This window comes from Lysobacter sp. SCRH-1R (assembly GCF_057747855.1).
This window is the reverse complement of sequence record NZ_CM173227.1, coordinates 1,472,418-1,530,088: the sequence shown is the minus strand read 5'-3', so window position 1 is coordinate 1,530,088 and position 57,671 is coordinate 1,472,418. Positions and strand designations below refer to the sequence as shown.

Here is a 57,671-nt window from a genome sequence, read left to right as displayed (position 1 = left end):
GGCGCCACGCGCGAACTTCTCGTTTAGCCGCTTGCGCAGGACGGGTGTAATGGCCGCGGATACCAGTGCGTACGCCGGGAGCGACAGCACGACGATCAACGTCAACCAGCCGCTGTAGTAGAACATTACCGCGAGAAAAACGACGGTAAAGAACAAGTCCAGCACCGAGGTGAGCGCCTGGCCGGTCAAGAAGCTGCGAATGCTCTCCAGCTCGCGCACGCGGGCGATGGTGTCGCCGACGCGGCGCGACTCGAAGTACGCCAGCGGCAGCGCCAGTACGTGGCGGAACAGGCGCGCACCAAGCTCGACGTCGATCTTGCTCGTGGTGTGGGAGAACACGTAGGTGCGCAGACCGGTCAGAACCACTTCGAAGATCGCCATGGACACCAGACCGACGGCGATGACATCCAGCGTTGTGAGGCCGCGATGCACCAGCACCTTGTCCATCACCACCTGGTAGAACAATGGCGTCACCAACGCGAACAGCTGGATGAAGAACGAGACGATGAAGACTTCCAGCAGCAGCTTGCGGTACTTCACCACGGCCGGGATGAACCAGCTGAAATCGAACTTCGCCAATTCGCCCAGCACTGAGGCGCGCGAGGCAACCTGCAACAGGCGTCCTGCATAGCGCGCCTCGAACTCGGCCCGCGGGATCGCCCGTGGCCGCTTCTCGACGAGGTCGTGAATGAGGATCTGGTCGCCGTTGACTTTTGCGACGACGAACGCATCGCCATTCGGCAAGAGCGCGAGTGCCGGCAGGTTCGCCGTTGCGATGCGCATGGCGGGCTGCGCGGTGACTTTCGCCTTCAGTCCGAGCTTCTTCGCAGCGAGCAGAAGCGTCGTTTCGTCGAACGCTTCACCATTGCGACCGAACTCATGCGCCAACTGTGCCGCGTCCGCCGCGATGCCATGAAACTGCGCCAGGAGAACGAGCCCCTGCAGTCCCAAGTCGTGATTTGACTTGCCCTCTCCGTCAACCACGACGGACAGCGCCGCACTCCCCTGTGCCATTCCCCGCATCCTTGCTTCTGGTCAGGACGTCACCCCGAACCGCGAGCATCGTCAGGGCGCCACACGCTGTCAAGTAGGGACCTGCCTGTTCGTGAAAGGGCCGCGATTCGCATTTCCATGACCAGGCGCACACTCCACAGCCCCCGTCTCCTCACGGAACAAGTCCTCTACCCGTGCCACCCTTCCTAGATGAGCGCTTTCGGCCAGAAGCGGACGTGGCTATCCACGTTCGCTCACTCTTCGTACGCGCTCCGCGAGCGTCGACTCATCGAGCGAGGAGGCAATGACAAACGTTGCCGGTACGACGGCCATGCTCCCGACTATGGCGTCCTCCCCGCGTTCCAGCGCCGGGCTTCCACAAATGGGGCAACTCTCGTCGGTGGTGAGTGGGGCTTCCTCAACTGGGTCCGCAAGGTCCGCCAACGCGTGCCAGACAGCACCGGATTCGACATGTCGTGCGACCCGCTGGGCAAAAGCATCGAATGCATCGACACTCCGGTAGTGCTTACGGTCCGGCGTGCACAACACGACGAGTCCATACGCGAAGTCGCCGAAGCTCGGGCAATCGAACGCGTGGCCGCACGCAGCACATTTCGTCTCGAACAGCGGAACTTCCGCCATTTCACGTTCTCCTGCCGCACGACCGCGATGTCCGCTAAGGGTCGAAAGCGGACATTAGCAGCCGCCGTCGCGTCCGTCCTGCCTGGATGTCCGCTATCGGCCAGAAGCGGATTCTGCTGTCATTCTGAAAGCTCATGCGACGCGGCCTCCTTCCTCTCGACCACTTGAAATTTTGCCCGGCATGCGGCCTGATCCGCGGGAACACACGGCAGGGACGGGGCATGGGAATGGATCGAGGTTGTGTCGTCGGAATCGCGCTGCTGCTGGCAATAAGCATCAACGCGTATGGGGAGGAGCCTCCATCGCGACAACCGCTTGGAAAGATCGTGTATGTGGAATCGCAGGACGAGTTCGCGGAGATCAACACGCAGGCCACGAAGGGCATGCTGCAACTGTTAAGGTCCTCGGATGAAGGCGTTCGCGACAAGGCCCTGCAACAGGCCATCGCGCGTCCCAACCACTATGCCCCCCCGGTTCTCTTCGAGATCTCCAAGGCTCTCTACGCGGACGACCAGCCGGAAGAAGCTACCTACTGGTATGTCCTTGCACGGGTTCGCGCGGTTAACGACAGTTCCATCCTGCTGGATGAAACGGCAAAGACTGGTCTGCTGGAGCTGGTGCAGGCATTCAACAAGGGCTTCTCAGCCTATGCGCCCCAGCATATGGACGTCGTGTGGACACAGATGAATCGCGCCGTGAATTGGGACCGCGCCAACCCGCCCGCCTACGATCGACGCTGGATGGCCCTGCACGGGATGCAGGCGATCCGGAGCGGTCTGGCCGCCAAGGAAGGCCGGTCGCGTGAGCGGGGGGACATCACGATCCCGCAGCAGCAATGGGCCGTATCGGATGAGGAAAACCGGGTAGACATGCTGCAAAAGATGAAGGCGCACATGCCTCGGTGAGCCAGCTGTGAGTTGATCACGTCCGCTTCGGCCGAAAGCGGGCATTAGCACGGCCGAAATCAGCGGGCTCCCATCATCACCAGTCGGGCGAGACGCCCGCTACCGAGCAAGCTTCGCGATACGTTTCAACGGCTTTCGGGTGCATCTTCCGCAGCTTGAATGGTTTCTCCACCACCGGAGAGGGCCCGATGTTTCCCCACTCTCCAATGCCAACGGTCAGCTTCGTCCCCTTGCTGCAATCAACATCCTCCACGCCGAACAGGCCAGTCCCCAGAACATTCGACAGAACGACGCGAACCGTGTGCTCGTCGATCCTGGCAGGTGTCGGACTGCCGTCTGGCAGCGTGCCGAACAGGATGTGGGAAATGATTGGGCTTTCGTCGAGCGGGATCCCGCCGAACTTCCCGTAGATCGGCTTTTCAATCGTGGCTGCCGTGCCGATCATCGGCAGACAAGCCGCCAGCAGGATCACAAATCGTTTTACCCGCATTCGCCTTCCCCTCATGTCGGCTTTGGGTCGGAAGCGGACATTACCAGCCATCGGCGCCTTCGTCCCGCCCGAACGTCCGCTTTCGGCCAAAAGCGGACATTGTCCCAAGCCGATCCGAGTCGTAGGTAACGTGACGGCGAACCATAGCGCGATAGCGATGGATCACTTCGGACCCAGAATCCGTGATGGCACGACGGGCGCGAGTTTTGCGAGCTTGCCCGGGTGACGTAGGGAGTGAATCGCGGTGATCTTCACCCCATCGGTATCAATCCACATTGCGCCCGTGACTACCCCCTGCTCGAGCCAGAGCACGGCCGGCAGGCCGTTGAGCGTGCCGACCTCGTATCGGGTAGCCGGCGGCAAGTGGCGCGCGATCTGGAGGTACAGGCGCGCCAAGCGATCGGCGCCGCGCAAGGGATGCAGCGAGGCGCGGACGATACCTCCGCCATCGCTGATGTGGACGGCGTCCTCAGCAAACAGTGCTCGCAAGGTTTCGAGTGATGGTCGCGCCATCGCGTCGATAAAGCGATTCAGCAGGCGGCTGTGTACCGCGGCGTCGACTTCGAAGCGCGGTCGGCCATCGCGTAGCCGAACCTTGGCGCGGTGGGCGCGTTGCCGGCAAGCATCGTCGGCAATGCCTAGAATCTTTGCGGCCTCACCATGGCTGTATTCGAAAACGTCATGCAGCAAAAAGGCCGCACGTTCATCGGGGCTCAGCCGCTCCAGCAGCAAAAGAAAAGTAAGGCTCAGGCTCTCGTCACGTTCGTGGACAAGTTCGGGCTGGTCGGACTCCGGCGCCAAGGGCTCCGGCAGCCATGGCCCCACGTAATGCTCCCTCTCCGCCTTCGCCCGCCTCAAGCGATCTAGCGATAGGCGGCTTGTCACAGTGATAAGCCATCCTTCGGGGTCTTCAAGCTCCTCCAGGTTATGGGCCTGAAGGCGGAGCCATGCATCGTGCAGAACGTCCTCGGCATCCCCAAGCGTCCCTAGCATCCGGTACGCAATGCCGAGCAGCCGAGCACGATGTCGTTGAAAGACGAGGGTGGACTGGTCCATGTAGTTCTCCTGCTCCTACGCAGGACGTAGCTGCGCTGCAAAGTGTGACCACCCCCCGCCTTGCGCGCCAAGCCCCATCTGAGGCGCGCCACTGGATCTTGGCGGAAAGCACGCTTAGGCACCTCCGATTCACATAGTTCGTTAAGGACAACCGACACCCGACGTCTGCTCGTGCGGCCCCTGAGCTGCCAGCCTGTCACGAATTGCGGGGCTTGGGCGTCCACAGGATTGATGAGCTGGCAACGGGCCAGCTCAGCAACCTCTTCAACAAGGACTTCCACACGATGAAACGCGCTAACTGGTTTACGGTTTCCCCCGAGGGTGCCAAGGCAATTGGGGCCCTGCACCACTTCGTCACGACGGGCACGGCCCTGCCGGCCAAACTGATCCACTTGGTGTTTTTGCGGGTCTCCCAGCTGAATGGGTGTGCCCACTGCATCGACATACATACACGTGATGTGATCAAGGAAGGGATGTCGGTGGAAACTGTCGTCCTTGTTCCGGTCTGGCACGAAGCTGCGTACCTGTTCTCGGAGCAGGAGCGGGCAGCCTTGGCGTGGGCCGAAGAAGTCACGCGCGTAAGCGAGACGCACGCCTCAGACGCGGCGTACGCTGCGGCCGCAGCGGCGTTCTCCGAGAAGGACTTAGTGGACCTGACGCTGACTATTGCGGCGATGAATGCGATCAACCGCTTGGGGATCAGCTTCCGATTGAAGCCTCGCGCGAAGGCAGACGCATAGCGCGATCTCTGGGGCGTCTGGCCGGATCCTGGCATTGGTCTTTCCGGTGCTGCGCCCATGATGTCCGCTATCGGCCAGAAGCGGACATCCAGCCTGTTCGCGCAAGTCATCAGGGAGGTCCGCTACGGGCCTCCCCGGGTTTACTACGAGCCTTGCTACGTGCGCTTTAGCGCCGGTGGCGCCCATGCACCTTCCATCACAGCGGCGCGTGGCGAATACAGGCGCAGCGTCGGCTGGATCGGGCCGGATGCCGGCGACGGCAACCAGTTGGACTCCTTGTCCGCGCCCGGCGATTGAGGCTGGATGTAAATGTCTAGCGATCCGTCGGCGTTGAACGTGAGCTTGTCGCGGCCCCCGATGGCGAAACGATCGATCGGGTTCGGCACCTGGAAGCCCTGCGCGTCGTACATGGTCAGCGACCAGAAGGCATCGGCCGGCGGCAACTGGCCCTTGTCAAAGTGCAGAACGTACTTGTTCGCGCCGTCCAGAGGATTGCCATCGCTGTCGACAAACGCCGACGGATAGATCGCATCCTCGGGCAGGTTGGCGCCCAAGCCCGCCAGCGCTACGGTGGCGCGTCGCAGATAGGAAGTGCCGTAGGCGCCCATGCCCTCGGTCGTCAGATTCCAGCCGTTGACGTGGGTGGCGCCGCCCCCGCGCTTGATGTTGGCTGTGATGTCGGCCAGCGCCGCCTTGGCGCCCTCGTTGATGAGTGCGGTGGTCTTATCGTTGAGCTTGCCGGCGTCCCAGTCGTGCCCGGGCGACAGCCCCATCGCGCGCATGCGGAAGAGGATCGGGTAGTCGTTGGCGTGCGGCGGATACTTCTTCAGCAGTTGCGCGAAGCGGTTGAAGAAATCGACGCCGCTCATCTGGTCCAGCGTCACCAGTGGCGGTGTCTTGTCGTCCACGCTGGAATCGACCGGCGACGTCGACGGCGGCACGTAGTCCTTGCCCCAACTCGCCAGCGGGGTCAACTTCAGGCCGTCCTGGACCTTGTGCACGTTCTCGTAGTCGGAAGGCCCGTTCGTCTGCGTGCGTCCCATCATCCAGATCGTCGACGTCGGCGCATGAATTCTCTCGACACCCTCCGGCAGCGTGCCGGTCCAGCCGGGCGGAACATAAGCGAAGTGTCCGGCTTTCGTGCCCGTGGTGCGCGCGCCCAAGGACGAGAACACGTCGGACCACATGTCCAGCGTCGGCACCAGGTAATAGCGGCCGTTGGTGTCCGGAACCGTGAGGATGACCGGCCCCTGGCTCAGATCGAGCCAGGCAAACGAGTACAGCGTGTCGAAGTTGAACCGCACCACGTCCTTGGCGTCGGCCTTCGGGTAGCTGCGGAAGTGCGCGAACTGGTTGATCGGCGCTCGCATCGACACCGCGGTCGCGTTTGGCACGTTGGTCGCCTGCCGCTGCGTGACGTCCATCAGCACCAGCGGGTAGGCGTAGGTGTAGACATCTTTGACTAGCGCGGCGGCTTTTTCGGGCGTCAACGTATCGAGAGCGGGTGCGGGCGCCGTGCTGGTCGATGCGGTCTGGGACGGTTCGGAGCTGCTTTCTGTGGCGGATGCCTGTTCGCGCGAGCAGGCGGCGATGGCCAGCGATAAGAGCGCGACGGAGATCGGACTGGTGACGGTCGAGCGCATGGCTTCCTCCCTGGATGGCCTCCAATGGTCATCGGGGGAAAGGTGAAGGCGCAGTGAGGACAGACGTCACCGACGACCGCTATGGGTCGAAAGCGGACATTAGCAGCCCGGCTGCCGGCCGTCCCAGCCGAATGTCCGCTATCGGCCAGAAGCGGACGTTAGCACCGCCGAGCCCGCTTCGATCGTCCGAACGTCCTCTGTGTCGCTTTGAATGCCGGATACGGGCACTTGGTCGGCCGGACGCTGTCCGCTATAGGACGGAAGAGGACACCTTAATGAAACCGCGGCTGCACAGCGAAGCGACGCGGGGCCAGGTGGTTAGGGATTCGCGGTAGGCTGCCACGACGACTAAGCCGCGCGATATAGTCATTGATACGCGTGGCCCTTAGATCCGCTAACTAATACCGGCCAACGTCACGCGCTGCCGAGTCTAGCTGAGTCCAACAACGTCCAGTATCAGCCGGCACTGTTTGGGGGCATAGTTGGGGGCATCCCGCGTACGCGATTAGCGCATACGGCACAGAACAAGCGACATCTGCTAGTGGTTCGAGTCCCACTTCCGCACCATAGAAAAAAGGTCAGGCCTCGCGGTCTGGCCTTTTTTGTTTTGTCCGGCCACTTGCCATCCTGGCACCGCCGAAGTGCCGCTCGCCGCAGGCACGCGCCACGGGCGTGAACCAACCCGCGACTTCTTCCGATTGCGATCGAGTACCTCGCATGGCTTAAAGGACATTCGCTTTCACTTCAGGGACAAGAAGTATGAAATCGGATGTAGCCTTCTCCTTCGCGTTGGGCGAAGGGCCGGCGCTGGATGTGGTCCGTTTCGAGCTGACGGAAGGTGTTTCGCAATCGTTCCGGCTGGAGCTGGATCTTTCCAGCATCGATGACGCGATCGATACGGCGGAATTGCTGGATCGCGAAGCGATGTTCACCGTCGAGCGCGACGGTGAGCCGGTGCGCACGGTGCACGGCATCTGCACCGCGTTCGAGCAGTGCGAGACCGGCTTCCGGCTGACCCGCTACAGGGCGGTCGTCGAATCACCGCTCGCGCGCCTGGCACTGCGCCACAACAGCCGCATCTTCCAGCAGGTCAATGCGCCGGAGATCCTGGAAACAATCCTGAAAGAGCATCGCTTTCAAGGGACGAAAACGACGTATCTCGGTCATCACGAACCTCGCGAGTACGCCACCCAGTACAGGGAACACGACGACCGCTTCGTTCATCGTCTCGCGACGGAAGAAGGCATCGTCTACTGGCACGACGCGGCAAACCAAAGCCGTCTCGTCCTGACCGATCGCATCGACACCGCGCCGACGCTCGACGGCGAGGTGCTGTACCAGCCCGCCCCGGGCGGCGATGCGCCCCAGCCGCACCTGTGGCACTTCGCGCACCGCCGCCAACTTGCGCCCACTCGCGTGACGCAGCGGGACGCGACATTTCACAACCCTCGGTATGACCTGCAGCACGAAGCGAGGCCCTGGAGCCACGACAAGGCCATCGGGGACTATGAGCACTACGACTATCCGGGCCGGTACAAGGCCGACGCCGCGGGCAAACCCTTTACGCGGACGAAGCTTTCCGGACTTCGTAACCTCGCCGAGCACGCCACCATCGAAGGCGACGACGCGCGGCTGTGGCCCGGTCTGGCGTTCGACCTGACCGGGCATCCTACCGAGGCCCTCAACGCTCTCTGGCGCGTGATCGCGATGCGTCACCGCGGCGAACAGGCCACGTTGCAGGAAGCCGACTCCGCCGACACCGCGCACGGCACCCGTTACAGCTTCGAAGCGACCGTGGTGCCCGCGCACTACGACTGGAAGCCCGAACCCGCGCCGCGGCCGTTCGTTGACGGCCCGCAGATCGCGCGCGTCGTCGGCCCACCCGGGGAAGAAATATTTCCTGACGAACATGCCCGCGTGAGAGTGCATCTTCCGTGGGACCGCGAGGGCACTGTGACGGGTCCGACACCTGTTGGGTTCGCGTTGCCCAGGGCTGGGCTGGACCGATGTACGGCTTCACGGCGATTCCGCGAATCGGCATGGAAGTGATCGTCAGCTACATGGAGGGCGACCCCGATCAACCGGTGGTCACGGGAACGGCCTACAACGCCGGGAACCGACCGCCGTATCGATTACCGCTGCATAAGACGCGAACGACGTTCAAAACCCAGACCCACAAGGGCAAGGGCTATAACGAACTGCGTTTCGAGGACGAAGCCGGCCAGGAAGAAATCTTCGTCCACGCGCAGAAGGACCAGAACATCGTCGTGGAGAACGACGAGACCACGCGCGTCGGCCACGATCGCAGCGAAGACGTTGGCAACGACGAGACCATCCAGATTGGCCACGACCGCAAGGAAACCGTCGGCAACGATGAAACCCTGAGCATCGGCCAGGACCGCCGCGAAACGCTGGGCCGCGATCACACGCTGGAGATCGGCCGAACGCGGCAGCTCACCATTGGCAAGGACCTGATCGAGGACGTCGGCAACGTCCGCATCGAGAAGACCGCCTCCGACCGCAAGGCCGAAACCGGCGGCCATTACGCGCACAAGATCGAAGGCCGCCACGACATCGAAGCCGGCGAGCGAATCACCCATCGCACGCGCGTGGTCGAACTGAAGGCGAGCGAGAGCCTGAGGATCTGCGGCCCCGGCGGCACGATCACCCTGGATGGCAGCGGCGTGACCATCGAGGGCCTCGAAATTTTCCTGAAAGGGCCGGTTCAACGGAACCCTGACGGCGCCGGCAACGATTCTTCGATCAGCGGGAACCCGGTTGAAGGCGTCCTCGGCCCGCTGGCCTATCTGACGCGCTACACGCACTGATGCCCGCCCTGGAAACGGAGATCCCATGAACACACCCGCGCAGAAGTCCGTCAAACCCGTCGCGCCCACATCGCGTATCGGCTACGTGTTCAAGGACAAGAGCGAAAAGGATTTCACCGATCCACTGAAAGCCTACGAAGGCCTGGCGCTCTCGCAGTGCGGAAACTATCCGCTTGGCGCCAACGGCGGCTTTCACGGCGGCATTCATTTCAGCGCAAACACGAAGGGGACGTTCTCGCAGGAAAAAGGCGTGCGTTGCATCGCCGACGGCGAAGTCGTGGCGTATCGCATCGACCGCCGCTATCCCGACGCCACGCCCGCCGATTCGACCGAGAAGCGGCCGAAAGATGGCAGTGCGCTACGGCCCTATTCCACCGGCTTCGTGCTGGTGCGCCATCGCCTGCAACCGCCGGTGCCGACGCTTCCGGCACCGCCGAAGGAATCGGCCATCACCTCCTTCGGCACGGATCTATGCGATCAGGCCGGGCGCCCGCAGGCGTGGCTACCGCAAGGCGCGACGCTGCGCCTCACCGGCAAGGTCAACCACAACCGCACCTGGGCGCAGGTGGATGGCATCAGAAGCTCTTTCCTCACGATACCTCCGACTTCGTCAAGACGCCGGATTTACTACTGGAAACCCCATACGCAACGCGCTCGGCGGTCTACTTCTGGGAGGGAAATTCTCTGCACCTTAAGGCCGATAACGGATCTTCAGAGCAGTCGTCAACTCAATAGCCGCGGTGGTCAATTTGAGGACAGACAGCTACGTCGCTCGGGCCAGGCATTTTGATCTGATATGGAAGGATGGGATGTTTAAATGAGGCTCTTGTGCGTGATGGTTCTTCTGCTCATGCCACTGATGGCGTACGCTCGCCCATGCCTGGAAGTGCGCCCTGATATCGAAAATGAGTACAAAATTGAGGTTCAAGATCGGTTTCCAGACTGGTCAAGGTCGGACTGCGAAGCGTCTGCAGATAACGCGGATATGGTGCTCGTCGCAGTTCCACTAACGAATCAGAATCATGAATTACTCGACCTTGAGATTGGAGCTTATGACAAGAGACGTAGTAAACGCATTGCTCGCCGTTTGGAACGAGGCGCGCTGGAAAGCGATGCCGTCTATGTAGACGGCCTTTCGCTGGACCGTGCCCGCTATACACTCAAGAAAGGACGTCGGGCTTTCGGAGTCCGTGTCCGATGGAGAGGATCTTCCAGCGCGAACCCTTTTTCCTACGAAACACTCAGCCTATTTGTGTTGACTGGTGGGACTCTTGCTCGTCCGCTGTCCGGCATGGTGGCCACATCACATGGCGGTGAATGGGACATGCAATGCGACGGTGAGTTCAGCACAGTCATGAGGTCCATTGCAGTCGTACCGAAGAAGGGGGATTGGGCCGAACTCGTGATTCGTGAGTTGAAAGTCGATGAGAAGTTCGAAGACAAGAGAGCAGGATGCGTCGCTGTTCGTTCTGAGCGAAAGTTCAAGAAGTATCGAGCGCGGTACGATGGAGGTGTGTACGCCTTGCCGACGGAGCTATCTCAGTAGAGCCCGGCTTCGTGCTGGTGCGCCATCGCCTGCAACCGCCGGTGCCGACGCTCCCGGCACCGCCGTAGGCTACTGGCCGAGTAACGTCAGACTGCACTCAGCCGCACTGGCGAATTACGGCGTGAACAGAAGAATGCCTGACGTCTGGAGCTCCCGGTGAGTCGAATCGCATCCGGTATATTGCTTCTGGCACGCATCGTTGGATGCAACGCACGAGATGACCGCTCTTCAGCTCACCGTGCAACACCGCCCCCCCCCTCGTGCGAACCTAAACAACGCGATCATTGGGCTGTACCTAACTCCAAGCGAGCTATGCACTTCGCCAGAATCCGGGAAACCGTGTTCAAAGTCGTTCGATGACTGCATGCGGATTGCCAAGGACGGCGAACGATTCATGGTTCAACTACATAGCGTGCAGGCAGATCAGCATACTGCACCTTCAGCGTTCATATGATCAGTCGCGACGGCTCACTGGCGTTTGAAAGCGAGCATGGGAATGTGATGGTCATGAAGGAAGATGGCGACATCAGGGTCATTTCGGACAGTGATCCAGCTGCGCTCGGCCTGGGGTTCTGCGGCGCTCATGCAGACATCGATGGGCTCACATTCCCCATCAACTCCAAGTTGGACGCTGACAGCTCGGACCGCTGCCCCTTCTGACGTGCCGGCACTACACGCACGACGACGCGACTTCCCTTCGCCCGCCATGCGGCGCCGATAATCGGCCGCAATCTCACCCCACGAGACGCACGCCTCCGATCATCGTCCACCGCCCCACCGGAACCGTGCACCATGCCGCACGAAACCTTCAGCGCCTACGACGATGACGGCAACAGGTACACGATCCACGTGCGTCGAACGTTGATCGAGGCGCGCGGTTCGGGTGAGCGGCGGGTCGTGGAAGGGATGCGTTCGTATCACCTGAGCGATGGCGCTGCCGTCGATCGCATCGATGCGGAGTCGTTCGCCATCGTTGCCAGCGGGATCGCCTTGCGCACCAGGTCGGTGGGCGGTTGATCCGATTCAGGGCGAACGGCGCGTCACCGTGAGACCTGGCGCAACTACAACCCCGCGTTCGCCACACGCCGGTACCGCACCTCCACCGCCTTCGCCGACTCGCCCTGCGGGGAGATGTTGGTCATCGTGATGATGAGCTGGTCCGGATCGGGCTGTTCGATTTCGGTGCGCCAGTCCCAGCGCGGGCCGCCTTTTCCGTCGCCGTAGCTGCCCAGCACGTTGAAGTGATCCGACGTGGCCGGGCCGGCGGAGAACATGATGCTGGTGCCGGTGCCGAAGCTTTCGACCCAGGCCGATTCGTAGGCGTTTTCGTCCAGGTGCAGGCCGTAGATGGCAACGCCTTCGATGGGATCGTCGCGATAACGCGTGCGGTATTCGTGGATCAGGAAGCGGCCGTCGAGGATGCCGCGGACGGTGCCGCGCTGCGGCGCTTCACAGGCGAGATGGTCGGGCTGGAACCAGAGCCGGAAAGTGCCTTCCCATTCGCCGATCATCTGCGCGAGTCGCCGATGCCCACCCTGCGCGATGGAAGCCTCGAACTGTTTCTTGCCCATGACGCCCTCCGGCGCGAGGTCAGGGCAGCAGCGTACCGAACACCACGCGCGAGCGCTCATCGTAGATGCGCAGCCACAGTGCCTGCCGGCTTTTTTCCGCGCACCGCTTTGCCTTCGGCAACACCGCGGCAAGCGCGGCTTCGGCGCTGGCGTAATCGGCGCAGGCTTCGGCGATCTGCTGGTGCAGAACGCCGCCGTCGTGGCGCGATAGTTCGACGCGGTACATCGGGGGCTTCCTCCCGGCTGGGGGAACGTCCGGATTGGACGGGCGGGGACAGGATTCATAGGCTGCCAAGCTTTCCCGGGCGCCGCAGTCAGCGGGGTCTGCGGCGCTTTGTAGGACTATCCCTACACTGACTCAGCCGGCTCAGCTGAACGCAACTTCCATTCCCCCTGCCAATACATCCGCATGTGCCTGATTGCCCTTTCGTGGAATACGCATCCCCGCTACCGGCTGGCGCTGATCGCCAACCGCGACGAAGCCCATGACCGGCCGGCCTCGCCCGCCGCCACGGACCCGGTCGACCCGGCGCTGTACGGCGGGCGCGACCTGCTTGCCGGCGGCAGCTGGCTGATGGTGTCCACGAGCGGGCGGCTGGCGGCCGTCACCAACGTCCGCGCCGGCGCGGCCGAAGGGCCGATGCCGCGCTCCCGCGGCGCGCTGGTGCGCGAGTTCGTGTCCGGGAACGGCCATGTCGGCGCCCTCGCCGGCCTCGCCCCGCAGGCCGCCGGCTTCGGCCGCTTCAACCTGCTCGCCTTCGACGGGACGCGGCTGGCGTTCGCGAGCAACCATCCGGGCTTCCGGACCTACGACGTGGCGCCCGGCCTTCATGCCATGTCGAACGGCGATTTCGATGCCCCCTGGCCCAAGAGCGGGCACGCGAGCCGGGCACTGGAGCGCTGGCTGGCGAGTCCCGCCGCGCTCGAAGGCCAGACCGGCGACGACGCCCTCGCCCCGCTGTTCGACGCCCTCGCCGACACCACGCCCGCGCCGGACGCGACGCTGCCCGACACCGGTGTCGGGCTGGACCTGGAACGCCTGCTGTCGCCGCCCTTCGTGCGCGGCGAGCGCTACGGCACGCGCTGCAGCTCCATCGTCCTGGTCGAGGACGCGCGGCTGACCTTCGTCGAACAAAGCTTCGGTCCGAACGGCCTGCGCCTGGGCCGGACGCGGACGAGCTTCGCCATCGGCTGAACGCGCACAAGTCCGCACCGGCGGCACGCAGCGATGCACGTCGCGCGCTACCCGGTGCCGGCGCGCGGGCCTACCATGGCGTCATCGCCCGCGCGCGCCATGGGTTCGCACGCACCCCCGTGGACACCCTCCTCCACCTCATCGCCGTCTACGGCCTGCTCGTCGTCTTCGTCAGCGTATTGCTGGACCAGGGCGGCATCCCCGTGCCGGCGTACCCGCCGATCATCCTCACGGCCGCGCTGGCGACCGACCAGGGCAAGAGCCTGTGGCCGATCGTCGCCGTCGCGGCGCTCGCCGCGATCATCGCCGACTGGCTCTGGTACGTCGGCGGACGGCGGCTCGGCGCGAAACTGCTGCGGCTGATGTGCCGGCTTTCGCTGTCGCCGGATTCGTGCGTGCTGATGACCCGCGGCATCTACGGCCGATGGGGCCCGCCGTCGCTCATCGTCGCCAAGTTCATCCCGGGATTCGCCGCCGTCGCGACGACGCTCGCCGGCGAAACCGGCACGCGGCCGGGCCGTTTCCTGCTGTTCGACGGGATCGGCGCCGTGCTCTGGGCCGGTGTCGCGGTGGCGCTGGGCGCGATCTTCCATGAAGCGGTGAACGGGGTGCTCGACGGGCTCGAAACGCTCGGCCGCATGACCATCCCCGTGGTGCTGGCGCTGATCGCCGCCTTCGTGCTGTGGAAGCTGTGGCGCCGGCGCATGTTCCAGCGCCAGCTGCGCATGGCGCGGATCACGCCGGGCGAGCTGCGCCAGCTCATGGACGGCGAATCGCCGCCGCTGATCCTCGACGTGCGCCCCGCGCCGCAGCGCGCGCTCACCGGCTGGATACCGGGCTCGGTGTTCGTGCAGACCGTCCCGGAAGCCGTGCTGATGCCGCGCGAGGAAGTGATCGTCTACTGCGACTGCCCGAACGAAGCGTCCGCAGCAGTGCTGGCGCGCGCGCTCAACAAGCGCGGCTTCAAGCGCGTGCGTCCGCTCGCCGGCGGATTCGATGCGTGGAAGAACGACGGGCACCTCGTGTCGTTCGAATGACGCCTGTCACGCCGACCACGGCCACCAGCCGCGCCCCGTGCTCGCGTAGCGGTCGGCCGCCCGCTCGAAGCGGTTGCGCACGCTGATCCCGCCGGACAGCAGGTACAGCGGCAGGAACAGCGGCCCGAGCGCGAGGTACTGGTAGACGTGCGCGCGTTCGTGGTCGGCCAGCACGATCGGCGCCTCCTCGGCGTGGCCGGCGCGATGCGCGTAGGTGACGCACGCCGAATCCAGATCCTCGCCCGTGTGCAGGATCACGTTGCCGAACGTGATCGCGCCGCCCGGCCCCCACGGCCAGCGATGGAACACCAGCGCCATCTCGCGCTGCCGCCAGTGCGCGTGCGCGCCGAACACCAGCCCGACCGCGCCGAGCAGCAGGCCAAGCAAGGTGTTCGGCAGCGTCCAGACCGCGCCGAGCGCGATCGCCATTCGTCGGACCATCGGGCTTGGCGGCATCGGCATGCGCGAAGCCTAGCGCATCGCGATGCGCGACTTCGCCGCGTCAATCGCCCTCGGGGATCAGCAGCCACAGGATCAGGTACACCAGGATCCCGGGGAACGCGGCCGAGGCGATCGACCCCAGCACGTACAGCACGCGCAGCAGGGTGGAATTCCAGCCGAAGCGCCGGGCGATGCCGCCCAGGACGCCGGCGACCATGCGGTCGTGGCGGGAACGGGAAAGCGTGCGGGTGGCGTTCATGGCGCGTGCTCGGACCAAGGCGTGGACTGCCGACGCGCGCGAGTCTAGCGCCGGCGGTCAGGGCGTCGTGTGACGGAGCGTCGACAACCGGGCGCCGAGCCACTGCGCCGACGGCACGACCGGCTGCCCGGGGCACCGCACCGAATACGCCTTGCCGCTCATGCTGCTGCTCGTGGCCGCGCGCTCGATGAACTGCTCGGCGCTGGCGACCAGGTCGCGCCGACGCAGGTAGTCGTACTTGCGCCGCAGGTGTTCCTGCGCCTTCGCGGGCGGATACCACGTGCCGTTGCGCTGGAACTCGCAGCCCGACTTTCCGAGCGCATCGATCAGTTGCTCGATCTCGCGCTGCGCCTGCGGCGGCGGTTCGGCGAAGGCCGCCGGTGCCGCAACCAGGCCGACGCACGCGCCGACCACGACTGACCGGATGGCACGCCGCACGCTCATGCGCCTACTTCACCGCCGCCAGCCACGGCCGCACGACGCCAGCCCAGATCGCGTAACCGCTGGCGTTCATGTGCAGGCGATCGGCCACGAACAACTCCTCGCGCGGCTGGCCCTGCGCATCGAGCATGGGCAGGAATACGTCGAGGTAATCCACGCCCGGAGCCTGCTCGGCGTACTCGCGCACGAGCGCGTTGGCTTCGCGCATCTGCGGCAGCAGTGCGACGCGCGATGGGCTGGGCTTGATCGACACGAAACCGATCGGCGTTTCCGGCATCGTCTCGCGCACCTTCTCGACGAACGCGACGAAGTCGTCGCGCACCTGCTGCGGCGTGCGGCCTTCGAACAGATCGTTGTCGCCGGCGTAGAACACGATCGCGCCGGGCTGGTACGGCACGACGATGCGATCGGCGTAGTAGGTCGAATCGCGCACGCGCGAGCCGCCGAAACCGCGGTTGATCGTCGCCATCCCGGGGAAGTCCCCGGCCATCGAATCCCACAACCGGATCGACGAGGAGCCCACGAACAGCACCGCGCCGGGCATGCGCCGCACCACGCTGTCGGCCTGCTCGAACGCGACGATGTCGGGCTCCCACTTCGCGGAATCGCTGACGACGGCGGCCGGCGCATCCGGTGCGGCGGGATGGGAGGCGCAGGCGCCGAGCAGCGCCAGGCAGGCGATGAGGAGGATTCGGGTCACGGTCGCTTCCTTCTGGATCGCGCCGAGTGTGCCATGCGGTGCGTGGATGTCGCGAGGTCGCGTGCGCGGATGGGATGTTCGTCACGCCGAACGCTCGAACCGTCATTCCGGCGAACCCGGGGTGGCAACCGGATACCGCGAACCCGGTCCTTCGCGCTCAGGACGGACGAGCGCTAGCGGGCCCGCTGCGCCAGCCAATCGTGGATCGCCTGCGGCACCTCGCGCTGCGCGCGGCTGGACACGTAGATGCCGATGTGCCCGCCACGGAACGACAGTTCGCTGTAGTCGTCGCTCCCGGTGAGCCCCGCGAGCGCCTTCGACGACGCAGGCGGCACGAGGTGGTCCTGTTCGGCGTAGATGTTCAGGATCGGCATGTCGATGCTGCGCAGGTCCACCGCGCGGTCGCCGATCTCGATGCCGCCCTCGATGAAGCCGTTGCCCTGGTAGAACTGCTTCACGAACTGGCGGAACGCCTCGCCGGCCTGGTCGGGCGAATCGAAGATCCATTTCTCCATGCGCAGGAAATCCTCCAGCGCTTTCGGATCGTCCAGCACGTCCACCATGCCCACGTATTTCTGCACGAACAGCCGCCACGGCTTGAGCGTCAGGTAGCACCAGTTCATGACGTCCGCCGGCACGTTGCCGAGCGTATCGACGAACAGGTCCACGTCGAGTCCGCGCGTCCAGTTGCCGAGCATGTTGTCGCTGGTGTGGAAATCCACCGGCGTCACCATCGTGACGAGGTTCCGCACCTTGCGCGGGTTCAGCGCCGCGAAGCACAGCGAGAACGCGCCGCCCTGGCAGATGCCGAGCACGTTGACCGCATCCATTCGGTATTCGCGACGAAGATGGTCCACCGCGCCGCCGATGTAACGCTGGATGTAGTCCTCCAGTTCGAGGTAACGGTCGGAACGGTCGGGATAGCCCCAGTCGAGCACGTACACGTCCTCGCCGCGTTCCAGCAGGCCGCGCACGATCGACTTGTCGTCCTGCAGGTCGACCATGTAGGGGCGATTGACCAGTGCGTAGACGATCAGCAGCGGCACGCGCGCGGTCGGCGCGCGTCCGTGGGGCAGCGTGTTGCCGCGGAAGCGGTACAGCACGACCTTGCCGTCGCGCCAGACTTCCTCGCGCGCGGTCGCGCCGTAGTCGACGTCGTGCACCTGGTGCAGCGTGTCGAGCCCGGCGCGCAACTTGGCCTGCAGGCGCAGCGATTCCTGCGCGAGCGAATCGGGCGTGAAGCCCAGCGGTCCGAAGGCGTCCATCAGCGCGCCCTCCCCGGCTTGCGGGGCGATGCCGGTTTCGCGGGTTTCGCCGTCGATTTCGTTGCGGCTTTCTTCGTCGCGGCCTTCTTCGTTCCCGCTGGCGGCGACGCTTCCCGCACGTGCGTTTCGCGCGACTCCGGCCGCGACAACCCATCCAGCGCATCGCGAAGCCGCCGCAGTTCGCGTTCGAGCGCCACGATCTTGCGATGCGCCGCATCCACTTCCGTGCGCGTCGGCATGCCGAACTGCGTGCTGATCTGTTCCACTTCCTTCTGCATGCGCCCGCGCAGCGTCATCTGCGCGTTGACCAGCGCGGCGTAGGCATCGCGGAAGCGCGGCGACAGCGCGATCTCGGCGTAGCTTTCCTCCGCCGCATCGATCCACAGGTCGAACAGCGCGCGCACCGAATCGAGTTGCTTGCCGGGCGCGCTGCGTTCCTCCAGCTTGCGTTCGAAGCGCGCGAACGCGTCCTGCCCGGCTTCGGCCAGCAACGCCTGGTAGGCCTGGCTCTGCTCCTGCAGGTCGAGTTGCGCCTGCGCGAGCTGCTGCCAGCGTTCCTGGTGTTCGCGCGCGAAACCGAACGCGGGCAGGTCCAGCCACGAGCGTCCTTCGCGCTGCATCGATTGCAGCCAAGGCGCGAAGGTTTCGAACCATTTCGACGGATCGGTCTGCGCGCTGCCGGGCATGTTCGCGAACACCTGCGCGAACGGATTCGCGCCCTCGCCGCCCAGCGCCTGCTTCCACGCCGATGCGATGTCGCCGGCGCTGGCGGGCCGCCCGGCGAACTGCGCCGCCAGCTGCTGCATCTGCCCGAACCAGCCCTGCGCCTGCGCATTGAAGCGCGACACCGCCTCATCGCCCTGCGGCATGCCGCTGCGCGCGAGCTGCGACCACCAGTCCACCGCTTCGTTCCAGCCCGGCATGGCCGGAGCCGCCGGCTGCGTCGCGCGCAGCGCATCACCCCAGGCGTTCCAGTACCGCCGGTTCCACGCTTCGAAGTCGTCCACGCCCTGCATCGCCATCGCCACCGTCGGGGAAGGCGGTCATGGTACCAACGCGGTGTTTCGCCGCCGCGACGAGGCGGCGGCCGGATTCAGGGCTTGGGGATGCGCAGCGTCTTGCTGATCATCAGCGAGCCGGAAAGCGCGAACATCAGCACCAGCGGATGGAACTGCCACGGCCCCAGCTGCACCATGCCCAGCCACAGGTTCGCGCCGATGGCGCCCTGCGAGGCGGCGATCGCCAGCACGATCACCAGCACCAGGCTCGTCGGGATCGGCGTGCCTTCGAAATACTTCACCTTGTCGTCGCCGCCCGAGAGCGCTTCGGCGGTGACGTTGTAGCGCGCCAGTCGGCTCACGCCACAGCCGACGAAGTAGCTCAGCACGATCCAGTCCCATCCGCCCTGCAGGCCGCAGGCGTAGGCCAGCGCGGCGGGCGCCACGCCGAAGGAGATGACGTCGGCCAGCGAATCCAGTTCGCGTCCCAGCGTGGAGGCCGACTTGCGCCAGCGGGCGACGCGGCCGTCGAGCGCGTCGAAGACGAAGGCCAGCGGGATCAGCGCCATGCCGATGAGCAGATCGCGCACCACGCCGTCCTGCAGGAAGCGCATCGCCGCGAAGATCGCGCCGGTGCCGCAGAAGGCGTTGGCCAGCGTGAACCAGTCGGCGAGGTGGAACTCGCGCAGCATCGAGAAATGGCGACGCGTCATGCGGCGCTCCGTGTCCGGGAAGACCGCCAGCGTGCCAAAAGGGGTGTGAAGCCAGCAAGAGGTGGCTCTGGAACGCCTCCAGCTTTCGCTGGAATGACGGAGGGAGAGCTGGCTGTGAGCGCGCGGACGGCGTGACATCCTGGATCCCGCCCTTCGTCGGTATGACCAGGTATTTTTTTCTCCAAACGCTGCGCGCGTGGACCGTACCGCGCCGCCATCCCCAGCCTTTGTAGCCCGGGCAAGCGAAGCGCACCCGGGGCAGCGCGATGGAGCGTGCAGTGCGTCTTACCTCGGCATCCGCAGATCCGAAGCCCGCAACGCCTTCCCCGCCCCACGCGGCGTCGTTTCGATCACCGCATCCGCCGGCAGCGGCGCCGCGCCGTCCAGGTGCGCGCTCACCCGGTCCAGCGCCTCGTACACGTACGGCAGCAGCGGCAGGTAGCGCGCACCGTACCCGGGCAATCCCAGGAACGCATCGAAATGCTGCGCGTTGCGCACCTGCCAGTAACGCACGTCGCGACCCGCCGCCTGCGCGGCACGTACGTACGGCGCGCTGCTGAAGGCCGGCGGGATCAGGCCATCGTCCGTGCCGTGGATCACCACCACCGGCAATCCCGCGCGCGGGAGTCCGGCGCGCGTCTTCGCCACGCCCTGCTTCACGCGCGTCGCATCGGCCTCCCCGCCGGTCCACAACGCGCGCAGGCAATGCAGCGTGGTGAGTGGCGCGGTGGGGTTCTCCTCGACGATGTGGACGCCGGCACCCGGCGGGATGCCGCTCGCATCCGACCACCACGCCGCGCGCTCGGCGGCAGTGGCGGCACGCGGCGCGAAGTCCGGACCCAGCGCGGAATACCGGTTTCCGCACGGCATCTCGCCGACACCGTAGCGCCCGTACGCCGAGGCATACGCCACCGCGACCGCGCGCCACAGATCGAAGCCGACCGACAGCGCACCGGCGCGCAGCGACGCGTCGGTCCAGCCGGACGCCTTCATCGCCTCGTACGCGTAGCGCGCCTGCGCCGCTGTATCGGCGCCCCCGATCACGCCCGTGGCCTGCAGCGCGGCGCAGCGCTGCGTCCACGCCGGCACCGACTGCGCCGCGAGCGGCGGCTGCGGCAGGCCCTGCAGGTGCAGCAGCGCGCATGGCATGAGCAGCGCCGCTTCGGTCGTGTAGTCGTACAGCGGACGCGCACCTTCGACGAACACGTTCGGCTCGCCCGCGACGACGGCGTCGAGCCAGTCGCCCTCCAGTTCCGCCGCGCGCAGCACCGCGCCACCGCCGTTGGAAATGCCGGCGGCGATCACCCGCGTGTTGTCGAAGGTGAAAGGCGCGGCGTCCGGGAACGCCGCGTCCAGCGATCGCAGCGCGAACCGCGCCGCCTGCTTCACGTGCAGGCCCCAGTCCGCTTCGGGGTTGTCCTTCGAATGCGCGTGTTTGAACGCCACGCCCGGGGCGGCGGTCGTCGCCGGATCGAAGGCCAGGCCATCGCCGCGCGCACCGATCGTGCCGTCCGCGCGCACGCCCTGACCCGCGTCGAGGTCGACGTAATCCGTTCCCGCGCCCTTGTCCGTGTAGGCGACGGCGCATCCGTTCGGCAGCCCCCACGCGCCGGCGACGGCGATCGACCCGTAGATGCCGCGCGAGCCCGACGCCGCCGTCACGACCACGCAACGACGCGCCACGTCGAACGTATCGGGCACCTGCACCAGCACGCGATGCGGCTCGCGCGCGCCGGGCACGGTGGCGAAGGCGCTGAATTCACGACCGGGCACCGACTCCACGCGTCCGTACACGTCGCCGTAACCACCACCCGGCGCGAGATCGGCGATGCCGCGCCAGTTGCTCCACAGCGCACGGCGGCGCAGTTCGGCGGGCGTGGGACGTTCCGCATCGGCGAAGGCCGGCGGCGTCATCGCGCGCAAGCCGGCCAGGCCGAGGCCGCCGGTGAGCAGGTCGTCGTCGCCGCGATGTTCGGTCGTGCGCGCTTGCAGGAACACCGGCGCGGCCTCCGTCGCGGTGCGTGGATTCCGGGTGGCGCAGGCGGCCAGCGCGAGCGCGGCGCCTGACACGGTGAGGACGATCGCGATGCGGACAGGCGTCAGGTTCATGCGCCGAGCCTAGCAATCCCGTCCGCGGCGCCCATCGTACTTTCGTACCAGCGCGCCGCCGGAGGCCGTGGCCGCTTGCTAGGCTTGCGCGATGCCGACCCTGCTGATCGCCGACGACCACCCGCTGTTCCGCGCCGCGCTGCGCCAGGCCGCGATGGAAGCCGTGGCCGGCGCCGACATCCGGGAAGCCGGCAGCCTCGATGCGGTGCTCGCCGCGCTCGATGCCGACGGCGGGATCGACTTGGTCCTGCTCGACCTGCACATGCCCGGCAACCACGGGCTGGCGGGACTCGCCGCGATCCGCGCGCAGTACCCCGGCGTGGCCGTGGTGGTGGTGTCGGCGAACGACGATCCCCGCGTGGTGCGCCGCGCGCTCGATCACGGCGCGGCGGGCTATCTCCCCAAGAGCGCGGGGCTGGACGAACTGCGCGATGCGATCCGCGCGGTGCTCGCCTGCGAGCAGTGGCTGCCCGCTTCGCTGCGTGCCGCCGTGGCGCGCACGCAGAGCGACAGCGGCGACGCCGACCTCGCCGCGCGCCTGGCGAGCCTGTCGCCGCAGCAGTTCCGTGTGCTGACGCTGGTGGCGCAGGGGCTGCTCAACAAGCAGATCGCCGATCGCCTGGACGTGCAGGAGCGCACGGTGAAGGCGCATTTGTCGGCGATCTTCGAGCGCCTGGGCGTGCGCAACCGCACGCAGGCCAGCGTGGTCCTGCGCGAGCTCGAACTGGCCGATCCGGCGCGCCAGCTCGCGTAGCCCGCGATCCTTCCGATGCGGCCGGCGCTCACTCGCCGGCGTTGCGGGCGGCGCGGTTGCCGCCGCTGGCTTCGCCGCCCTTGCGGCCGATCGCGGACATGTGTTCGCGATCGCGGCTCACCGCTTCGCCGCCCTTGCGTCCGGCGATGCGCGCTTCGGCGGAGCTGAACTCGTGGGCGCGTCCGCTCTCGTGCGCGGCCTTGCCGCCCTTGCTGGCGATCTCGCGCTGCCTGCCGGCATCCATGGACGCGAAACCGCGTTCGCTCTTGCCGCGTCGACTCTCCTGTGGGTGCTCGTTGGCCATCGTTGCGTCCTCGTGTGGGGTGGGCGCAGCCCGCGAGGCGCGGCCTGCGACTGAGGAAGGCGCAATTTCCATGCCATTGCGCGCGCCTATGCGACGGCAACGCCGGGGCGGCGTCGGATGAAATTGCTTCCGGCATCAATGAAGCTGCGTGCACGCACGGTGGCTCGCCCCGCCCCGCCCGCGCAGCCGATCCGTCGTGTGACGAAGGCGCTGCCATCCTTTCCGCCCACGCGGAAGCGGACTCAGCCGCACCATGGCTTCAGGAGACCGCGAATTCCCGCGCGGCCAGCGCCCGGTCGAGCATCGACTTCAGCGCCAGCGGCTTCACCGGCTTGGCGAGCAACGACAGCCCCGCTTCGTGCACGGCGCGGCGCACGTTCTCGCCGCGATCGGCGCTGAGGATCAAGGTCGGGCGCGCACCGAACCCTGCGGCCAGGCGATCGGCCAGGCGCACGCCGGTATCGCCATCATCGAGGTGATAGTCGAACAGCCACAGCGCGGCGGGCGCCTGCCGCAGCGCGGCCTCGGCCCCGACGTCATCCAGCGCGGTGACGACCTCGTATCCCCACCGCTGCAGCACGCCGGCGAGCGCGTCCATCGCCAGCGGATCGTTGTCGACCAGCAGCACGCGCAGCGATCGGCCGTCGTGCGCGAACGCGTGCGTCGTCGCCGCCGGCCGTGGCACTTGTGCCACGCGCACCGAGAACACCGTGCCGATGCCGAGCCCGCTTCGCAGCGCCAGCGGCGCATCGAGCAGCTGCGCGATGCGCTCGGCGATCGACAGGCCCAGGCCCAGCCCCTGCCCCGGCGCGTCCTCGCCACGGCGGAATTCCTCGAAGATCGCCGCCTGTTGCGCGGGCGCGATGCCCGGCCCGGTGTCGTGCACTTCGATGCGCAGTCCGTCGCCATCGCGACGCACGCCGAGCAGCACGCTTCCCTGCGCCGTGTAACGCACGGCGTTGGCGAGGAAGTTCTGCAGCACGCGGCGCAGCAGTTGCGGATCGCTGTGCGTCCACGCGCGCGTGCCGACGAAACGGAACCGCAACCCGCGCGCGGTTGCGATCGCGCGGAACTCCGAGGCGAGCGGCTCGAGCACGTCGCCCAGCGGGAAGGCACGCGGCTGCGGCACCAGCCCGCCCGCTTCGAGCCGCGACATGTCGAGCAGGCCCGTCAGCAGGTCGCTGGTCGAATCCAGCGCACCGCCGATCTGCGCCACCGTCTCGCGCTGCCGCGCATCCAGCGGTTGCCGTGCGAGCGAATCGGCGAACAGCTGCGCCGCATGCAGCGGCTGCATCAGGTCGTGGCCGATGGCGGCGAGGAAGCGGCTCTTGGCCTCGTTCGCGCGTTCGGCCTCGCGCTTGGCGACTTCCAGGTCCGCAGTGCGCCCGGCGACGCGCAGCTCCAGCGTTTCGTTCGCCATGATCAGCCCGGCTTCGGCACGGCGGAACGCGGTCACGTCGGTGAAGGTGGCGACGAAGCCGCCGCCGGGCATGGGGTTGCCGCGGATCTCGACGATGCTTCCGTCGGGCAGCACGCGCTCGGACAGATGCGGCGTGCCGGCGCGCATGAACGCCAGGCGCCGTTCCAGCGCACGTTCCAAGTCGCGCTCGCTCCAGCCGCGCGTGGGCAGGCGTTGCAGGGCCCAGCGCGAGAGTTCGGCGATCGGGCGGCCCACCGTCAGCAGTTCCGGCGGGAAACCGAACAGCTCGGCGTAGCGGCGATTCCACGCGACCAGGCGCAGCTGCGCGTCGACCACGCTGATGCCCTGGCTCATGTTGTGCAGCGCCGCTTCCAGCACGCGCTGGTTGAAGCGCAGGTCGGCGGAGGCTTCGCCGACGATCGCGGCGACGGTGTCGAGGTCGTGGCTGCTCGCGCGTCGCGCCGCGTCCAGCAGCACGCGCGCCGACGCCGAGCCGAGCACGGCGGCGAGCTCGCGTTCGATGCGCGCCTCCACCGACGGCGGCACCGCGCCTTCGGCCTGGACGCCGTGCAGCAGCTGCGTCACGCGCTCGCGCGGAAGGAAGCGCAGGCCGGCGTCGCGCAGCGTGCGCAGGTCGAGGCCGCGCTGCGCACGGCGCGGCGCTTCGCGTCGCCACAATGCGGCGATGACCGTCGCGAGCGTGCCGACGAACAGGCTCGCGCCGACCGCCCGGCCCAGGCGGCTCCAGCCGGTCAGGCCGAACAGGCCGTCGGGCGCGAGCCAGCGCTGGTCGAACGGACCGGCGACGACCCACGACGGCGCCGCGCCGCGCGCTTCGACCATCATCGGCAGCAACAGCACCCACGCCCACGCCACGAACCCCGCGACGATGCCGGCCACCGCCGCGCGCGGGGGCGTCTGCGGACGCCACACGGCGAAAAACAGCGCGGGCGCCAGCGTCGCCAATGCCGAGAACGACACCGCGCCGACGTCGGCCAGCGCATCGCTGCCGGCGAGCAGGCGGCTGTACGCCCACGCCAGCAGCATGATCGCGACGATGCCGCTGCGGCGCAGCGCGAGCACGCTGCCGCGCAGGTCGCTGCCGTCGTTGCGCGACCACGCGCCGCGCAGCAGGCCTGGCGCGAACCAGTGGTTGCCGATCATCAGGCTCAAGGTGAGCGTGCTGACCACGACCATGCCGGTGGCCGCGCTCAGGCCGCCAAGGAAGGCGAACAGCGCCAGCCCTTCCTGCCCCTGCGACAGCGGCAGCGCGAGCACGTACAGGTCCGACGGCACGCCCGTGCCCGCCAGCAGCGACTGCCCCGCCGTCGCCAGCGGCAGCACCGGCAGCGCGATCAGCACCAGGTACAGCGGGAACTGCCAGCGTGCGGTGCGCACGTCGCGCTCGTCGCGGCATTCGACCACGCCGACGTGGAACTGGTGCGGCAACACGAACATCGCCAGCGCGCCCAGCAGCACCAGCGGCGCGAAGCCGTCGGCGCCACGCGCCGGCGGCGGTGGTGCGGTGGTTTGCGGGAGATCGCCGAGTCCGAACCACACGAACGCGCCCAGTGCGAGCATCGCGGCCAGCTTGAACACCGACTCGAACGCCATCGCCAGCACGAGGCCGCGGTTGTGCTCGGCAGCGCTCGCGCGGCGCGTGCCGAACAGCATCGCGAACAGCGCCATCGCCAAGGCGACGTAAAGCGCGCTGTCCTGCCAGGCCGGCGCGGCGGTGCCTTCGGCGGTGCGCGTGGTGAGCATCGCGAAGCTCATCGCGACCGCTTTCAGCTGCAGCGCGATGTAGGGAATGAGCCCGAGCGCGGCGATCAGCGTCACCGTCGCCGCGAGCCACGCATCCTTGCCCAGGCGCGTGGCGATGAGGTCGGCGAGCGAGGTCGCATTGGTCTCGCGCGAGAGCCGCACGAGTTTCACCATGAAAGCGATCGCCAGGCCGTACAGCAGGATCGCGCCGAGGAACGTCGGCGGCAGCGGCCAGCCGTACCGCGCGGCCTGCGTGACGGTGCCGTAGAACGTCCACGACGTGCAGTGCACCGCGAGCGAAAGCGCGTAGACGTGGCGCCATTGCCGTGCGAGCACCGTCGGCCGCCGCTCGGCGTACAGCGCCGTGCCGAACATCAACGCGAGCCACGCGAGGCTGGCGACGGCGACGGTGGTGAAGCTCAGCATGGGCATGCGGCGGGGCTCATGGGCGGAGGATAGCTGGACGGACGGCCCTTACGACGCCACCCGCATGGAGCGTGACAGCCCGGGTCCCGCCTTCGCCGGGATGACGGTGAGGCTTGGCCCGCGATGACGGTGAGGGTTGGCCCTTGTAGCCCGGGTAAGCGAAGCGCACCCGGGGCTTGCCTCGAAGCGAAGATCAAAATGGGTTCCAGCTTCCGCTGGAATGACGGTGACAAACGAGATGCCGCGACTGCCTCGATCCCACCTTTGCCGGGATGACGATGAGGGTTGGCCCTTGTAGCCCGGGTAAGCGAAGCGCACCCGGGGTTTGCCTCGAAGCGAAGATCAAAATGGGTTCCAGCTTTCGCCGGAATGACGGTGACAAGCGAGATGCCGCGACTGCCTCGATCCCCACCTTTGCCGGGATGACGATGAGGGTTGGCTCTTGTAGCCCGGGTAAGCGAAGCGCACCCGGGGCGTGCCTCGACGCGAGCATCAAGCGTGCCCCCCGGGATCACGCGTGAGCGCCAAGCCTCAGAAGTCGTACCGCACCGCCAGACTGTACTGCCGCGGCGCTCCATAGAACCCCGTCAGCACACCCAGCGCCGCATTGAGGTTGTAACCCGTCGTGCGGTACTCCTTGTCGGCCAGGTTCGTGCCCTGCAGCGAGAACGACCAGTGCTCGTCCAGGCGCCAGATCACGCCCGCGTTCACCAGCCCGTAGCCGTCCTGCGTGATCGGCAGCGCGCCGGTGCGGACGATTTCCGTCGTCGCCACCACCTCGCTCTGGTAGCTGTAGCCCACGCGCGCCGAGAGATCGCCGCCGCCCGACAGCGGCGTGCGCCACTCCACGTTCAACGCACCCGAGAACTCCGGCGCATTGGTGAATTCCTGCTCGTCGGCGATGTTGACGCCGGCATACATGAACTCGTCGTACTTCGCGTCCAGCCACGCCAGGTTGCCGCTGATCAGCCAGTGCCTCGTCGGCAGCCACTGGTACTCGACTTCAACGCCTTCCACCGTGCCGGAACCGGCGTTGGTGAAGTCGCCGAAGAACGCATCGTCCACGCCGTCGCCGTTGCTGTCGTAGGCGGTGAACACCGACAGCTGGATGTCCTCGTACTTGTTGTGGAACGCCGCCAGGTTCAGGAACAGCGTGTGCTCGAGGAACGCCATCTTGGTGCCGATTTCATAGCTGTCCACCGATTCGTCGTCGAACGGCTCGGCCGAGCGTGGCACGGCGGTGGCCTGCGCGCGGATGTTGTAGCCGCCCGACTTGAAGCCGCGCGACGCCAGGCCATACACCATGATGTCCGGCGTGACCTGATAGTCCAGCGAGACCTTCGGCGAGGTGTTCTGGAAGTCGATGCGCTTGTCGAAGTTGGCCGCGATCGGCGTCGGGTTGCTCGCCGTGCATGCGGGCGCCAGCGTGGTGAACGTCGCGTCCGTGTAGCAGCGGTTGAGCACGACCGCGTGCTTGCGCTCGTCGGTGTAGCGGGCGCCGACGTCGAGCTTCAGCTTCTCGGTCAAGTCGAACGTCCAGTCCGCGTACAGCGCCCACTGGTCGGTGTAGACCGTGCCCTGCGTGTCGCCGAACGACACGTCGAAGAAGTTGTTGAGCACCTGGCCGCCGGCCCAGCCGTCGAAGAAGTACAGGCCGACCACGCCCCGACTGCGACCGCCGGCGTCGTAGTTCACCTGCAATTCGTTGGTGACCTGTTCGTCGCTGTAGAACGCCTTCACGTCGGCGATCCTGTTGGGCAACGTGTCGAAGTCGATGTTGGTCTCGGTGTCGGACTCGCGCTTGGCGAGGATGTACTTCACCGCCCAGTCGTCGTTGACGCGCCAGTTGACGGTCGCCGAGGCGCCCTTCATCTCGGTGTCGTTGACGTTGGGCATGCCGCTGCGGATGTCGTAGCGGTCGTCCAGCGGCGCGAAACCCGGCGCGAAGCGGTTCGGCGCGAGCATCTTCGCGCCGCGCACGCCGGACTGGTCGTCCATCCAGTCGAAGGCGAACTGGATGTCGAGGTTGTCGCTGACGTACGCGCCGAGCTGGCCGCGCGCGGCGAGGATCTCCTTGTCGCTGACCGGCTGGCCGTTCGTGAGGTTCTCGCCGAATCCGTCGCGATTCAGGCTCGCCATCGCCAGTCGCCCGCGCAGCGCGCCGTCGCCCACCGAACCGCTGGCGGCGGCGCGCACGTCGAGTTGGTTGTAGTTGCCGACGGTGACCGACGCCTGGCCATCGGGTTCGACGCCCAGGCCGCGCGAGATGTACTTGATCGCGCCACCGATCGTGTTCTTGCCGTACAGCGTGCCCTGCGGGCCGCGCAGCACTTCCACGCGCTCCACGTCGAACACGTCCAGCAGCGCGCCCTGCGGACGCGCGATGTAGACATCGTCCATGTAGATGCCCACGCCCGGGTCCACGCCCCACAGCGGATCGGACTGGCCGACGCCGCGGATGTAGGCGGTGACCGTGCTGGACGACCCGCGCGCGGCGTAGATGGTCAGGTTCGGCACCTGTGCGTCGAGGTCGCCGAGGTCTTCAACGTTCAACTGATCGAGCGCGTCGGCGGTGAACGCCGTCACCGCGACCGGCACTTCCTGCAGCGTTTCCTCGCGCTTGCGCGCGGTGACGGTGACGCCGCCGAGCGTGGTGGTTTCCTCGCCCGGTGCCGTGGCGCCGGCGTCCTGCGCGTGCGCCAGCGGCGCGACGAGCGCCAGCGCAATCGCGAGACTCAGGCCGTTACGGGTGCTGCGATGGTTCATCTGAACGCTCCTTCCCCAACGTTGTGCGCATGCCGGCACGCGGCCGGCGCGGAATGGACAACGGGCCCTCCCCCGTCCTGCCGCAAGACTAGGGCGCAAGGTCCAAGAATCGCTCCTGTACCTTCGGACAATGCCGGGCCATCCCCGCGCCAATGAGACTGCATCGGTCGTCCTGCGGAGCGGGACGATGGCGGCCACCCTGCTTCGTCGTTGGCGCGAACGCGGCACAGGCGACGGCCCCTTCATCCGATCCCGTCTTCGAGGACGTTCATGGCATTCCTGATCGTGCTGGCCGCGTTGTGCTTCCTGATGTTCGTGGCCTACCGCGGCTACAGCGTGATCCTGTTCGCACCGGTGGCAGCGCTGGGCGCGGTGCTGTTGACCGATCCGACGCTGGTCGCGCCGATGTTCACCGGCCTGTTCATGGACAAGATGGTCGGCTTTTTGAAGCTGTACTTCCCCGTGTTCCTGCTCGGCGCGATCTTCGGGAAGCTGATCGAGCTGTCGGGGTTCTCCAAGTCGATAGTGACCGCCACCATCGGCCTGTTCGGCGCGCAACGCGCGATGCTGTCGATCGTCGTCGTCTGCGCGCTGCTGACCTACGGCGGCGTGTCGCTGTTCGTGGTGGTGTTCGCGGTGTATCCGTTCGCGGCGGAACTCTTCCGCCAGAGCGACATCCCCAAGCGGCTGATCCCCGGCACCATCGCGCTGGGCGCCTTCACCTTCACCATGGACGCGCTGCCGGGCACGCCGCAGATCCAGAACATCATCCCGACCACGTTCTTCGGCACGAACACCTGGGCCGCGCCGGTGCTGGGCACGATCGGCGGCGTGTTCATCCTGATCGTCGGCCTCGCGTACCTCGACTGGCGCCGCCGCGTCGCGCGTTCGCGCGGTGAGGGATATGGCACCGCGCTGGTCAACGAACCGGCGGCGTTCGCCGGGCAGACGCTCGCGCATCCGCTCATCGCCATCGCGCCGCTCGTGCTGGTGGGCGTGGCGAACAAGCTGCTGACGACGGCGATCCCGCGTTTCTACGGCGAAAGCCACAGCTTCGATCCAGCGGTGATCGGCAACGCCACGCCGGTGGTGCAGGAAATCACCAAGGTCGCCGCGATCTGGGCCGTGCAGGGCGCGCTGCTGCTGGGCATCGCCATGGTGCTGGTGTTCGCGTGGAAACCGGTGATGGCGGGCTTTGCCGAAGGCACGAAGTCCGCCGTCGGCGGCGCGTTGCTGGCGGCGATGAACACCGCATCGGAATACGGTTTCGGCGCGGTGATCGCGGCGCTGCCGGGCTTTCTGGTCGTCGCCAACGCGCTGGGCGCCATTCCGAACCCGCTGATCAATCAGGCGGTGACCGTGACGGCGCTGGCGGGCATCACCGGTTCCGCGTCGGGCGGCATGAGCATCGCATTGGCCGCGATGGCCGAAACCTTCATCGCCAACGCGAACGCCGCCGGCATTCCGATGGACGTGTTGCACCGCGTCGCCGCGATGGCCTCCGGCGGCATGGACACCCTGCCCCACAACGGCGCCGTCATCACGCTGCTGGCGGTGACCGGCCTGACGCATCGCCAGGCGTACAAGGACATCTTCGCGATCACCGCGATCAAGACGATCGCGGTGTTCGTGGTGATCGGCGTGTTCTATGCGACGGGTTGGGTGTGATGGCCACAGCGCCGATGTCGTTGCAGCCCGGGTAAGCGAAGCGCACCCGGGGAGCTGTCACGCCCATGAGCCCGCTTCAGCCGAACCAAGCGGCAGCGCTGAACTCTCGCCCTCCCCGCACAACGCTACGGTCCCCGCTTTTGTAGCCCGGGTAAGCGAAGCGCACCCGGGGACCTGTCACGCTCATGAGCCCGCTAGCGCACCCGGGACCTGTCACGCCCAACCCGGGTGCGCTTCGCTTACCCGGGCTACAACGGCCGACGTCATCAACCCGGCTCGGGCTCGGGCTCGGGACCGTGCTGGATGACGAGGGACAACGCGTCGTCCACGTAGGACGCGGTTCGCTCGAAGAGTTCGGACAGCGCATCCAGCGAGAGGACGACATACTCGGTCGGCTCCCTGCGGGCTTCGGTGAGTTGGGCCAGCAGGCGCAATTGATCGCGCGTCTGGACCAGCGAGTCGTGGGCGGAACGGGGCAGCAGATAGCCGCGAAACGCGGCGGGGATGGAACGCGTGTCCTTGCTCATGCGGGGGTCTCCAGCAAACCAGCCGGGCTTGCGCCGGGGATTCGGCGCAAGGGTGTCGGGAGGTTAGAAGCCGCACTAGGACGGTGAGCGTATTTCCTCTTTCGAGGTCTTGTATTAGCCGCCCTCCCGACGCGGAACTGCACGCGTCGGACTTATGCCCGAAGTTCGAGCATAAGAAACCCGCCGATGTTGCTGGCGGGTTTCCGCCTAGTGCGGAGCTTCTACACTCCTTGAGAGCGAGTGTGCTGACGACGGTGAGGGGCGAGCAATCAGCCTTTTTCGCAGCAACCCCACTTGCCGCGCCTCCTTATCCTTCCGCATCTCGAAATCCGCTCAACCATGATTCGTAGGCGTCATGTCCCGGCATGAGCCCCGAGTCGCGAGCGTCCGTGAAGTCGGCAGAACTTACTCGGGGGCTCTTCACTCCGAGATCCTTCAGTTTCTCCGCGACTGCCCTCGCGTTCCGTTCCATCGCGGCAGCCAGCTCCGCGGCGAAGAATGCCAGATCATTGGTGTAGTGCATCATCCCGCTCATCGCGTCTGCGTACATTGAATTGACGTTTCCATCTTCACGCTCCAATCCGAAATAGGCTTGGCAATACTCAGCCGCGTCAAGGTTCGATTGGTGGAATACATCGATAAGCTCAGTACGCAAGCCGATCACGTGAGCTAGCTCGCCAGCAACTTGTTCAACCATGGCGACAAGAGCCAGGGACTTTCCCGGGATCAACTTCGCGTTAAACACAAGATTCTTCAACGCATCAAGCGGCAAAGTTGGCGGCGTAACCTTGACCAATTCCGCATGAAACGTCTTCGGTCTAGCCACGCCCGATAGAATTTCCTTGTTGTGCTCAATTGCCACCTTCTGATCACTGAAGTAGCGGTCAGTGAGAGGTTTCACATACTGCGACTTATGTGAGAGCGCTTCGTTAGCAACCACACCTGCCAGGACAATAATTGCATTGGACTGCCGTAGGCCATCTAACAGCTCGGCCTTCATTGCAGCCCGCTGCGCAACATACTGCGCACCCCATACACCAAATCCAGCACCAGCGAGCGACGACAGGAATGCGCTCACAAACTGAGTATTCAGAACAGGCATCACACTCGACCAACCTATGCCGCCAAACAACCCCAGTCCTATCGCCATTACGGCTGCACCGAGAAAGAACAGAAACACCCCAAGCACCAACCGGCTACGCAGTGCGGTCTGCATCTTCTCTCGAATCATGTCTCTCCTCCCTCTTCATCGATCGATCTAGGCGACTATCGGCTGCCCAAGCGTAAGAAAGGCCCGCGACAGCGGGCCTTTCCGATCTTTTGACTAACGTAAGAAACAATCACACTGCTAACGTTTCTTGTCCTTAGGCGGATTTGGATCATTCCCGTAAGAGTTGCTGCCACGAATGGTGCCGTCCCTTCTATGTGCTACTACCTCAACTCTCTCCCGTCGTCCCTGTATGCGCGCCTGCACCATTGCATCGGCCTTGCGCTCATGTACCGAGCTAGCCCGCTCGCTCCCCTCTTTCTTGACCGCCCAGCCATCCTTGTGCGGGATTACGTGAATATCCCTCTTACCCACGCCATGACTCCTTCCGGCCACAGAACTAGTTGCCATATGAGAAGTCGCGCCCTGTGAACTCTTGCGGACGCTCAGATCCCAGTCCGAACCCTGTTGACGGCTTAATCTCCCCGAGACTTGCTTGGCGGCGCTCGGCTTAGATTCGACGGCAGCCACTTTGGACCCCGTGAGGTGATGCGTCGCCCAAAAGACGTAGTTGTTTGCGATGATCTTCTTGTGAGCTAAGCCGGGAGTGGTTGCCGGAACAGGTTTACCTAAGATCAAGTACACAATGTCGCGGGCATGATCGGAGGGCGCACTGCTATCTACTAGGCGTAGCAGGTCCTTCTTCGGCAAATCGGGGCGCCGCGCGACAATGGAAATTACGTTGATGTCATGCGGGCTTAAAGAGAAACTCGAAAGCTCCCCGCCGTTCAGCTGGACCTTTTGCGAGGCAGGTCCGAAGGTGACTTTCCGCTCAGCGGCCATCTCTAGACTCTCCCTAGGCCGTGTACACCGACCATGAGTGGGTAAGTAGCGCCCCCCTGATCCGACCGACCATCAATAGTCCACTCTTCTGCTCGGTCAATTCGGACATCAATCACGACAGCATCCTCCGAGACCCCTAAGTCGATTGGAACATAGGCCCCCTTGAAGTCCTTCCAGGAGGCCACCGTGCGATTCACGGGAACGCCGTGGGGCCTAGATCTCTCCACCATTCCCAGATTCGATAGCGTGAGTACCGAACAACCTGGGTCGTCGGCTAGGACGCTCGCATATCTGGAGGGCCATCGCCCATTGATCTGCGGGCCGTCAGAAAGCAGTGCCACCACCAGATTGGGGCCCACCGCGCGAACCATTTCGGCAACCGGATCCTGTCGCGCCAGGTCTTCACATATCAGAGCACAGAGCGTGATATCAGGGCTCACTGAGACAAAATGTAGCTGCCGGGGCTCGATCTCAATGTTCTCCCACCAAAGCTTCTTGACATCAAGTTTATCCCCAAAGCTGTAGACGCGAATCTGTCCTGCCTCAATCTGCCATCGATGATGTTTCGCTTGAGTGATCTCAGAAAGCGCGAGCGGAAGCCTCATCTTTACGAGATTTCGATTGCGCTTCCCCCTCGTTCCGAGAGCATGAACACCGGAAAGGACCCCAACTCCTTCACTGGCACAATGGGCTGACACCTGAGCCCACTCTTGTTCGCTCAGGGCACACTCGGGAAACACGACTAGATCAACTTGATGTCCTAGGGTGGCTGCTTCACCTAGCTTCAGTTTGAGCCATTCCAACACCATAACTGACGGCGTCGGTGGCTCGTAATCGAAGTATCCGAACCTATCGTTATTCTTGATCGACGACGCACAGTACGCGCCTGGCCCGACTCGGAGTGGCCAAGGAGCCAAAAGGATCTTGAGCTTTCCGGTACGCGGCCGAGCGTTGATCGGAGATTGGGTCCAATTGGCTACCACTTCGCTAACGCTACACAACGCGAGATGGTGCGATAACGATCGAATGTTCAAACCGGGGTTCGGCGTGTGCAACTTAGGTAGAACCCGAACAGTATCAGGGGGTAGATGCCTGCATAGATTGCCTTTTGTGCTGAGCGCCAACTCTGCTTCGACCTCGAATGAGTCGGGCGAGCGCTCTTCTAGTATGCCGACACCCGCACATGCCTCATCAGAGCAGGCAAGAAGAAATAGGACGCTACGAACAAACTCTTCGTCCTCCTTTAGCCTCTCTAAGTCGCCCCCAGCCGAGTCGCAAATATTTCTCCAAGCTCGGCGGATGGACGACGGGACAGTCTTGCGAGATGTAGTCAAACCTTTTCGCCAGCGACGTCCATCAACTGAAGCTTGCTCGGCGACGTCGCGCAAAAGATCTGGTGCAGTGATGTAGTGCGTGTACGTTCCGGAAACCTTCGCAAACAAGCAAGTGAAGCCGAACACGTCCGGCGGCCAATGCAGTACGTCGCCTTCAACGGCGCAGAATTCCGCATGCAAGCTGCTTAGACCACCCATCTTCCCTCCTGTCCACGCGGACGGACCTTCAGCCCGCGCAAGTCCACTTCCGTTACACGCTGCTGCCGCCGGCTCGCCATGATCAAGCGGGTCGGCCAAGCGCGAGACCGTTAGGCGCGCCATCGCCGGATAGCCAGCAGAATGGTGCCTCACCACTCACCCCACCCACAACAACACCCCTACCGCCACCGCATTGTTCAGCACATGCAGCGCCACGGCCGGCGCCAGCGAGCCGGTCCGCTTCACCAGCCAGCCACCGAACAACCCCATGGCGAAGTAGTAGAGAAAGCGCGGCGGATCATCGTGCATGGCGGCAAAGCCGAGCGCCTGCAACGTGTTCGCCCAGCCGAAGCTGATGTGGCGCGACAGGCCGCCCAGCAGCAGGCCACGGAACACGAGCTCTTCGAACACGGGGCCGATCAGCGCCAGGATCAGCAGCGACAGCATCGGGCCGCCGAGCTGCGCGCCGCCTTCCGCCATCGCGGCCACCATGCGTGTCTGGTGGGTTTCAAGGTTCACGCCCAGCGCGCCGTTGATGAGGGCCAGCGCCCAGCCCAACGCGATCAGCGCGCCCCACATCAGCAGCACGATCCACCACGTGCGCAGCACGGCGCGGTCGCCAATGAACTGGCGTCGGGTCATGCCGGCCAGCGCCGGCGCGATGAAGACCAGCGCGGTGATTTCGGCGATGAGGAAGGCCTGGAACATCGTCGCCGACGCCTCCGCATTGCCGCTGAACATGTCGGCCATCGCCTCCGGCCACACCAGCAGCATCACCAGCATCGGGACGATGAGCGCGACGGCTCCGGCGTACCACGCGCGCCACAGGCCAATGGCCGGGAACAACGGTTCGCTCACCCGGCCCTTGAGGCGCCGTGCCAGCCCGCGGTAGTGCGCGGGCACCAGCACCACGCCGGGCGCCAGCAGCAGGACGAACAGGTAGGCGACGAATATCGCCACGCCCGGCAGCATGGTCGGGCTGACCAGCGTGAGCGGCGCGGCCATCGCCAGCGTGGCGAAGCGCGAAAGGTGCATGGCGAAGTTCGGGCGATCGGTCAGGTCCACCAGCTTCGCCGCGCCGGCGTAGTCGCGGGCGCCCATGGCGGCCTCGAACTTGAGCGACCGGGTCGCTTCGCACTTGATGCAGACGTCCTTGAGCACGCGCTGCGCCGATGCGAAATCGCCGGCTCGCATGTAGGCGCGCGCGGCCGCTTCACGGTCGACGAACTCCATCAGGTTCGGCTGGCGGCGCAGTTGCGCCACGCCCGCCTTCGGGTCGGGCAATGCGAGGGCGGCCTTGACGCGCGCGGCCACATCCATCGGATTTTCCGACGGCGCGGCCTTTGCCAGCAGGTCGGCCGCCTCGTCCAACTTCTTCTGGCTCGCCAGATACTGTGCCGCGGCGCCGGTACGGGAGGCATCGCCCAGGCGTACCGCCAACAGGGCCAGTTCGCCGGCGCGTTCCGGGTTGCCGCTGAACTCGTGGCCCATCGACGTCTGGCTCAGCAGCTCGCGCCGGGACGACGACGGCCAGTGGTCGGCGGTCTTCAGGATGGCTTCGCCGCGCTTGGCGGCTTCTTCGCCGAAGAGCGTTTCCATCTCGAACAACGCCACCTGCGGCGCGTTTGGCCAGCGCTCGCGCAGTTGTTGGGTGCAGGACGCATGGGCATCTTCCGCTGCGGGAATCCAGCGGCCGACATCCGGATCGCCATAGAACCGAAGGAAGCGGCATCGCGAAACGGCGAGCTCGATGTCGCCGGGCGCCTGCTTGATGGCGGCATCCAACGTGGCGAGCGCGTCGTCGTAGGCGCGCTGGGTGGCCTCCTCGACCTTCCCGATGGCCATTCCCGCTTGCGCACCCGCAAGGTCGGGCGATGGCTCCGCCGCCTGCGCCAGTCCGATGAAAAGTGCAGCCGCCGCACACAGCGCCCGCCATGCCACGCGAGTATCCATACCCCATCCCCCAATGTCCCCGCCCCGAGTTTGCGACAGGGCGCCCGGGAAATGAAGGGCCGGTGGAGGGCTTTCGGGTGCCGCGTGGACGGGATGCGCCGGCGGTTGGGGCGGGCTTCGCTCGCCGTGGTGGGCGGGCGGTCCCGGGTGCGCTTCGCTTACCCGGGCTACAACAGCGGGGTTGCGGGCGTTTGGTCCGTGCGACCTGCGGAAAGTGCTTCTCGTGGCGCAAAAAGCGCTGCGCGTGACGCGTGGAGTGCCAGCGCCGGCACTGTGGCCGGCAACGTCGGCACTTGAAGTGCCTGCGATGGCGCTTTCTTGGTTCGGAAACAATCAAGAAAGGGGCACGCGTGGCGCTTTTTTCGCCAGCCTCGGCACTTGAAGCGGGGCGCGCGGCACTTTGCGTGCCATCGATGACGCCTTCTTCGCCTCGGGGCAATCAAAAAAGCGTCGCGCATGACGCCTGGTTCGTCAGCGTCGGCACTTCCGGCACCTCGCGTGGCGCTTCTTTCGTCACGCGTTGCGCGGAAAGCGCCGTCGATGCCACATCCTGTGCCGACGCCGCCGCGCGACGTGCCCTACCCGGCGTTACCTGCGCGTGCTCGACGGTTGCATCGAACTTACGTCGGCATGTCCCCGATCCGCAGCGACACCGTCACCAGGCTCGCATCCTCCGGATTGGTGACGACGGAGAACCCCAGCGCGCGGCACATCTCGATCATCGTGCGGTTCTCCTGCAGCACTTCGCCTTCGATCGAACGCAGGCCCAGCCAGCGCGCGTACTCGATCATGATCTGCATCAACCGCCAGCCCAGGCCGTGCCCCTTGAGGTCGGAGCGCACCAGGATGCCGTATTCGCCCTTGTCGTAGTTCGCGTCCGCCAGCAGGCGCACGGCGCCGAGCATGTCGCCCGTGGGCGGGTCGATGGCGACCAGGGCGATGGAGCGCGCGTAATCCAGCTGCGTCAGCTGCGCGATGAACTCGTGGCTGAAATGCTTCACCGTCTGGAAGAAGCGCATGCGCAGGTCTTCATCGGACACGCGGCCGAAGAACTCGCGGAACATCGCGTCGTCTTCCGGCCGCACGGGTCGCACGAACGCGTTCGCGCCGTCCGACAGCACGATCTGGCGCTCCCACTCCTTCGGATACGGACGAATCGCCAGTCGCGGATGCCCACGCCCCTTGTGCAGCCGGCGCGAGCGCGAGACGCCGATGCGTGCGTCCACGGCGATCAGGCCCTCCTTGTCGGCCAGCAGCGGGTTGATGTCGACCTCGCGGATGTCCGGCACATCGACCACCAGCTGCGCCAGCTTCACCAGCGCCAGCGCGACGGCACGCTCATCGGCCGCCGGGACGTCGCGATAGGCCTTGAGGATGCGCGACACGCGCGTGCGGCCGATCATCTCGTGGGCCAGCCGCAGGTCGAGCGGCGGCAGCGCCAGCACCTTGTCGTCGATCACTTCCACCGCCGTGCCGCCACGGCCGAACACGATGACGGGCCCGAAGGTTTCATCGTCCGCGACGCCGGCAATCAACTCGCGCGCCTTGGGCCGCACGATCATCGGATGCACCGTCACGCCTTCGACGCGCGCGTCCGGCCGCAGGTCGCGCGCGCGTTGCAGGATCGACGCGGTCGCATCGCGCACCGCCTGTTCGCTGAACAGGTTCAGGCGCACGCCGTCGACATCGGATTTGTGTTCGATGTCGGGCGACAGCACCTTCACCGCGACCTGCAATCCGTCCGCGAGCCACGGCGCCGCCGCGCGCGCGGCCTCGTCCGCATCGACCGCACGCGCCACCGGCGTGATCGGAATGCCATAGGCGCCGAGCACGCGCGTGACCTCGACGGGATCGAGCCAGCGCCGGCCCGATCGGATCGCCGCATCGACGACGCCGCGCGCGGTGTCGGTATCGACCACGAAATCGTCCGGCAGGCTCGGCGGCGTTTCCATCAGCGTCATCTGCGCTTCGCGATGCCGCACCAGGTACATGAAGCCGCGCACGGCGTCGGCCTCGGTCGGATAGTTGGGAATGCGCGCCGCGTTGAGTCGATCCACCGCCGCATCGTCCGCGCCCAGCCACACGGCGAACACGGGCTTCTTCCGCGTGTGCCACGGCAACGATTCGCGCGCCTTGGCCAGCGCATCGGCGCGGCTGTGCGCGTCCATCAACGCGGTGGGCGTGTTGAGCACGAGCAGCGCGTCGTTGCCGTCGTCCATCGCGAGCGCACGGAACGCCTCCGTGTACGAGGCATGATCGACGTCGCCGTAGAAATCCACCGGGTTCGTGCCCGGCCACGCGGTCGGAGCGATCGGCCGGATGCGCTCGCGCGCGGCGTCGGAGATCGAGGCCAGCGTGCCGCCCATGTCGAGCAGGCGATCGGCGGCGAGCGTGCCGGTGCCGCGGCCGTTGGCGAAGATCGCCAGACGCCGGCCGGGCAGCGTTTCCACGCGACTGAGCGCTTCGGCGGCCGAAAACAGTTCGTTGAGCGCGCGCACGCGCAGCATGCCCGCGCGATGGAACGCCGCCGCGTACACCGCATCCGGCGAGGCGAGCGCCGCCGCGTGCGTCTGCGGCACGACGCCGCGCGGCGCGTGCCGGCCCGACTTCACCACGACCACCGGCTTCAGGCGCGCGGCGGCACGCGCGGCCGACACGAACTTGCGCGCATCGCGGATCGATTCGACGTACAGCAGGATCGCGCGCGAATGGCGGTCGCGCGCGAAGTAATCGAGCAGGTCGGCGAAATCGACGTCGAGGGCGTCGCCGAGCGCGGCCACGGCGGAAAAGCCGATGTCGCGTCCCGCGCCCCACTCCACCAGCGCGGCGGCGATGGCGGCCGACTGCGAGACCAGCGCGATGTCGCCCGGCAGCGGCGTGTGCGCGGCGAAGCTCGCATTGACCCGCGCGTGCGGCGCGATCACGCCCAGGCTGTTGGGCCCGGCCAGGCGCATGCCATGGGTGCGCGCGATGTCCTGCAGTTCCGCGGCGAGGGAACCTTCGCCCTGCTCCAGGCCGGTGCTCAGCACGACCGCGGCGGACGTGCCGCGTTCGGCGGCGGCCTTCGCGTAGCGCGGCACCATCGCGGCGGGCGTGGCGATCAGGACCAGCTCGGGCACGAACGCCAGGTCGGCCAGGCGCGCCACGGCGGCGACGCCTTCGATCTCGCGATGACGGGGATTCACCAGGCCGATGGGCCCGCCGAACCCGCCGGACTGCAGGTTGCGCAGCACCGCGCGCCCGATCGAGCGCTCACGCGGACTGCCGCCGACCACGGCGACGGATGCGGGCGAGAACAGCGATGGAAGGGACCAGGTGCTCATCGGGCGCGCTGCCAGTCGGACATCATGCGCCACCACGATGCCCGCGGCCATGTGCAAGTTTCAAGCTGACAGCGCATCGGCGGGCTCCGTATATGGAACGCCAGTCCCACCGTAACGGAGCCCCCATGCAACACGACGTCACGATCCGCTTCGAAGGCCTTCCCGTTTCCGAAGCGCTGCGCGAGGACATCCTGCGGCACGCGCACAAGCTGTGGCAGATCGCCCCGCGGCTGCAATCCTGCGATGTCGCGATCCGCCACGCCGAACACCGCCACCAGCACGGCAACCGCTACATCGTGCACGTGCACGCGGTGATGCGCGGCGCCACGTTCGAGGCGGGCCGCACGCCGGCGAAGGATCATTCGCACGAGGACGCCTACGTCGCCGTGCGCGATGCGTTCGATGCGATGCAGCGGCAGGTGTCCGACCACGTGCGCAGCGTGCGCGACGAGGCGAAGCGCGCGGCGGCACCGAGAAGCGAGGATGCGGCCTGATCGTTGAGCCCCTGTGAACGCTTTTGTAGCCCGGGTAAGCGAAGCGCACCCGGGTTGGGCGTGACGGCGCCCCGGGTGCGCTTCGCTTACCCGGGCTACAAGGGCATGCGCCTTCCGACACGTGACCGCACCGCCCGCGCTTGTTAGCATTTTGACTAACAAGCACCCGCGACCGCCCTCCGCCCGTGTCCGCACCGCCCCGCAAGATCCTGCACGTCGACATGGACGCCTTCTACGCGTCCGTGGAGCAGCGCGACGACCCCACGCTGCGCGGGCGGCCCGTCGTGGTCGCCTGGCGCGGCGCGCGGTCGGTGGTGTGCGCGGCGAGCTACGAGGCGCGCAAGTTCGGCGTTCGCTCGGCGATGCCCGCGATCCGCGCCGAGCGCCTGTGCCCGCAGGCGGTGTTCGTGCCGCCGGATTTCACCCGCTACAAGGCGGTGTCGCGGCAGGTGCGCGAGATCTTCTCGCGCCACACCGACCTCATCGAACCGCTCTCGCTGGACGAGGCCTACCTCGACGTCAGCGAAACCAAGACCGGCCTGCCGACCGCCACCGCCACCGCGCAGGCCATCCGCGAGGCCATCCGCGAGGAAACGCAGCTCACCGCCTCCGCCGGCGTGGCGCCGAACAAATTCCTGGCGAAGATCGCCTCCGACTGGCGCAAGCCCGACGGCCTGTTCGTGGTGCGCCCGCACCAGGTCGAGGCCTTCCTCGCGCCGCTGCCGGTCGGGCGCCTGCCCGGCGTGGGCAAGGTGATGGAGCGCAGGCTGGAGGAACTCGGCATCGCGACCGTCGCGCATCTGCGCGAGCTCGGCGCGGCGGAACTGGAACTGCGCTTCGGCCGATGGGGCCGACGCCTGCATGAGCTCTCGCTCGGCATCGACCACAACCCGGTCGAACCCGAGCGCCCGACGTTGCAGATCTCCTCCGAGGACACCTTCGAGCGCGACATTCCGCTGGACGAGCTGGAGCCGCACATCCGTCGCCTCGCCGGGAAGACCTGGGAAGGCTACGGCCGCGAACTGGCACGCGATCCCGAGCGCGTGGCGCGCACGGTCGTGCTGAAGCTGAAGACCGCCGACTTCCGCATCCTCACGCGCAGCCTCACGCCGATGGAGCGGCCGACGAGCCTGGAGCAGCTCGCGCGCATCGCGTGCGACCTGCGCGGGCGCGTACCGCTGCCGGCGGACACGCGTTACCGGCTGGTGGGCGTGGGATTGTCGGGCTTCATCGATCGCGACGAGGTGCCGGTGGCGCAGAGCGATCTGTTCGAGGCCGACGCCACGATCTGATCGACGCTCTGGTAGGCCGGGTAAGCGAAGCGCACCCGGGGCCCCTCGCCGCGACCGTCGCGCACGACCCGGGTGCGGCCTTCGGCCTTACCCGGGCTACAAAAGCTTCATCGACGCGCGTTCGGGCCCTGCTTCCGCAGCGCTTCGGCAGAGGCCTCCAGCGTCGCGAGTTTCCGAGGCCGACGCCACGATCTGATCGACGCTCCTGTAGCCCGGGTAAGCGAAGCGCATCCGGGGAACCTCGCCGCGACCGTCGCGCACGACCCGGGTGCGGCCTTCGGCCTTACCCGGGCTACAAAAGCTTCATCGACGCGCGTTCGGACCCTGCTTCCGCAGCGCTTCGGCAGAGGCCTCCAGCGTCGCGAGTTTCCCGAGGCCGACGCCACGATCTGATCGACGCTCCTGTAGCCCGGGTAAGCGAAGCGCACCCGGGGAACCTCGCCGCGACCGTCACGCACGACCCGGGTGCGGCCTTCGGCCTTACCCGGGCTACAAAAGCTTCATCGACGCGCGTTCCGGCCCTGCTTCCGCAGCGTTTCGGCAGAGGCCTCCAGCGTCGCGAGTTTCCCCGAGGCCGACGCCGCGATCTGATCGACGCTCCTGTAGCCCGGGTAAGCGAAGCGCACCCGGGGAACCTCGCCGCGGCCGTCACGCACGACCCGGGTGCGGCCTTCGGCCTTACCCGGGCTACAAAAGCTTCATCGACGCGCGTTCCGGCCCTGCTTCCGCAGCGCTTCGGCAGAGGCCTCCAGCGTCGCGAGTTCCCCGAGGCCGACGCCGCGATCTGATCGACGCTCCTGTAGCCCGGGTAAGCGAAGCGCACCCGGGGAACCTCGCCGCGACCGTCACGCACGACCCGGGTGCGGCCTTCGGCCTTACCCGGGCTACAAAAGCTTCATCGACGCGCGTTCGGACCCTGCTTCCGCAGCGCTTCGGCAGAGGCCTCCAGCGTCGCGAGTTCCCCGAGGCCGACGCCGCGATCTGATCGACGCTCCTGTAGCCCGGGTAAGCGAAGCGCACCCGGGGAACCTCGCCGCGACCGTCACGCACGACCCGGGTGCGGCCTTCGGCCTTACCCGGGCTACAAAAGCTTCATCGACGCGCGTTCGGACCCTGCTTCCGCAGCGCTTCGGCAGAGGCCTCCAGCGTCGCGAGTTTCCCCGCGTCCAAGCCGCCGCGACGCGCGAAATCCGCGATGTCCACGAACGCGCCCTGCTCGCGCCGGCTGTGCAGCGCACGTTCGGCGACCTCCGCATCGATCCCCGGCAACGTACGCAATTGTTCGACCTCCGCCGTGTTGAGGTTCACCGCGACCTCCTGCGACGCCATGCCCGGCAGCTTCACCGGCGTGCGGCCGGGCAGCCACAGGTCCGGACCCAGCATCGAACGCAAGCGCTTCGGATCCTTCGCCACCGCCGCCTGCAACTGTGCCATCCGCGCGCGAGCCTGCTTCAAGCCGGCGACGAATCCGCCCATGTCGCCGATTCGTCCGCGCTCGGCCATCGCTTCGGTGTCGCGCGGAAGCGTCGCGTCGGCGGTGGCGCCATAGGTCGTGTCGAGCACGAGGCCGCGCACGCGCGCGCAGTCGGCCGGCACGTCGGTGCAGTGGTGGTCCACCAGGTCGAGGAACATCGGCGTCTCGGGCGCCATCGTCCAGCCGCGCGCGCTCGCCGCGGCCATCGTGCGGAACAACTGCGAATAGCGGGCCACGATGGCATCGCGCGTGCCCTCGCCCGGCACCAGCCAGCGGTGGAACAGCGTCGCGATGACGCCTTCGGACGCGAGCATCTGCTGCCCGTTCTTCAGCCGCGCCATGTCGAAGGCGGTGCTTTCGTTCGCGCGCGACCAGGCTTCGGCATCGCTGCCGGGCGGCACGAGTTGCCGGTGCACGAACAGGTTGCGACGCACGCCGTCGATGCGGCCGGCGCGATCGAGATTGCTCAGCCACAGCGGAATGAACGGCCTGGCATCCAGGCCGAGCGTGCGTTCCTCCAGCCGCGGATTGCGCGAATGACGCCGCACCAGGCTCTGGAAATGCGTGGCGAAACCCTCGTCGAACGCGGTCGGATAATCGGTCACGCTCATGCTGCTGTGCGGCGTGCGCGACCAGCCGGACGGCAGGCCGGGCATGAGCCGGCGCAGGAACACGTGCCCCATCTCGTGCGTGAAGATCTCCTCGAAGTCGCCGTCGTCGATGCTGTCGGCATCGACGACCAGGTCGACGAACAGTTCGTCCACGAAGCGTCGCTTGCCGCTCTCCTCCAGCCAGAAGCCGCGTCGCGCGAAGCCGCCGTCCTCGCCCGACAGATAGAGCCACGTCGGCACCGTGGCGCGCGCGCCGGCGATGCGCTGCGCGCTTTCGTCCAGCGCGAGCACGGTGGCGAGGAAGCCCTCATGCGCCTCGCGCTGGATGCGGTCGAACAATCCGCCCGACGCGACACGTGTGACGACCGGCGCGGGCCGCCCCGCCGGATCGGCCTGAGTCTGCGGCTGGCCGTCGGCGAGGACCGGCGCGAGCACGCCGAGCTCGGCCGCCGTCGCCGGCGCCGTCGCGAGCGCGAGGACGAGCACGCCCGCCCAGCGGAATGATGTCGACATCGTGGCCGTCCTCCTCGGTTTGCGCAGGCCCGTCCGCAGCATCGCGCGAATGCGGGCACGGCACGCCTGCCATGCGGACCGCCCACTGCAGACACTTGCGAGCGATGCCGCTTCCGGGTTGGAAGTGCCCGCGTCCCGTCACGTTCGAACGGGAACGGACGCCGCGTCCGGCCTCAGCGCGACGCGATGCAGCGGTCGAAGAGATCCAGTTTCCGCTCGTATTCGGGCGTGCGCACCTGCATCAGGCCGAGCACGGAGTGGAACAGGTTGTCCTGGCTCGCCGGCGCATGGCTTTCGCGCTTCATGCAGTCGAGATCGAGGTCGCGATCGGCGGCGAAGCCGGGCGAGAACCACATCACCATCGGCACATGGGTCTGCGTGTCGGGCGCGATCGCATACGGCACGCCGTGCAGGTACAGGCCGTTCTCGCCGAGCGATTCGCCGTGATCGGAAACATAGATCAGCGCGGTGTCGCGCGAGGACTGCGCGGCGAGGAAGCGGATCGTCCGCGCGAGGAAATCGTCGGTGTACAGCACCGAGTTGTCGTAGGCGTTGACGATCTGATCGCGCGTGCAGTCGCCCAGGTCCGCGGTCTCGCAGGTCGGCGTGAAGCGGCGCAGGCGCGCCGGATAGCGTTTCGCATAACTCGGGCCGTGACTGCCAAGCTGGTGCAGCACCACCACCGTGTCGCCCGGGCGCCGCGCGATTTCACCGGCGAGGCCGTGCAGCATCACCTCGTCCAGGCAGCCTTCCGCCGTGCACGCCTGCGGATCGCGCGCGTGTTCGAAGGATTCGAACGGCAGCCCTTCGCACACGCCCTTGCAACCGGTCTGGTTGTCGCGCCACAGGGTGGCGATGCCGGCGTGATCGAGCACGTGCAGCAGCGACTGCGTGTGCGCGATGCGGTCCTCGTCGTAATGCGCGCGGCCGAACGGCGAGAACATGCACGGCACCGATACTTCCGTCGCCGATCCGCAGGACGTCACATCCGTGAAGTTGATCGGACCGATGTCGCGCAGCTGCGGCGTCGTCTGTCGCGCATAACCGTTCAGGCCCCAGTTCCGTGCCCGCACGGTTTCGCCCACGACGATCACCAGCAGGCGCGGCTTCGAAGCCGGAGCGCGCCCGACCACGTGCGCGCCGAGTCCGATGGGCGCCTTCGGCGCATGGCGTGCGCCGTCGTGTTCGAGCACGCGGGCCAGCGACACGAGGTAGTTGCCCGGCGTGATCAGGTGCCGCACTTCCTTGTGATTGCGCATCAGCGCGGACAGATCCTGGAACGACGCCATCATCGCCCCGCCCGCCACCAGCAGCGACAGCGCGATGCAGGCCAGCCGCACCAGCAACGCGCGCCCGATCGGACGCACGCGCAGCCGCACGCGCCACACCAGCACCGTCGGCAGCACGCCGAGCCACAACAAACTGGGCAGCATGCCGAACGAGAGCAGCTCGCCGGATTCCTTGCCGTCGGTGTGCAGGATGTTGCGCAGCATGTCGGGATCGAGATAGACCGTGTAACGGCTCATGAAATGCGCGGCCATCGCGGTCAACGGCAGCAGCACGGTGAGCACCGGGCGCACGGTCCAGCGGTTGAGCAGCAGGTTCAGCAGCAGCGTGTTGAGCGCGCCGATCATCAGCACCAGGCTGACGCCGGTCTTCCAGCCCGATGGGCCGTGGAGCGCTCCGGTCTTCGCGACGGCGTGGAAGAACGCGCCGTTGCAGAACACGGTGAAGAACACCGCGACGCGGAACGCGAGGCGTTCGACGGTCATCTCCGGGCGGATCGCCGCGAACTCGCGAAGACGGCGCAGCGCGTCCTCGAATGGACGGCGCGACGCGATGGAACTCATGCCTTCGTCTCCGGCCCGAAACCGGCGGCGAGCCAGCGCGAGCGCACCAGCGCCGGTCGGAACACGCGCCACGTGATCAGCGCGACGGCCCAGCAGATCGCCGCCGCGCTGAGGTCGTGCGAAGCGAAATGCGCACCGCGCAGTTGCTGCGCGATGCCGAACGCGAGCCCGAGACCGATGCCCGCCGCCAGTCCCGCCCAGCGCCACCGGGGCTGCACCGCGCCGAGGAAGAAATACAGCGCCATCCACGCGTAGCCGCCGCCGGCGTGTCCCGCAGGAAAGCACGCGCCGCGTTCGAGCCCCAGCGGGCGCACCTGCCATAGGCCGACGAAGGGCCGATCGCCGCCGTAGCGCACGAGGTCCCACGGGCAGTCCATGTTCGACCACGACTTCACCCACGCCACGCACAGCACCGACAGCACGACGGCAATAAGCAGATAGGCCAGCGGCGCGCGCAGTGACGCCAGGTCATCGCGATGCCGCGCCACGAGCCATGTCGCCAGCGCCGCGAGCCACAGCGCGATGCCGAAGCCACGGCCCCAGGTGTGCATCACGTGCTGCGTCAGGAAGGCGTCGCGAAGTGCCCAGCGTCCACCCTGCATGGCGTAGAGGCGATCGGCGATCCACTGGTCGCCATCGAGCCATCGCATCACCAGCAGCAGCGCGGCGAAGGCGAGCAGCGGAGCGACGATGTGCGTCAGCGCGAAGCGCAGGCCGTCGCCGCGCGGCAGGACGTCCATCGGAATCTTCTGGAGGCGGGAAGGTGCGTGCATCGGGGCGAACGACCACGGGATGAAGGCACTGCGCATGGGCGGGACACGGCGGGACGACGGAAGACCGGCGTGGACGATCCGCCCGGGCATGTCGGAATGCGGTCGGATCCGGGGCTTTCGCGCGATCGCGTTCACCGGGCATTCCACCGAGGCGGCATCGCGTGGAATTCCGACGCCATTCCCACGCCGGGGGGCGCAGAATGGGCCGTGGCGCCGCCGCGCCGGCATTGGAGACGAACCGCGATGCGCGTGCTGGTCGTGGAAGACAATCGCAACCTGGTCGCCAACCTGTTCGAGTATTTCGATGCGCGCGGCTACACGCTCGACGCGGCGCCCGACGGACCCACCGGCCTGCACCTGGCGGTGACGGTGGACTTCGACGCGATCGTGCTCGACTGGATGCTGCCGCGCATGGACGGCCGCGAGGTCCTCAGCCGGATGCGCGAGGCGGGCCGCGACACGCCGGTGATCATGCTCACCGCGCGCGACGAACTGCCCGACAAGATCGCCGGCTTCCGCGCCGGCGCCGACGACTACGTCACCAAGCCCTTCCACCTTCCCGAACTCGAAGTGCGGCTGGAAGCGCTGGTGTCCCGCGCACGTGGACGTGGACGCAACAAGGTGCTGCAGGTGGGCGATCTCAAGCTCGACATGGGCACGCTGGAAGCCACGCGCGGCGGCCGTTCTCTGCACCTGTACCCCGCCTGCCGCAAGCTGCTGGAAGTGCTGATGCAGGCCAGCCCCGCGGCGGTCACCCGCGAACGCCTGGAACATGCGCTGTGGGGCGACGATCCGCCCGACGGCGACATGCTCCGCTCGCACATCTACGAACTGCGCCGCAGCGTCGATGGCCCCTTCCCGGTGAAGCTGATCCAGACGCTGCCGCGCGTGGGCTATCGCATCATCGCCGGCGAAGCCGCGGCGGGCGCCGGCGGGGCGATCGAGTGAGCGGTGCGCGTACCGGACTCCGCCGGCGCATCCTGCTGGGCCTGCTCGGCTACGTGATCGTGCTGAGCGTGGCGGTGGTGGTGCACGGCTTCGTCGTGAACGAGCATGCCGAAAGCCTCGTCTGGCAGACGCTGCTCGATTCGGAGATGGACCATCTGCTGGAGCTGCGCGAGCGCGACCCCGACTATCCGTGGACCAACACGCGCAGCCTCGCCTTCTACGACGGGCGCGATCCGGCCGGCATGCCGGCGCCGTTGCGCGGCGTCGCGCCCGGCGTGTACGACGAGATCATGATCGACGGCGTCGAACGCGTCGCGCTGGTGCGCGAGGTCGATGGGCGTCCGCTCGCGCTCGCGCTGGACATCACCGACCTGGAGGAACGCGAGTTCGACATGGGCCTGACCATGCTGGGCTCGACGGTGACGCTGGTCGTGCTGCTGTGCATCGCGATCGGATGGAGCGTGAACCGCCTGCTCAAACCGTTGCGCGACATGGCGCAGTCGATCGGACGATTGCGTCCGGACCAGGCGGGGCAACGCATCGACACGCCCGATTCGGCCAGCGCCGAGCTGGTGGTGATCGCCGACGCGCTCAACGACTACCTGCAACGCAACGACCGCTTCGTCGAACGCGAGCGCGTCTTCATCGACAGCGCCAGCCACGAGCTGCGCACGCCGGTGGCGGTGATCGCCGGCGCGAGCGAGATCGCGTTGCAGCAGCCCGGTCTGCCCGAACCCGCACGCGGCCAGCTGCTGCGCATCCAGCGCACGACGCGCGAAGTGGAGCAACTGGTCTCGCTGCTGCTGGTGCTGGCGAAGGATCCGGCGCGGCTGGCGCGCTCCAGCGACCACGTCGCGCTGGACCAGCTGATCCCGGAAATCGTGGAAGACCACCGCCATCTCACCCGCGACAAGGACCTGCACCTGGACATCCAGGCGCTGCCGCCGTGCGAGATCATCGCGCCGCTGCCGATCGTGCAGGTCGCCATCGGCAACCTGCTGCGCAACGCGATCGAGCACAGCGATCGCGGGCGCATCACGATCCGGCTCGAACGGCCCGCGACGGTGGTGATCGACGATCCCGGGCACGGCATGACGCCGGAGGAAATCGCGGAGATCTACGCGCGCGTGGCGCGTGGCGGCGGTCGCGATGGCGGCGGCATCGGACTCGATCTGATCTCGCGATTGTGCGAGCACCTCGGCTGGCGGCTGGATTTCGCGTCCGACGAAGGCCGGGGCACGACCACGACGCTGCGCATGGCACCGTGAGTCGCGCGCCCGATGCGCACTCGCTTCAGGGCACGCGCGCTTGAGGCGTCCGGTCGTGCTGCGTAGGCTCGGCGTTCGGTTATCGGAGGACACGCATGCATCCGGGCTGGAAGATCGGTGGGCTTCTCGCGCTCGCCGTGTTCGCGATGGGCTCGCTCGTGGGCGGCGCGCCGTATCTGGAAGGCGAGCTTCCCGGCGGGCTGCCGTTCGGCAATGCGTTGGCGGCGCTCGGGTTGTGCGCGATCGCGGGCGGTGGCGTGGCGATCTCGCGTCCAGGTGTCGTGCGCCGCGTCGCGCTCGCCGGACTGTTCGCGGCGGCGGCGTGGTTGCCGGTGTCGATCGCGATGGCAGGGAATCTCGCGCTGGTGTTCTCCGGTGCGCGCGGGGATGCGTGGATAGCGTGGAGCGCGGTGGTCGCGGCGTTCTCCTTCGGGTCGCTGGCATTGGCGGTGATGCAGCGCCTGGTTTCGGGCGTGTGGCCGTTCCTCACCCGGGCGACGTCGCGGGAGCGCTGAATCGCGTTCGATCGGCTGTCACAACTTCGTCTGCGGGTCCGTCCTTGTTGATGAAGCGGCTCTCCTGGCCGCAATGATGAGAGACGACATGAACGCTGCCCTCCCCCTCGACTACACCGCCCTCGCCCCGAGCGCCTTCCAGAACCTGCTCCAGCTCAGCACCGGCCTGCACAAGGGCCCGCTGGGGCCGAAGCTGGTGGAATGGGTGTCGCTGCGCGTTTCGCAGATCAACGGCTGCGTGTTCTGTCTGGACATGCACGCCAGCCTCCTGCGCAAGTACGGCGAGAGCCAGCGCAAGCTCGACACCCTGCCCGGCTGGCGCGAAAGCCCGCTGTTCGACGCACGCGAACGCGCCGCGCTGGCGTGGGCGGAGACGCTCAACGCGCTCGGCGCCACGCCGGTGCCGGTCGATGCGCTGGAGCGCGCCCGCGAGCATTTCGACGAGCGCGAGATGGCTGAGCTGACGTTCGCGGTCGCGGCGATCCGTGCGTGGAATGTGTTGAACGTGGGGCTTCGGAAGGAGTTGCCGGATGCTTGAGGCTTTGCGGTTTGTTTGACTCCCGCCCCTGCTTGCAGGGGTGAGGAGGGACGCTTGCGCGCCACTGGCACGCGTCGCGACGAACGCCATCGGGCTTTGCCCGATGGCCGCGGGGTTGGAAGGGAAGTTGCCAAGCCGCATCGGGGCGAGCGCGGTCGGACGAATGTCCTGCTGCGCTGCTTGTTCGGGCAGGCAGGATTCATGGCTGCATCGTTCGCCATCGCTGCGTGCGCTGGAAAATCCAGCACGCCTCCGTGCGCATCACAAGCGCGAGCTGATCATTGAAGCCGGCCGTCGGACGCGTGACTCCGTTGCCCCTCGCCCCAACCCTTCTCCCGTTGGGAGAGGGACTTAAGCGCGCGCACCCACGTCGCCGCTTCGGCGATCTGCTGCGCCGTCGTCGTTGCGTCGTCCGGTTTTGCATTTGTAGCCCGGGTAAGCGAAGCGCACCCGGGATGCTGGCACGCCCGATCCCCGGGTGCGCTTCGCTTACCCGGGCTACAGAAGCTGCAGACGCAAGCCGATCGTCGAAACCAGCCTGCCAACGCCACTACTTCGCCGACCCTCACTCCCCCCCCTCTCCCGAAGGGAGAGGGGCCCGAGCCGCAGCCGCCGCAGGCCACTCACGCCACCAAGCCCCTCAACTTGTCCGGATTCAACACCGAAAGCACCTGCGTGATGCGGCCGTTCTCATCCACGCCGATCGTGCTGATCGAATGCAGCCGTCCCTCGTGGAAACGCAGCAGCGCCGGTTCGCCGTTGACGTGGCCCAAGCGGAGGTCGGCCTCCCCCTCCGTGCGGCGCGCGACGGTCCAGTAGAGATCGGCGATGCGCGCCGCACCTTCCAGCGGGCGGATCACCGCGGTGACCTTGCCGCCGCCATCGGACACCAGGCGCGCGTCCGCATGCAGCAGCGCCATGATCGATTCGCGATCGCCCCGCTGCATCGCATGCATGAAGCGCTCGAGCAGGCGGCGATGCGTATCCGGCGCGACGGCGAAACGCGGGCGTCCGGCCTGCACGCGCGTGCGCGCGCGACTGACCATCTGGCGGCAGTTCGCCTCGGTGTGGCCGAGCAGCCCGGCGATCTGCGCGTAGTCGTAGTCGAAGACTTCCTTCAGCAGGAACGCGGCGCGCTCCTCGGGCCCGAGCTTTTCGAGCAGCGCGAGGAACGCCAGCGACACCTGCCCCGCGACGTCGGCCTGCTGCTCCGGGCCGGGCGAATCGTCGGCGTTGAGTGGCTCGGGCAGCCACGGGCCGGGATAGACCTCGCGCTCGGTACGCGCCAGGCGCAGCCGGTCGATGCCCAGCCTCGTCGTCGCCGTCACCAGCCAGCCCTCGGGGTCGCGGATGGCCGAACGGTCGGCCTGGTGCCAGCGCAGCCACGCGTCCTGCACGATTTCCTCGGCGTCGCCGCGGCTCCCCAGCATGCGGTAGGCCAGCGCCATCAGGCGCGGGCGGTGGGTTTCGAAAGCGGTGTCGGGCGTCTCGGACATGGGGTGGCCGGATGAAGGTGCGATGTCTACAGGACGGCCACGAGACCGGGCCTGTGACATGCCCCACGTCATTCGTGGGGCATGCCGTTCATTCGACCTCGACCTTCGCCTTGTCGGGCAGCTTCAAATCGAAGCAGTACCGTCCGGCCGGATGCGGCCAGTCGGCGCGACCGTAGCGACCTTGTTCGACGGCCGCCGTATCGGTCTCGAACACCGCGCAGAGCCGATACGTGCGCCTGCCTTGCGCGAGGTACCCGTAGGGCTTGCCCGTGAACGGGTCCTGCGCGGACAGGCGCACGCCCGGCCGTGCGAGCGCGCCCATGTCCGCCGGCAGCGAACCGGTACGTTCGGCCCAGCTTTCGATCTCGTCCTTCAGCCGATCCAGGTCGCGCACGCGACGTTCGTCCTGACGCACCATCCGCTGCTGGCCCGGCGTCCCCATCGACACCACCGCCGCCACCACGCTCGCGGCAACCACCACGCCGGTGGCGATCAGCAGCCAGCGGCCGGTCGCGCCGCTCATGCGTCCACCTCTTCGCGTCGCAGATCGTGCAGGTACCAGGCGAATGCGCTGCCGGCGATCAGCGCGACCACGACGACCTTCAACAGAAAGCGCGTGGTCAGCTCGCCGCCCAAGACGTTGAACACCAGCGTCGTCATGTCGCCGATCAGGACGGCCGCCGCCACGAACAGCGTCAGGTACGTCAGCCAGCGGCGCACGGGCGAGAGTCGCTTGATCGGGTGGCGCGCCACGTCCTTCGCCACGTAGTTCGACACGAACGCGAAGACCGGGAAGGCGATGATGAGCGCCGCCGTCGACCAGCGGATCGAGCGGGCAATGCGATACGCCGCGTATTCTTCGGCCGGATCGGGCCATGCACGCTCGATCAGGTCGAACAGCAGGCTGCCCAGGTGCCAGGCGGCGAAGTACAACGATGCGAACAGCACGAGATAAAGAAAAGCCTCGCGCGCCGACACGGATGCGCGCGGGCGGGGCACGGGAACCACGAAGGGCGTGTCGGCGTATGCGTCGATGACGCCGCGCGTCTGGTCGTCGCGCCAGCCTGCACTGGCGAGCGCGGCGGTGATGGACGCCTTGGACTCTCCGCGTACCAATGCCTCGTATACGAAGCGCTCCAGTTCCTGCGATCCCGACGCCATGCGGTTCCCCTTCCGGTTGGATGACGCAAGGGTAGCAAGGCGGTGACGTGCGGGCGCATGCGTTCCCGATCACCGCTCGTGTAGCGCGGGTAAGCGAAGCGCACCCGGGGACTGTCACGCCCATGCCGGGTGCGCTTCGCGTATCCCGGCTGCAAGCGCAAAAGCGATTCGGGACCGGTCGTCCGAAAGAACGCCGGCAAAGAAAAAGCGGGCCGAAGCCCGCTTTTTCGTACGTCCGGCGAAATCGCCGAAGGATCGAACGTCCGGCTTACTCGGCCGGCACGCCCTCGCCTTCCTCGACGGCCTTCATCGACAGGCGGATGCGGCCCTGCTTGTCGACTTCCAGCACCTTCACCTTGACCGTGTCGCCTTCCTTCAGCTTGTCGGAGACCTTCTCCACGCGCTCGCTCGAGATCTGCGAGACGTGCACCAAGCCGTCCTTGCCCGGCAGGATCGTCACGAACGCACCGAAGTCCATGATCTTGGCGACCTTGCCTTCGTAGATGCGGCCCGGCTCGACGTCGGAGGTGATCTGCTCGATGCGCGCCTTGGCGGCCTGCGCAGCGGCGGCGTTCACCGACGCGATGACGATGGTGCCGTCGTCCTGGATGTCGATCTGCGTGCCGGTTTCCTTGGTGATCGCCTGGATGGTCGAACCGCCCTTGCCGATCACTTCGCGGATCTTGTCCGGGTGGATCTTCATCGTCAGCAGGCGCGGCGCGTACTCGCTCAGCTCGCTGCGCGGCGCGGTGATGGCCTTGGCCATCTCGCCGAGGATGTGCAGGCGGCCTTCCTTCGCCTGGGCGAGGGCGACCTTCATGATCTCCTCGGTGATGCCCTGGATCTTGATGTCCATCTGCAGGGCGCTGATGCCTTCCTGCGAACCGGCCACCTTGAAGTCCATGTCGCCCAGGTGGTCTTCGTCACCCAGGATGTCCGACAGCACGACGAAGCGATCGTCTTCCTTCACCAGGCCCATCGCGATACCCGCGACCGGCGACTTCACCGGCACGCCGGCGTCCATCAGCGCGAGCGAGGAACCGCACACCGAGGCCATCGACGAGGAACCGTTCGACTCGGTGATTTCCGACACGACGCGGATCGTGTACGGGAACTCTTCCAGCGTCGGCATCGTGGCGAGCACGCCGCGCTTGGCGAGGCGGCCGTGGCCGATCTCGCGACGCTTCGGCGCGCCGAAGCGGCCGGTCTCGCCCACCGAGTACGGCGGGAAGTTGTAATGGAACAGGAAGTTTTCCTTGTACTCGCCCGAGACGGCATCGATGATCTGGCCGTCGCGCGCGGTGCCCAGCGTGGTGACCACGATGGCCTGCGTCTCGCCGCGGGTGAACAGCGCCGAGCCGTGGGTACGCGGCAGCACGCCGGTCTTGCACTCGATCGGACGCACGGTGGTCAGGTCGCGACCGTCGATGCGGACCTTGGTGTCGAGCACCGCGTCGCGCATGGTGCGGTATTCGAGATCGCCGAACTCCTTGGCGTACTCACCAGCCGTCCAGCCCGAAGCTTCGGCGCGGCCGGAGAGCTGTTCCCACGTGTCCTTGCGGATGGCGGAGATCGCGTCGCGGCGCTCGGCCTTGTTGCGGATCTGGTAGGCCTGCTTCAGCGAAGCGCCGGCCGATTCGACGATGGCGGCGATCAGCGCGTCGTTCTTCGCCGGGGCGACCCAGGTCGACGGCTTGGTGCCGGCTTCCACGGTCAGCTCGTTGATGGCGTTGATGACCTTCTGCATCTCGCGATGACCGAACATCACCGCGCCGAGCATCACGTCTTCCGACAGCATCTTCGCTTCGGATTCGACCATCAGCACGGCATTGGACGTACCGGCGACGACCAGTTCCAGGTCGGAGTCGGCCAGCTGCGTGGCGGTCGGGTTGAGGATGTACTGGCCGTTCTTGTAGCCGACCTTGGCGGCGCCGATCGGGCCCTGGAACGGCGTGCCGGCCAGCGCCAGCGCGGCCGAGGCGCCGATCATCGCCGGGATGTCGCCGTCGATTTCCGGATTCAGCGACATCACCGTCGCGATGATCTGGACTTCGTTCTTGTATTCCTCGGGGAACAGCGGGCGGATCGGGCGGTCGATCAGGCGCGAGATCAGCGTTTCCTTCTCGGTCGGACGGCCTTCACGCTTGAAGAAGCCACCCGGGATGCGGCCACCGGCGTAGAACTTCTCCTGGTAGTCCACCGTCAGCGGGAAGAAGTCCTGCCCTTCGCGCGCGCTCTTGGCGGCGACGGCAGACACCAGCACGACGGTGTCGTCCATCTTGACGATGACGGCGCCGCTGGCCTGGCGAGCGATTTCGCCGGTCTCCAGCGTCACCTGGTGATCGCCGTACTGGAAGGTCTTGGTGATTTTTGCCACGTTGGGTTCCTATCGTTTCTGATGCGTTCCGGTCGAGGCCCCTGCCCCGCTCCGGGCGACCGCGTTGGCGGCCAGAATTCGGATGATCGAACCGGATGGTTCGAAGTCTTGCGTGGAAGCGCCGTGCGCCTCCGTGTTGCCGTACCTCAAAAACGAACCGCGGCGCATCGCTGCGCCGCGGCTGGTATTGCGTTTAGCGGCGCAGACCGAGTTTCTCGATCAGGGCCTTGTAGCGCTCGTTGTCCTTGCGCTTCAGGTAGTCGAGCAGGCTGCGGCGACGGTTGACCATCTGCAGCAGGCCACGACGGCTGTGGTGGTCCTGCTTGTGGATCTTGAAGTGGCCGGTGAGCTGCTCGATGCGAGCGGTGAGCAGGGCGACCTGGACTTCCGGCGAACCGGTGTCGTTGGCGCCGCGCTTGTTGTCTTCGATGATCTTGCTGGTGTCGATGGACATGATGTGCCTTGTAGATGCGAGGCCTGCAGAAAGCGAATCGACCGGAATGACCCGCGCCGACGCACCGCCTGGCCCGCCGTTTGCTGATGGGATGTTGCGAAAGGGAACTGCTTAGGTGCTTGAAAAGCGGCGAAATTGTAACAGCAGGCCCACGCGAATGCGACCGCCGCGATGCGTGAAGGCCACGGTCGGCCGATTCACGGAGCCGGGCGCGCGGCCGGATCCGCGGCCTGTTCAGGCGGCCCGCCCTGTGCGGCCCAGCGGAACAGGCGTTGCGGCGCGAGCCGCGCGCCGGTGCGCTGGCCGATTCCCAGACACCGGCCGTCCGGACCGGAGACGGCGACGAGCCCATCCGTCCTCGGCTCGCAATCCACGCTCTGGCCCTGCCCGATCCGCCGCGCCGCCGCCGCGTCGAGTTCCACGCAGGGGAACTGCGCCAGCCCCGCCTCGATCGGCAGAAGGCAGGCTTCGAGCGCGCCCTCGCCCCCGGCTTCGCGCAGGGCGCGCAGGTCGTCGAGGGTGAACATGCGCGGTTCGCGGAACGGATCGACCCACAGCCGGCGCAGCGTCGCGACGTGGGCGCCGCAACCGAGCGCCTCGCCGAGATCGCGGACCAGGCTGCGCACGTAGGTGCCCGATCCGCATTCCACGTGCAGCCGCAGGCGCGGGCCGTCGCGTTCGATCAGTTCGAAGCGGTGGACCACGACGTCGCGCTCCGGCGCTTCGATGGCCTCGCCTCGGCGCGCCTTGGCATAGAGCGGTTCGCCGCCCTGCTTCAGCGCCGAGTAGATCGGGGCGCGCTGGCGGATCGGGCCGCGCAGCGGTGCCAGGGCGGCCTCGATCGACGCGTCGTCCAGCGTCGGGACCGGTCGTTCGAGCAGCGGCGCGCCGTCGGCGTCGTCGCTGTCGGTGGTGAGCCCGAGCACAGCAGTGGTTTCGTAGGCCTTTGCCGAGCCCAGCAGCAGCCCGGCGATCTTGGTCGCCTCGCCGAAGCACAGCGGCAGCAGGCCGGTCGCCAGCGGATCGAGGCTGCCGGTGTGGCCGCCCTTCTCCGCGCGAAACAGGTGGCGCGCCTGCTGCAGGGCCTGGTTGGAGCTGAGGCCCTGCGGCTTGTCCAGCAGCAGGATGCCGTCGAGCGGGCGGAAGCGCGTCTTGGCTTTCGTCATGGATCGTCCGCAGAGGGTCCGCAGGTCGCAATCGGGGCGCGATCCATGCCCGCCGTGCGGCAGGACACGGGACCGCGCGCTTCCGTGCGAATCCTGCGGGGATCCCCGGGTCAGGGCAACGGGTGTGTGAATCGGATGGAAGACGGGCTGACGGACGGCAGTGAGTCCGCCGGTGCGCGATGACGCGGACGGCGGCTAGTCTTTGGCGGGATCCGCGTCGTCCTGCCCGGCGGCCGGGTTGTCGCGCAGCAGGTTGCCGATGCGTTCGCCACGGTCGACCGAATCGTCGTAGTGGAAATGCAGTTCCGGCACGTGACGCATCTTCACCGCGCGGCCGAGCTGGAAACGCAGTTCGCGGGAGAGTTCCTTGAGGGCCTTCACGGCCTCCTTCGAACGCTCCGGCTGCAGCGCGGTGACGAACACCTTGGCGTGCGCGAGATCGCGCGAGACTTCCACGTCGGAGACGCTGACCGACGGCAGGCCGTGCTCGCGAACGGCTTCGTGCACCAGCGTGCCCAACTCGCGGCGGAGCTGGGCGGAGACGCGGTCGGTGCGGTGGAACGATTTGCTTGGCACGTGTTGGTGATTCGCGATTGGTGATTCGTGATTCGAAAGACCGCCAGGCCGTGATCGGGATCCGCTGCTCGCTTTTGACGAATCACGAATCCCGCATCACGAAACC

Annotated in this window: 48 protein-coding genes and 1 pseudogene (1 of these 49 only partly in view); 16 read left to right on the top strand and 33 right to left on the bottom strand. The window is 66.7% G+C overall.

The window, feature by feature from the left end; genetic code table 11:
- Both AC3ANK_RS07050 and AC3ANK_RS07045 read right to left on the bottom strand, forming a co-directional pair.
- Positions 1–1,014: the 5' end (the start) of a type I secretion system permease/ATPase gene (locus AC3ANK_RS07050; protein ID WP_484172856.1), read on the bottom strand. 1,149 nt of this gene lie to the left of the window's left edge; the window shows 1,014 of its 2,163 coding nt (coding positions 1–1,014); it begins with the start codon at positions 1,012–1,014; its stop codon lies off the left edge, out of view.
- 219 nt (positions 1,015–1,233) lie between these two features.
- The gene (locus tag AC3ANK_RS07045; RefSeq protein WP_484172537.1) at positions 1,234–1,635 is read right to left on the bottom strand and encodes a hypothetical protein; all 402 of its coding nucleotides are present in this window, start codon (positions 1,633–1,635) and stop codon (positions 1,234–1,236) included.
- Between the two features lie 221 nt (positions 1,636–1,856).
- On the opposite strand from AC3ANK_RS07045, the gene AC3ANK_RS07040 reads away from it, so the two are divergent.
- A complete protein-coding gene (locus AC3ANK_RS07040) occupies positions 1,857–2,540 on the top strand; it encodes a hypothetical protein (protein ID WP_484172536.1) in 684 nt (227 codons plus the stop codon).
- A gap of 76 nt (positions 2,541–2,616) precedes the next feature.
- On the opposite strand, the gene AC3ANK_RS07035 is transcribed toward AC3ANK_RS07040, so the two are convergent.
- Both AC3ANK_RS07035 and sigJ read right to left on the bottom strand, forming a co-directional pair.
- A complete protein-coding gene (locus AC3ANK_RS07035) occupies positions 2,617–3,081 on the bottom strand; it encodes a hypothetical protein (RefSeq protein WP_484172535.1) in 465 nt (154 codons plus the stop codon).
- A gap of 111 nt (positions 3,082–3,192) precedes the next feature.
- The gene (gene sigJ, locus AC3ANK_RS07030) at positions 3,193–4,086 is read right to left on the bottom strand and encodes an RNA polymerase sigma factor SigJ (RefSeq protein WP_484172534.1); all 894 of its coding nucleotides are present in this window, start codon (positions 4,084–4,086) and stop codon (positions 3,193–3,195) included.
- Between the two features lie 212 nt (positions 4,087–4,298).
- On the opposite strand from sigJ, the gene AC3ANK_RS07025 reads away from it, so the two are divergent.
- The gene (locus tag AC3ANK_RS07025; protein ID WP_484172533.1) at positions 4,299–4,826 is read left to right on the top strand and encodes a carboxymuconolactone decarboxylase family protein; all 528 of its coding nucleotides are present in this window, start codon (positions 4,299–4,301) and stop codon (positions 4,824–4,826) included.
- Positions 4,827–4,981: 155 nt separating this feature from the next.
- On the opposite strand, the gene AC3ANK_RS07020 is transcribed toward AC3ANK_RS07025, so the two are convergent.
- Positions 4,982–6,469: a DUF1254 domain-containing protein gene (locus tag AC3ANK_RS07020; RefSeq protein WP_484172532.1), complete on the bottom strand. Its 1,488-nt coding sequence runs from the start codon at positions 6,467–6,469 to the stop codon at positions 4,982–4,984.
- 759 nt (positions 6,470–7,228) lie between these two features.
- Between AC3ANK_RS07020 and AC3ANK_RS07015 the strand changes: the two are divergent.
- The 4 genes and pseudogenes from AC3ANK_RS07015 (at position 7,229) to AC3ANK_RS07000 (ending at position 11,860) form a co-directional block, all read left to right on the top strand.
- Positions 7,229–9,297 (top strand): annotated as a pseudogene (locus tag AC3ANK_RS07015) (type VI secretion system Vgr family protein).
- A 25-nt stretch (positions 9,298–9,322) separates the two neighbouring features.
- A complete protein-coding gene (locus AC3ANK_RS07010) occupies positions 9,323–10,087 on the top strand; it encodes a hypothetical protein (protein ID WP_484172531.1) in 765 nt (254 codons plus the stop codon).
- Positions 10,088–10,147: 60 nt separating this feature from the next.
- Complete coding sequence (locus AC3ANK_RS07005; RefSeq protein WP_484172530.1) at positions 10,148–10,843, top strand: PA3715 family protein; 696 nt, start codon at positions 10,148–10,150, stop codon at positions 10,841–10,843.
- 792 nt (positions 10,844–11,635) lie between these two features.
- Positions 11,636–11,860, top strand: a complete 225-nt coding sequence (locus tag AC3ANK_RS07000) for a hypothetical protein (protein ID WP_484172529.1) — start codon at positions 11,636–11,638, stop codon at positions 11,858–11,860.
- 44 nt (positions 11,861–11,904) lie between these two features.
- Here the strand turns inward: AC3ANK_RS07000 and AC3ANK_RS06995 are convergent, their stop codons facing one another.
- Both AC3ANK_RS06995 and AC3ANK_RS06990 read right to left on the bottom strand, forming a co-directional pair.
- Complete coding sequence (locus tag AC3ANK_RS06995; RefSeq protein WP_484172528.1) at positions 11,905–12,414, bottom strand: DUF1579 domain-containing protein; 510 nt, start codon at positions 12,412–12,414, stop codon at positions 11,905–11,907.
- 19 nt (positions 12,415–12,433) lie between these two features.
- On the bottom strand, positions 12,434–12,640 hold the full coding sequence (locus AC3ANK_RS06990; protein ID WP_206859111.1) for a hypothetical protein: 207 nt from the start codon (positions 12,638–12,640) through the stop codon (positions 12,434–12,436).
- 183 nt (positions 12,641–12,823) lie between these two features.
- Here AC3ANK_RS06990 and AC3ANK_RS06985 point away from each other — a divergent pair, with 183 nt between their 5' ends.
- Positions 12,824–13,609 carry an NRDE family protein gene (locus AC3ANK_RS06985; RefSeq protein ID WP_484172527.1) on the top strand — a complete coding sequence of 262 codons (786 nt, stop codon included), beginning with the start codon at positions 12,824–12,826 and terminating at the stop codon, positions 13,607–13,609.
- Between the two features lie 119 nt (positions 13,610–13,728).
- Entirely contained in the window at positions 13,729–14,646 is a 918-nt protein-coding gene (locus AC3ANK_RS06980; protein WP_206859114.1) for a rhodanese-like domain-containing protein, read from the top strand.
- Positions 14,647–14,652: 6 nt separating this feature from the next.
- On the opposite strand, the gene AC3ANK_RS06975 is transcribed toward AC3ANK_RS06980, so the two are convergent.
- From AC3ANK_RS06975 to AC3ANK_RS06940, 8 genes are all read right to left on the bottom strand, one after another.
- Positions 14,653–15,075, bottom strand: coding sequence for a hypothetical protein (locus AC3ANK_RS06975; protein ID WP_484172526.1), 423 nt, complete (start codon positions 15,073–15,075; stop codon positions 14,653–14,655).
- Positions 15,076–15,148: 73 nt separating this feature from the next.
- Positions 15,149–15,346 (bottom strand): PspC domain-containing protein, encoded by a 198-nt coding sequence (locus tag AC3ANK_RS06970; protein WP_206859115.1) that lies wholly within the window; start codon positions 15,344–15,346, stop codon positions 15,149–15,151.
- 57 nt (positions 15,347–15,403) lie between these two features.
- Positions 15,404–15,790: a YfeK family protein gene (locus tag AC3ANK_RS06965; RefSeq protein ID WP_206859117.1), complete on the bottom strand. Its 387-nt coding sequence runs from the start codon at positions 15,788–15,790 to the stop codon at positions 15,404–15,406.
- 4 nt (positions 15,791–15,794) lie between these two features.
- The gene (locus tag AC3ANK_RS06960) at positions 15,795–16,487 is read right to left on the bottom strand and encodes an SGNH/GDSL hydrolase family protein (RefSeq protein WP_484172525.1); all 693 of its coding nucleotides are present in this window, start codon (positions 16,485–16,487) and stop codon (positions 15,795–15,797) included.
- A gap of 173 nt (positions 16,488–16,660) precedes the next feature.
- Complete coding sequence (locus tag AC3ANK_RS06955; protein ID WP_484172524.1) at positions 16,661–17,752, bottom strand: class III poly(R)-hydroxyalkanoic acid synthase subunit PhaC; 1,092 nt, start codon at positions 17,750–17,752, stop codon at positions 16,661–16,663.
- Positions 17,752–18,774, bottom strand: a complete 1,023-nt coding sequence (phaE, locus tag AC3ANK_RS06950; RefSeq protein ID WP_484172523.1) for a class III poly(R)-hydroxyalkanoic acid synthase subunit PhaE — start codon at positions 18,772–18,774, stop codon at positions 17,752–17,754. Before phaE ends, AC3ANK_RS06955 begins: the two co-directional genes overlap by 1 nt.
- A 71-nt stretch (positions 18,775–18,845) precedes the next feature.
- On the bottom strand, positions 18,846–19,463 hold the full coding sequence (locus AC3ANK_RS06945) for a CDP-alcohol phosphatidyltransferase family protein (protein ID WP_206859122.1): 618 nt from the start codon (positions 19,461–19,463) through the stop codon (positions 18,846–18,848).
- A gap of 285 nt (positions 19,464–19,748) precedes the next feature.
- Positions 19,749–21,572 (bottom strand): 3-hydroxybutyrate oligomer hydrolase family protein, encoded by a 1,824-nt coding sequence (locus AC3ANK_RS06940; RefSeq protein ID WP_484172522.1) that lies wholly within the window; start codon positions 21,570–21,572, stop codon positions 19,749–19,751.
- A gap of 91 nt (positions 21,573–21,663) precedes the next feature.
- Here AC3ANK_RS06940 and AC3ANK_RS06935 point away from each other — a divergent pair, with 91 nt between their 5' ends.
- A complete protein-coding gene (locus tag AC3ANK_RS06935; protein WP_206859126.1) occupies positions 21,664–22,326 on the top strand; it encodes a response regulator transcription factor in 663 nt (220 codons plus the stop codon).
- A gap of 28 nt (positions 22,327–22,354) precedes the next feature.
- Here AC3ANK_RS06935 and AC3ANK_RS06930 read toward each other — a convergent pair whose 3' ends face one another.
- The 3 genes from AC3ANK_RS06930 to AC3ANK_RS06920 all read right to left on the bottom strand — a co-directional run bounded on the left by AC3ANK_RS06930 (position 22,355) and on the right by AC3ANK_RS06920 (position 29,006).
- Entirely contained in the window at positions 22,355–22,630 is a 276-nt protein-coding gene (locus AC3ANK_RS06930; RefSeq protein ID WP_206859128.1) for a KGG domain-containing protein, read from the bottom strand.
- 259 nt (positions 22,631–22,889) lie between these two features.
- On the bottom strand, positions 22,890–26,240 hold the full coding sequence (locus tag AC3ANK_RS06925; RefSeq protein ID WP_484172855.1) for a hybrid sensor histidine kinase/response regulator: 3,351 nt from the start codon (positions 26,238–26,240) through the stop codon (positions 22,890–22,892).
- Between the two features lie 531 nt (positions 26,241–26,771).
- Entirely contained in the window at positions 26,772–29,006 is a 2,235-nt protein-coding gene (locus AC3ANK_RS06920) for a TonB-dependent receptor (protein WP_484172521.1), read from the bottom strand.
- Between the two features lie 270 nt (positions 29,007–29,276).
- On the opposite strand from AC3ANK_RS06920, the gene AC3ANK_RS06915 reads away from it, so the two are divergent.
- Positions 29,277–30,674 carry a GntP family permease gene (locus AC3ANK_RS06915; protein ID WP_484172520.1) on the top strand — a complete coding sequence of 466 codons (1,398 nt, stop codon included), beginning with the start codon at positions 29,277–29,279 and terminating at the stop codon, positions 30,672–30,674.
- 266 nt (positions 30,675–30,940) lie between these two features.
- Here the strand turns inward: AC3ANK_RS06915 and AC3ANK_RS06910 are convergent, their stop codons facing one another.
- The 5 genes from AC3ANK_RS06910 to AC3ANK_RS06890 form a co-directional block, all read right to left on the bottom strand.
- Positions 30,941–31,201, bottom strand: a complete 261-nt coding sequence (locus AC3ANK_RS06910; RefSeq protein ID WP_206859132.1) for an XAC0095 family protein — start codon at positions 31,199–31,201, stop codon at positions 30,941–30,943.
- 307 nt (positions 31,202–31,508) lie between these two features.
- Positions 31,509–32,432, bottom strand: a complete 924-nt coding sequence (locus tag AC3ANK_RS06905; RefSeq protein WP_484172519.1) for a hypothetical protein — start codon at positions 32,430–32,432, stop codon at positions 31,509–31,511.
- A 117-nt stretch (positions 32,433–32,549) separates the two neighbouring features.
- Positions 32,550–33,251, bottom strand: coding sequence for a DUF2188 domain-containing protein (locus AC3ANK_RS06900; protein ID WP_484172518.1), 702 nt, complete (start codon positions 33,249–33,251; stop codon positions 32,550–32,552).
- A gap of 1,688 nt (positions 33,252–34,939) precedes the next feature.
- A complete protein-coding gene (locus AC3ANK_RS06895; protein WP_484172517.1) occupies positions 34,940–37,069 on the bottom strand; it encodes a CPBP family glutamic-type intramembrane protease in 2,130 nt (709 codons plus the stop codon).
- Between the two features lie 287 nt (positions 37,070–37,356).
- The gene (locus AC3ANK_RS06890; RefSeq protein ID WP_484172516.1) at positions 37,357–40,059 is read right to left on the bottom strand and encodes a bifunctional acetate--CoA ligase family protein/GNAT family N-acetyltransferase; all 2,703 of its coding nucleotides are present in this window, start codon (positions 40,057–40,059) and stop codon (positions 37,357–37,359) included.
- Positions 40,060–40,184: 125 nt separating this feature from the next.
- Here AC3ANK_RS06890 and AC3ANK_RS06885 point away from each other — a divergent pair, with 125 nt between their 5' ends.
- Together AC3ANK_RS06885 and dinB are read left to right on the top strand one after the other, a co-directional pair.
- On the top strand, positions 40,185–40,553 hold the full coding sequence (locus tag AC3ANK_RS06885; RefSeq protein ID WP_206859145.1) for an HPF/RaiA family ribosome-associated protein: 369 nt from the start codon (positions 40,185–40,187) through the stop codon (positions 40,551–40,553).
- A gap of 221 nt (positions 40,554–40,774) precedes the next feature.
- Complete coding sequence (gene dinB / locus AC3ANK_RS06880) at positions 40,775–41,845, top strand: DNA polymerase IV (RefSeq protein WP_484172854.1); 1,071 nt, start codon at positions 40,775–40,777, stop codon at positions 41,843–41,845.
- 1,092 nt (positions 41,846–42,937) lie between these two features.
- Here dinB and AC3ANK_RS06875 read toward each other — a convergent pair.
- From AC3ANK_RS06875 to AC3ANK_RS06865, 3 genes are all read right to left on the bottom strand, one after another.
- On the bottom strand, positions 42,938–44,443 hold the full coding sequence (locus AC3ANK_RS06875; protein ID WP_484172515.1) for a ComEA family DNA-binding protein: 1,506 nt from the start codon (positions 44,441–44,443) through the stop codon (positions 42,938–42,940).
- Between the two features lie 173 nt (positions 44,444–44,616).
- Positions 44,617–46,293: a phosphoethanolamine transferase gene (locus AC3ANK_RS06870; protein WP_484172514.1), complete on the bottom strand. Its 1,677-nt coding sequence runs from the start codon at positions 46,291–46,293 to the stop codon at positions 44,617–44,619.
- Positions 46,290–47,033 (bottom strand): phosphatase PAP2 family protein, encoded by a 744-nt coding sequence (locus AC3ANK_RS06865; protein ID WP_484172513.1) that lies wholly within the window; start codon positions 47,031–47,033, stop codon positions 46,290–46,292. The genes AC3ANK_RS06870 and AC3ANK_RS06865 overlap by 4 nt, the downstream gene beginning before the upstream one ends.
- Before the next feature lie 276 nt (positions 47,034–47,309).
- On the opposite strand from AC3ANK_RS06865, the gene AC3ANK_RS06860 reads away from it, so the two are divergent.
- The 4 genes from AC3ANK_RS06860 (at position 47,310) to AC3ANK_RS06845 (ending at position 50,335) form a co-directional block, all read left to right on the top strand.
- Positions 47,310–48,014, top strand: a complete 705-nt coding sequence (locus AC3ANK_RS06860; protein WP_206859220.1) for a response regulator transcription factor — start codon at positions 47,310–47,312, stop codon at positions 48,012–48,014.
- Positions 48,011–49,282 carry an ATP-binding protein gene (locus AC3ANK_RS06855; protein ID WP_206859221.1) on the top strand — a complete coding sequence of 424 codons (1,272 nt, stop codon included), beginning with the start codon at positions 48,011–48,013 and terminating at the stop codon, positions 49,280–49,282. Before AC3ANK_RS06860 ends, AC3ANK_RS06855 begins: the two co-directional genes overlap by 4 nt.
- Before the next feature lie 95 nt (positions 49,283–49,377).
- The gene (locus AC3ANK_RS06850; RefSeq protein WP_484172512.1) at positions 49,378–49,797 is read left to right on the top strand and encodes a hypothetical protein; all 420 of its coding nucleotides are present in this window, start codon (positions 49,378–49,380) and stop codon (positions 49,795–49,797) included.
- An 88-nt stretch (positions 49,798–49,885) separates the two neighbouring features.
- Entirely contained in the window at positions 49,886–50,335 is a 450-nt protein-coding gene (locus AC3ANK_RS06845) for a carboxymuconolactone decarboxylase family protein (protein ID WP_484172511.1), read from the top strand.
- A gap of 623 nt (positions 50,336–50,958) precedes the next feature.
- Here AC3ANK_RS06845 and AC3ANK_RS06840 read toward each other — a convergent pair.
- The 7 genes from AC3ANK_RS06840 to rbfA all read right to left on the bottom strand — a co-directional run bounded on the left by AC3ANK_RS06840 (position 50,959) and on the right by rbfA (position 57,565).
- A complete protein-coding gene (locus AC3ANK_RS06840) occupies positions 50,959–51,831 on the bottom strand; it encodes an RNA polymerase sigma-70 factor (protein WP_206859228.1) in 873 nt (290 codons plus the stop codon).
- Between the two features lie 88 nt (positions 51,832–51,919).
- Positions 51,920–52,354 (bottom strand): hypothetical protein, encoded by a 435-nt coding sequence (locus AC3ANK_RS06835; RefSeq protein WP_206859229.1) that lies wholly within the window; start codon positions 52,352–52,354, stop codon positions 51,920–51,922.
- The gene (locus AC3ANK_RS06830; protein WP_206859230.1) at positions 52,351–52,992 is read right to left on the bottom strand and encodes a DUF5671 domain-containing protein; all 642 of its coding nucleotides are present in this window, start codon (positions 52,990–52,992) and stop codon (positions 52,351–52,353) included. Before AC3ANK_RS06830 ends, AC3ANK_RS06835 begins: the two co-directional genes overlap by 4 nt.
- 268 nt (positions 52,993–53,260) lie before the next feature.
- The gene (gene pnp / locus AC3ANK_RS06825; protein ID WP_206859234.1) at positions 53,261–55,369 is read right to left on the bottom strand and encodes a polyribonucleotide nucleotidyltransferase; all 2,109 of its coding nucleotides are present in this window, start codon (positions 55,367–55,369) and stop codon (positions 53,261–53,263) included.
- 193 nt (positions 55,370–55,562) lie between these two features.
- Complete coding sequence (gene rpsO / locus AC3ANK_RS06820) at positions 55,563–55,823, bottom strand: 30S ribosomal protein S15 (protein ID WP_206859236.1); 261 nt, start codon at positions 55,821–55,823, stop codon at positions 55,563–55,565.
- 197 nt (positions 55,824–56,020) lie between these two features.
- On the bottom strand, positions 56,021–56,989 hold the full coding sequence (gene truB / locus AC3ANK_RS06815) for a tRNA pseudouridine(55) synthase TruB (RefSeq protein ID WP_484172510.1): 969 nt from the start codon (positions 56,987–56,989) through the stop codon (positions 56,021–56,023).
- A 195-nt stretch (positions 56,990–57,184) separates the two neighbouring features.
- Positions 57,185–57,565: a 30S ribosome-binding factor RbfA gene (gene rbfA / locus AC3ANK_RS06810; RefSeq protein WP_206859241.1), complete on the bottom strand. Its 381-nt coding sequence runs from the start codon at positions 57,563–57,565 to the stop codon at positions 57,185–57,187.
- Positions 57,566–57,671 lie beyond the last annotated feature (106 nt).

Coding starts and splice junctions, on each gene's coding strand:
- AC3ANK_RS07045 (WP_484172537.1), bottom strand. CDS start 1,635: ATGGCGGAAGTTCCGCTGTTCGAGACGAAATGTGCTGCGTGCGGCCAC.
- AC3ANK_RS07040 (WP_484172536.1), top strand. CDS start 1,857: ATGGGAATGGATCGAGGTTGTGTCGTCGGAATCGCGCTGCTGCTGGCA.
- AC3ANK_RS07035 (WP_484172535.1), bottom strand. CDS start 3,081: ATGGCTGGTAATGTCCGCTTCCGACCCAAAGCCGACATGAGGGGAAGG.
- sigJ (WP_484172534.1), bottom strand. CDS start 4,086: ATGGACCAGTCCACCCTCGTCTTTCAACGACATCGTGCTCGGCTGCTC.
- AC3ANK_RS07020 (WP_484172532.1), bottom strand. CDS start 6,469: ATGCGCTCGACCGTCACCAGTCCGATCTCCGTCGCGCTCTTATCGCTG.
- AC3ANK_RS07010 (WP_484172531.1), top strand. CDS start 9,323: ATGAACACACCCGCGCAGAAGTCCGTCAAACCCGTCGCGCCCACATCG.
- AC3ANK_RS07005 (WP_484172530.1), top strand. CDS start 10,148: ATGCCACTGATGGCGTACGCTCGCCCATGCCTGGAAGTGCGCCCTGAT.
- AC3ANK_RS07000 (WP_484172529.1), top strand. CDS start 11,636: ATGCCGCACGAAACCTTCAGCGCCTACGACGATGACGGCAACAGGTAC.
- AC3ANK_RS06995 (WP_484172528.1), bottom strand. CDS start 12,414: ATGGGCAAGAAACAGTTCGAGGCTTCCATCGCGCAGGGTGGGCATCGG.
- AC3ANK_RS06990 (WP_206859111.1), bottom strand. CDS start 12,640: ATGTACCGCGTCGAACTATCGCGCCACGACGGCGGCGTTCTGCACCAG.
- AC3ANK_RS06985 (WP_484172527.1), top strand. CDS start 12,824: ATGTGCCTGATTGCCCTTTCGTGGAATACGCATCCCCGCTACCGGCTG.
- AC3ANK_RS06975 (WP_484172526.1), bottom strand. CDS start 15,075: ATGGCGATCGCGCTCGGCGCGGTCTGGACGCTGCCGAACACCTTGCTT.
- AC3ANK_RS06970 (WP_206859115.1), bottom strand. CDS start 15,346: ATGAACGCCACCCGCACGCTTTCCCGTTCCCGCCACGACCGCATGGTC.
- AC3ANK_RS06965 (WP_206859117.1), bottom strand. CDS start 15,790: ATGAGCGTGCGGCGTGCCATCCGGTCAGTCGTGGTCGGCGCGTGCGTC.
- AC3ANK_RS06955 (WP_484172524.1), bottom strand. CDS start 17,752: ATGGACGCCTTCGGACCGCTGGGCTTCACGCCCGATTCGCTCGCGCAG.
- phaE (WP_484172523.1), bottom strand. CDS start 18,774: ATGGCGATGCAGGGCGTGGACGACTTCGAAGCGTGGAACCGGCGGTAC.
- AC3ANK_RS06945 (WP_206859122.1), bottom strand. CDS start 19,463: ATGACGCGTCGCCATTTCTCGATGCTGCGCGAGTTCCACCTCGCCGAC.
- AC3ANK_RS06940 (WP_484172522.1), bottom strand. CDS start 21,572: ATGAACCTGACGCCTGTCCGCATCGCGATCGTCCTCACCGTGTCAGGC.
- AC3ANK_RS06935 (WP_206859126.1), top strand. CDS start 21,664: ATGCCGACCCTGCTGATCGCCGACGACCACCCGCTGTTCCGCGCCGCG.
- AC3ANK_RS06930 (WP_206859128.1), bottom strand. CDS start 22,630: ATGGCCAACGAGCACCCACAGGAGAGTCGACGCGGCAAGAGCGAACGC.
- AC3ANK_RS06925 (WP_484172855.1), bottom strand. CDS start 26,240: ATGCTGAGCTTCACCACCGTCGCCGTCGCCAGCCTCGCGTGGCTCGCG.
- AC3ANK_RS06920 (WP_484172521.1), bottom strand. CDS start 29,006: ATGAACCATCGCAGCACCCGTAACGGCCTGAGTCTCGCGATTGCGCTG.
- AC3ANK_RS06915 (WP_484172520.1), top strand. CDS start 29,277: ATGGCATTCCTGATCGTGCTGGCCGCGTTGTGCTTCCTGATGTTCGTG.
- AC3ANK_RS06910 (WP_206859132.1), bottom strand. CDS start 31,201: ATGAGCAAGGACACGCGTTCCATCCCCGCCGCGTTTCGCGGCTATCTG.
- AC3ANK_RS06905 (WP_484172519.1), bottom strand. CDS start 32,432: ATGATTCGAGAGAAGATGCAGACCGCACTGCGTAGCCGGTTGGTGCTT.
- AC3ANK_RS06900 (WP_484172518.1), bottom strand. CDS start 33,251: ATGGCCGCTGAGCGGAAAGTCACCTTCGGACCTGCCTCGCAAAAGGTC.
- AC3ANK_RS06890 (WP_484172516.1), bottom strand. CDS start 40,059: ATGAGCACCTGGTCCCTTCCATCGCTGTTCTCGCCCGCATCCGTCGCC.
- AC3ANK_RS06885 (WP_206859145.1), top strand. CDS start 40,185: ATGCAACACGACGTCACGATCCGCTTCGAAGGCCTTCCCGTTTCCGAA.
- dinB (WP_484172854.1), top strand. CDS start 40,775: ATGGACGCCTTCTACGCGTCCGTGGAGCAGCGCGACGACCCCACGCTG.
- AC3ANK_RS06875 (WP_484172515.1), bottom strand. CDS start 44,443: ATGTCGACATCATTCCGCTGGGCGGGCGTGCTCGTCCTCGCGCTCGCG.
- AC3ANK_RS06870 (WP_484172514.1), bottom strand. CDS start 46,293: ATGAGTTCCATCGCGTCGCGCCGTCCATTCGAGGACGCGCTGCGCCGT.
- AC3ANK_RS06865 (WP_484172513.1), bottom strand. CDS start 47,033: ATGGACGTCCTGCCGCGCGGCGACGGCCTGCGCTTCGCGCTGACGCAC.
- AC3ANK_RS06860 (WP_206859220.1), top strand. CDS start 47,310: ATGCGCGTGCTGGTCGTGGAAGACAATCGCAACCTGGTCGCCAACCTG.
- AC3ANK_RS06850 (WP_484172512.1), top strand. CDS start 49,378: ATGCATCCGGGCTGGAAGATCGGTGGGCTTCTCGCGCTCGCCGTGTTC.
- AC3ANK_RS06845 (WP_484172511.1), top strand. CDS start 49,886: ATGAACGCTGCCCTCCCCCTCGACTACACCGCCCTCGCCCCGAGCGCC.
- AC3ANK_RS06840 (WP_206859228.1), bottom strand. CDS start 51,831: ATGTCCGAGACGCCCGACACCGCTTTCGAAACCCACCGCCCGCGCCTG.
- AC3ANK_RS06835 (WP_206859229.1), bottom strand. CDS start 52,354: ATGAGCGGCGCGACCGGCCGCTGGCTGCTGATCGCCACCGGCGTGGTG.
- AC3ANK_RS06830 (WP_206859230.1), bottom strand. CDS start 52,992: ATGGCGTCGGGATCGCAGGAACTGGAGCGCTTCGTATACGAGGCATTG.
- rpsO (WP_206859236.1), bottom strand. CDS start 55,823: ATGTCCATCGACACCAGCAAGATCATCGAAGACAACAAGCGCGGCGCC.
- truB (WP_484172510.1), bottom strand. CDS start 56,989: ATGACGAAAGCCAAGACGCGCTTCCGCCCGCTCGACGGCATCCTGCTG.